Source organism: Fusibacter sp. 3D3, from assembly GCF_001748365.1.
Classification (GTDB): Bacteria; Bacillota; Clostridia; order Peptostreptococcales; family Acidaminobacteraceae; genus Fusibacter_A.
This window is the reverse complement of sequence record NZ_BDHH01000024.1, coordinates 1-57,671: the sequence shown is the minus strand read 5'-3', so window position 1 is coordinate 57,671 and position 57,671 is coordinate 1. Positions and strand designations below refer to the sequence as shown.

Genomic DNA, 57,671 nt, shown 5'->3' with positions numbered 1-57,671 from the left:
ATTATTGCCTATATTGTTTAGTGAAGCGGCACTTTTTATTAAAAAGTATTCAGCTGAACTCGATGGTATTATTATTGATACTTTAGATCAATCCATAGAGAGTTCAACGGGTTTCAGATCCTATTTGGTTAAATTGATCAAGAAATCTTTACTCGATTATCTAAAAAATAAATCTGCACCCACAAAGGTGATTATTGAAATTTTAGAGGCGCAAGATGAAGCAGAAATTAAACGCTTAAGCGATAAGATCATTGCGTTTGTGAAGCATAGAAAAATCAGTGAAATCGCCAAGATTCTCGTTGACAATAAATCGATTGATTCTGATAAAATTGCCCGTTATATTCTCAAATATATAAGTAAAATATTAAAAAAATTACCGACAGATGGATCGGATAAATTCACCAATAAAACGATCAAAGTTTACATGAGCCAAGAGGTTGATCAGAAGATCAGACGGTGGATTGAAAATTCTGCACGTTCATTTATAATGGATTTGTTGGTTAAAGCATCGAATTTAAACCGATTGACGACAAGTTTGATTAACACTTTAACTCAGCATCTTGAGAATGCGTCTCTAAAAGCGTTTTGTACATCTCACGAAGCTTCAATAACAGCCTATCTAAAGTCAGAGGCATTAAATCAACTTAGAAATTGTGACGCAAATCGATCAAACTGGGCAGCGGGTCAACTTAAAAAGACATTTGATGACAAACCACTAGACGCACTGATCCCTAAAGATGTGATTCTAACCATTGGAAACACTTTTAATAATCTGGCTAAGGATCACATAGGGAACACCTTAGACACACTTAGTACCTATGAGGTGAAAAATGCTAAAAGCTTGACACATAAAGTGGACCATTTAACAGGTAAAATGAGCCGTTATTTACATGTGTTGATTGGGGACCATTTAGAAAAAATCATGCAAGGGAATGTAAAAAATCTCGTTAAAGACAATCTGAACAAATATAGTGCAGATGAAATTTGTGATCTGGTTCATGGCTTTATGGGAAAAGAGCTCAAGCCAATTACACGTTTAGGTGCCCTTTTTGGTGGGTTAGTCGGTATTATTCCAGGACTCTTTCAAAGTGTTGGCAGTTTTGATCCAAGGATGATCATAATGAATGTCATTATTTTTGCGTTTGTGGGTTGGTTCACAAATGTGCTTGCGATTGAAATGCTATTTAAACCCTACACTCGCAATAAAATTTTGGGCAATATTCCGTATTTCAAGAGGTTCTCAGTGGGTTTTATCATCAAGAATAAGCAGGACTTTGCCGTGAACATGGCACATTTTGTTAAGAATGATTTGCTTGATGTTGATGGGATTGAAGAGAAGCTCGAAGTTTTTTATTCAAGTTATAAAGCGATATTGATTGAACGTTCAAGAGAAGATGGCATCAAGTATGTATTGGATTTTTTAGAGAAAAACAAAACAGAACATATCCATTGGATGAAAGAAAAATTGTTGCTTAGCCTAAATCAGAAGAAAGCAGAAATTGCCACTAAAATTATGGCTGTGATTGATAATTACAAATTTGGGGATGACCTTATTGTTTCCATGAGTGATCTGGTTGTTAAAGCGGTCGTTGACAACACGGATAAGATTAATGATGCAATCAATGACTTGCTATTTGAACTCACAACCACTCATAGGCTCAATGATTTTATTGTAAAGCAGATGGCGGATTGGGATATTTCAACTTTTGGAGAAATTGGTGCTGCTCAAATGATGGATCGATTAAAAAAGGACATCAAAGTAGATGAGTTGGTGGTTGCATTTTACAACAAAAATCGCGACAAAAGATTAAGTGATTTGATTGGCCCTACGATTTCGGATCAGGTTGTGTCACCAATTATTGATTATTTATTATCTAAAGAAAATTTAGAAAAAATATATTCTGCTGTGACGTCGTTCTTTCAAACTGAGTTTAACAAGGATCAAACGATTGATCAGGCATGGCATGGCGCGATTAAAAAGTACGGGGATCGGTTGATTTCGGAATTTTTCACCTCTTCAAATGAGTCACTCGTTAAGTTTATAGACAACCATAAAAAAGAATTTTCAATTTTTGTGAATCAAAAGATTTTGGATGATTTAAGTATCTTCAAAAAATGGGGCTACAATGTTTTGAACCTGAATCATCTGGTTGAAAATACTGTTAATGACTTGGTTAAAGGACCAGTCCCTGAGTTTATTGATAAAACAAGAAATGACCTAGAAAGTTTGGTGTTTAATCTTGTTGAAAAATCGGTTTACTCTGTGAAAATCAGTAAAATTGACAATTTCATAGAAAAAACGGGCTTTGATAGCATCATAACGACATTTATCGATAAGGAAGATGAGCATTCTACGGTTAAGAAAAGTTTGGTAAACATTTTGGGTACGATTGCAGATGAGCTTGGAAAGGTGCACTTATTTACAGTGGCTGAAATTTTTGACCTTGACTCAAAACAGAAGATGAAAGCGCGATTTGAGCAGAAATTTCTATATGCTAAAAAAGTGATGACTGATGTGTTTGATAAGGAACAAAAGAAGTTAAAGAAGCAAGTGGGTGAACTCATTCATCATTATCTTTTCGATGTTAAAGTGCATTGTAGCGATTCGAAAGTACTGATTTTTAATAAAACCGAGGCGCATAAGAACGATTTACACCATTTAGTAGGTGCGACTGGGTTTTATGATAAGATGCATCATATAGTGCGCGATAACACTTACAAGGCTTTAAGTGCGTTTGCCTACAATCAATCCGTAGCAGAGTTGATCGGGAATGATCGGCTCGACGCCGTGCTCTCTGATGGCCTTGAGAACATTTTAGCAAAAGAGGATTTTGATGACAGTTTGGAAGAATTCATAGGTATGTACTATTCTGTGTTACTTGAAAAGTTTCTGGATACCGTTCCTGATGCGTTTATAAATGCGAGTTTGTCCTATTTAACGGATGCAGCGTTTGTATCAATTAAGCCCAACATGGACAAAATTCTCTCGGACATTAATTTTGATCGGATAACAGAAAAGGCAATTAACAACATGAGTGGTAAGGAAATTCATAAATTGTTTTATGATTTTGCAGGCAGGTATTTCAAGAAGCTCAAATTATATGGCGTATATGGTGGTTTTTTTGGGATTAATTCACTCCTGGGTATCATAGTAGGTATCCCTTTTGTTGCGTATGAAGCTTTGAGTGGCAAGCGTAAGAAGAAGTGAGTAATTCTGATTTGGATTAAGACGGTTCAATTTTAGTGCGATTGCCGTGGGGCACAAAGGCTTTGAAGAAACAGCCTACTACCTAAAGCTCACAACGGAAAGATTCCCTTATATCAAGAATGAATTAAAAAAATCATGCTATAATCATCTAAATGTATAATGAGCGTGAGTGTATCAAAAGTGAGCAAAACGGTAGAGCTAGACTGGGTACCAGATAAACAGTGCAAGGAACCTATGTATAGGCAAATTGTTGACTATATCAGTACCAAAATATCAAGAGGAGATTGGACAATTGGAAGTGCTCTACCACCACAAAGGCTAATGGCAGAAATATTTGGAGTCAATAGAAGTACTGTTGTTGCCGCTTTAGCCGAACTTGAATTTGCTATAAATCTTGTCTAAGGAAGTCGATTGTGCAAAGTCGACTTCCCTTTTTTTCAGTAAAATTAAACTTAGAATACGAATTACCAATAGGCTCGTAGGTAAGCGTGTCAATCTGACTTTCAGTCAAGTTAATTCATCGAGATGTCAAGTAAACTTATCGAGATGTCAAGTCAACTTATCGATATGACAAGTTGACCTGACATCTTTTCATTAAAGATGTATCCTAATGACATGGAGGTGGTTTATTGGATGACAGGGTAATTTTTAAAAATAGACTTAAGCTGGCTCGAGTGGAGAGGAACTTATCACAGGAACAGCTGGCAAACCTAGCGGGTGTATCCCGTCAGACGATCAGTTCGATTGAAACGGGACAATATAGTCCTACAGCAAAGCTGGCGTTAATATTATGTCGGAGACTTGAAAAAACGTTTGAAGAGGTTTTCTACCTCGAGGAGGAATAGACTAATGCATAAATCGGAATCGACAAATTTAAATAAACGTTCTAAGCATGATAAAGCACTCTTGTATGGACGTGTGGATGAGCGCACTAAACAAATCGTCAATCAGGGGGATGCTTATATGGGCCGATTTGCGTTGTTTGCAATTCTGATAGCCGTCATGGTGAGAGGTCTGCCTCACAACATAGGCTTTATTCATGACAATTGGGATCTTATGGGCATTGTGATTATAGGGAGCTTTATCTCCACAGCATATCAAATTAAATACAAGGTGATCTTTAATGAAAATCGGTTAAAAAGTTTTGGTTTTATAGTCGGTATGATGGGGTTATGTGCAATCATAGCTTTCATTGCAGTACATCAATTTTTATAGCATCCCGATAGGCTTGAAATATCCTCGCCAGGATTAGTATTAACGGGTATATCATAAGGTTAGCGTTCTTGTTCGGCATACACAACTTTGACACCCTAACCAATCATAATCAATTGTAAACTTTTTTGATTAGGATTGACAACAGATAGAATAACCATTAAAATGTAGATACACCCCATGGGTATGGGGGTGCAAGAAGAGAAAAAAGTTAAAAAGTAAATTCGAAGTTAATAGTCTTTGATTTTCTCTAAAAATACATTAAATGAGGAGTTTTATATGGAAAAAATAGTTATTATTGGTGGTGTAGCAGCTGGTGCGACCGCTGCAGCAAAAGTGAGAAGACTTTCAGCAGATGCAGAAATTACAATCCTAGAAGCGGGTGCAGATATATCATTTGCAAACTGTGGATTGCCATACTATATTGGCGGGGATATCAAAAGTCGTTCAAAATTAATTTTACAGAGTCCAGAGAGCTTTAATGATCAGTATCAAACGACAGTTCATATCCATACAACTGCAACGTCAATTGATAGAGCAAGTAAAGTTGTGCATACTTCAGATTCCAGGACGGGTAAAAAGAATCAATTTGAGTATACAAAGCTTATTTTAGCTCAAGGTGGTAAGCCGATAGCACCACCACTTCTAGGTGCAGATCAAGAGCACGTTTTTCAACTTTGGACTCTAGACGATATGGATAAAATTGATGCCTTTATAACAAATAAGCAGCCTAAAACAGCAGTTGTTGTAGGCGGGGGCTTTATAGGGCTTGAGATGACAGAAGCTCTTGCTAAAAGAGGCCTGAAAGTCTCTGTAGTGGAAATGATGCCGCATGTCATGGGGATTATGGAAGCTGAAATATCAGGTTTTATTCAAGAAGAATTGATTGCATATGATGTGGATTTATACACCAATAAAGCACTCTCTGAGATTCATGCAAGCAGTGTGCTTCTTAACGATGGCACAAAGGTTACTGCAGACATGGTCTTATTATCAATTGGTGTACGCCCTACTTTGAAGCTTGCGCAAGAAACGGGTCTTGAAATGGGACCTGCAGGTGGCATATTAGTGGATTCCACATTAAAAACCAGTGATGATAACATCTATGCTGCTGGGGATATGATCGAATTAGAGCACCGCGTACTCGGCAAAAAAGTGCGTATTCCACTTGCTGGTCCAGCGAATCGACAAGGTCGAATCGCTGCAGAAAATGCACTTGGTCAAAGACATGAATATAAAGGGTCTATTGGGACATCAATCGTCAGAGTTTTTGAAGCAGTAGCAGGTATTACGGGGATTTCGTTAAAGGCTGCAAGAGCTGAAGGCATTAATGCAGATGCGATTGTTATTCATAAAGAAAATCATACTTCTTATTATCCAGGTGCAGAGCTTGTAACCGTTCTTGTGGTTTATGATAAAGAGACGGGCATTATACTTGGGGGTCAAACGGCAGGTTATGCTGGTGCTGATAGAAGACTTGATGTTTTAGCAACTGCCGTATCTGCTAAGCTCACAGTTTCTGATTTAGCAGATATGGATTTTGCTTATTCGCCACCACTTGGCAATGCAAATGATGCGATTAATATGGCAGCATATGTTGCTGAAAATAGAATTTCAGGTTTTTCGCCTACACTTACGATCCATGAACTAGATGACTATTTAGAGGAGAAAAGCGCACTTTGGATCGACGTTCGAGACGTGTTTTCATTTGAAAAAGCACATGTTGAAGGTGCTGTTAATATACCACTAGAAATGCTTGCTTCAACGCTTGATAAATTACAAAAGGATCAGTTGACCTTTGTTTATGATGAAACAGGTAAAAAAGGGCATCAAGCATTACGTACTTTAGTAGGTGCTGGCTTTACAAATGTACTCAATGTGAGCGGTGGCTTTATAAGTCTCTCAAACTATGCTAGAGCCATTAAGCCATTAAACTTTGTTCTTAATTTACCCGCGCCAGAGGCGAAAAAACTTGGAGAAACCAACACGGAAGAGAAAGCTAAAGATGTTAAAGAAGAAGTAAAAGCAGTAAAGGCAGAAGTTCAGACTGGACCATTGATTATCGATGTACGCTCTGAAGATGAGTATGCATATGGTGCTTATCCAGGTGCGATCAACATTCCACTAGACGAACTCGAATATAGAGCAAGCGAGCTTCAAGACAAAGATAGAAAGATTATTCTTTACTGTGCATCAGGTGCAAGAAGTGCCTATGCATTACAAATTTTAATGGCTATGGGTTTCACTAACTCTGAAAATGGCGGTGGACTTGCTAGAATGATGGCACGTTATAGAAGTACAGCAAAATAGTAAAAAAGGTAAAGCCACTTGGCAACGCTGCTAAGTGGCTTTTGTTTTGCTGTGATAGGGTTAAAATGACCTTATACTTTAGTGTTTCTTGTAAGTACTGTTGTAAATTTGGTGAACTTTGATGAGAGAATCCTTCTCTGGCTCAATATGTAAAAATACAGTGATTTTCACGGGTTTTTTTTTCATGGACACGTCCTCCTTTATACTAGATATTTTACCACAATATAGGTATTTGTCAAATAAAAGGAGTGGTTAAAATTCAAAAAAATATTATGAAATGTCAAAAGAGGTTGTGGTTCCTCTTCCGTCGGGTTAAAAAATAAGTTACAAAAGCACACCGATGTTCTATAATATTAATAATGAGATTTTTAGAGGAGAATTTGATATGAATGAAAAACAAAAACGAATTTTTATGACCGTTGTAGGGGTGTTGATTACGGGGTTTAGCGTAGGTATTTTCAACCTTGCGCTGTTTGGAATGGACCCGTTTCAAGTATTTGCTCACGGTATTTGGAATCATACATCGATTGGATTTGGAACCTTTTATACGATTTTAAATTTATTGATGCTCATAGGCATATTCTTTATTGATAAAACCAAGATTGGATTGGGTACAGTCATCAATATTTTCTTGCTTGGATATGTGGTTCAATTCTCGTCATGGCTCTTTAATTTTTGGATACCAGCCCCATCACTGCTCATCAGGGGCATTTCATTGATTATAGGCATTTTGGTCATTTGCTTCGGTTCAGCACTGTATTTTACGGGGGACTTAGGTGTTTCGACTTATGATGCTGTTGCTCTGATTATGACAGAAAAAAAAGTTGCAAAGTTTCAGTATTGTCGAATGGGCACAGACTTACTCTGTACGGTAATAGGCTTTTTACTTGGGGCGACAGTGGGTGTTGGCACACTGGTAACAGCCTTTTTTATGGGACCGATCATAGCCTTTTTTAATAGGACGATTGCAATTCCGTTTCGATATGGTAAAAATATTGCCACAAATTGACAAAGTCCTCTAATAAGCGTATACTTTAAAGTAGGAACATTAGCGGTGACAAATGTTACGGAACAATAGATTAAGCTTCAAGCCACTTATTTTATATAAGTGGCTTTTTTCATAAGGATAGGATGTTGTCCCCTCAATGGTTAAGAAATACCCAGTGGAAAGAAGGTATTGTATTGAATGATTCAACGTGGATTCAGATAGGCATTTTTGCGGTAGTTATACTATCGGTTATCATGCTTTTTTTACGTTTAAGAAAAAACAGAGACCTAAACATACGTTATGCCTCATTAACTGTTGAAGAACTTGAAAAGCGTGCTAAAAGAATGGCTCAAGATCATGCTGTATCGGTTAAGCGGAATGTGCTAAATTGGCCAATGACTCGAATGAATGATAATTATGATTTGATTTTATCGCTTTACAAGAGTCTAAATGACGATGTGAATCAAAAAAAATCTGTTCCTCCAGCGGCTGAATGGCTCCTTGACAATTTCTATATCATAGAAGAGCAAGTCAAGGGTGTTCGAGGTGCGCTTACTAAAAAAAACTACTATAAGCTACCAGTCCTTAAAAAAGGGCCATTTAAAGGCTATACACGTATATTTGCCATCGCTATAGAGTTTATTTCTCTAGTAGATGGTCAAGTTGAAGAAAGTACACTTCTTAAATATTTGGAAGCTTATCAATCTCACAGCATTCTTTTCGATAGAGAGATTCGGGTTCTGCCCATTATGATGCGGATTGCTTTAATCGAGCATGTTCGAATGATTTGTGAAAAAATAAAGGATACACAAAGGGAATGGAACAAAGCGGATGTGCTCATAGATAAATACTGGTCAGATGAAGTCAATGATCTTGAAAAAATGATGACGCTGTTTATAAGCACCCTTGAAAAAGATGACGAGGCCAATCCAACTTTTGTAGAACATTTATTTTACCGTTTAAGAAGATCAGGCCGTAGCTATTCAAACGTGCTCAGAGGCATTGATGAAATACTTGATAAATATGGCATGACTGCAGAACTTATCGCCCAAAGGGAGCATAATGCACAAGCGGTGAGCACGGTCTCATTTGGCAACTGTATTATGAGTTTAAAATACGTATCGAATCTAAATTGGAGTTATTTTTTTGAATCTGCAAGTTTCGTCGAAAGAATTCTTCAAACGGATCCCGATGAGACTTATTTGGCGATGGATGAAACCTCACGTGGATATTACTTAAGACAGATTGAGACACTGGCGAGAGCCTATCGCGTCTCAGAAATTCATATAGCAAGGGAAGCTATTGAATTGGCTAACAAAGAAGCACTTACAGGCAATTCTCAAAACGAAACTCAAAATATGTACAATCGCAAAATACACGTGGGCTATTATTTACTGGGTGATGGTGTCAAACAACTTGAAGAGGCCCAAAGAAGCAACACAAATTTACGAAATCGGTTGAAAAAAAAGGCGAATAGAAATCCCGGAAGGCTCTATGCCGGCGCTATAAGTTTTATGATGGTGTTATTAATGTTGCTCGCTGCGCGTTATGGCTTTAAAAAATTAGAAGGCAGATCGCTATGGCTTTTATGGGGTGTGATTACAGTGGCGTTCATACCCGCATCTGAGATGGCGATCACTCTGGTGAATTGGATCGTCACTTTGCTTAAGAAACCTGCACTATTTCCAAGACTTGAGTTAAAAGAAGGCATTCCAGAAGCATTAGGCACTATGGTCGTGATTCCGGTCCTGCTCAACAATGTGGATCGTGTTTCAGAACTCATCAAACATCTTGAGAGCCATTATCTTTCCAATCCAGAAAAGAATCTCTATTTTGCTCTAATTGGTGCGTTTAAAGATTCAAAGGGCCCAAATACACAAAAGGATCATCCTATATTAGTCAAAGCAGAAAAGGGTATTAAAGCATTAAATTTAAGATATGCAAAAGACAATGAAACGATCTTTTATTTCTATCATAGACTGAGCGTTCACAATACAAATGATAACACTTGGACAGGATGGGAGCGCAAAAGAGGCGCACTTATGGAATTCAATGAGATGTTACTCGGCTCAGATGAAACCAGCTTCTGTGAGTATTCGGACAACATAATGCCAAAATCCAAAATCAAATACATCATCACGTTAGATGCAGATACCATACTGCCACTTGGAATGGCAAAGCAGATGATTGGCACTATGGCGCATCCACTGAACACGCCGATCGTCGATCCCAATAGAGGGATCGTAGTGCAGGGCTATGGGTTAATGCAACCTAGAATTTCATATGATATTGAAAGTGCAAATTGTTCTCTGTTCTCAAGGATTCTAACGGGTCAAGAAGGGATGGATCCCTATGCCAGTGCGATTTCAGACGTTTATCAAGATTTATTCGGCGAAGGCGTTTTCACAGGAAAGGGCATTTACGATCTTCGCGTTTTCCATTCGGTTTTAAAAGATATTGTGCCAGAAAATGCTGTGTTAAGTCATGACTTACTTGAAGGCTCTTATGTGAGAGCGGCTCTAGTTTCTGATTTAGAATTGGTGGATTCTTATCCAACGAAGTACAATGCCTATATGACTAGGCTTCACAGGTGGGTACGCGGAGACTGGCAACTTTTGCCTTGGCTCGGAAAAACCATCCACAACAGAAATTTAATCAAGGTGACCAATCCGATTTCTAAGATTTCCAAATGGAAAATCACCGATAACCTTAGAAGAAGCCTTGTGGCCCCTTCTTTAATGCTTTTATGGATTTCAGGATTTAGTATATTGCCAGGGAGTGCTTGGTTTTGGACAGGGTATGGGCTCATGGTTATGGGACTGCCGCTCCTCATTCACATCTTTAGTGAACTGGTATCAGATGCACCGATATTTAATCCTGTAAAGCGTCATATCAGAGGTTTTTTTGGCATTAAGTCCTCATTATTTCAACTGATATTTACCATCGTATTTTTGCCTTATCAATCCGTATTGGTTCTCAATGCCATAGGCATAACGCTGTATCGAGTGCTTTTTTCAAGAAAAAAAATGCTGGAATGGGTGACTTCGGATGATGCCGAAAGGTTTCAAAGCAATACGCTTATGAATTATGTGGTGTCCATGGGACCAAGTCTTATACTGGGCGTGCTCATTGTCGTCTCGGCGCGTTTTGTGAAGCCTGAGTACATGAACTTAAGTGTTATTTTGATGGGTTTTTGGTTGACTTCACCTTTGATCGCCTATGTGATCAGTAAGAATTGCGATCAAAATACCAAATTGCTTGAACCTGAGGCATTGCTAGAGCTCAGAAAGATCGCACGAAAAACATGGCGCTATTTTGAAGAATTTGCAAATGATAAAAACAATGGACTGGCGCCCGATAATTTTCAAGAAGAGCCCAATCGCGGTGTGGCTTATAGAACGTCGCCTACGAATATCGGACTTGGACTACTTGCAACCTTATCCGCAAGGGATATGGGCTATATAGGCACTTTGGAAATGTCAAAAAGGTTGACCCAAACCCTATCCACGATTGAAAAGCTTGAGAAATGGAACGGTCATCTCTACAACTGGTATGATACACGCACTTTAGAACCACTGAGACCACGTTATATTTCCACGGTGGATAGTGGGAACTATGTTTGTTACTTGATGACTTTAGCACAGGGATTAAAGGCACTCTATAAAAAACCTGTGGTGGATGCCGCGTATATAAGAGGTCTGGAAGATACCCTTCAAAATGCGTTGGTAAGTGGTAAAGACAATCCACTGGAGCAGTTCGGATTTGATAAAAATAGCTTTACAGAAGGGATTGATCTTCATACTTGGGAGAGGTCACTCAGCCATTTGCTGGGCAGTACTGAACTTTTAGAACTAGAGTCTAAACTTTGGCGAGTAAGAACCTTTGAGTTACTGAAATCACTGAAAAGTGAAGTGCTTAGCTTCTCACCGTGGCTGGATCAGATCAATCAAATGCCAAGTGTCTTGCTGACTGAAACCTTTGAGGACCCTATGCGACCTCTTTTAAAGTTGCTGAAATTCAACGTTAACCTTGGAGATGTATCTAGTAGAAACACAGCCCTCTTGACTCAGATTGATGAATTGCTTCAATGGTTGGATGCATCTGATATGACAGCATTATCAGCGGGACCAGAACTGCCAGCTGGACCAGCGCTACCGACGGCTGTTCAATGGCTTAACGATCTAAAAGTTTCCGTGGAAACCGCACAAAGTTTCGCGCAGAATTTTATCAACGGACTGGAAACCATGATCGCTTGGGTAGACCGTTTGGCGATCGAGACTCGTTTTTCAGTGCTCTTTGAGCATCGGAGACAACTCTTTTCCATCGGCTATAACATAGAAGACAATCGTATGACCAATTCTTACTATGATCTACTTGCATCAGAGGCGAGACAGGCGAGTTATATCGCCATAGCAAGGGGAGAAGTGCCTCCAAAACATTGGTTTATGCTAGGTCGAGCGCTGACGGTAGTCAATCGTTACAAAGGGCTGGTCTCTTGGAGCGGCACCATGTTTGAGTACTTGATGCCTTTATTGATCATGAAAAGTTATAAGAATACATTACTAGATGAAACGTATTCGTTTGTCATCAAATGTCAGAAAAAATATGCCAAAGAGAGACAAATGCCTTGGGGCATATCTGAATCTGCATTTAATTCTCTGGACATACATTTGGATTATCAATACAAAGCCATTGGAATCCCATGGATTGGGCTTAAAAGAGGCCTTATTGAAGATGCGGTTACTGCGCCTTATGCGACTTTTTTGGCATTAATGGTAGCGCCTTTCGAAGCTTATGAAAATATCAAAACTTTGAATTCACAGGGGCTTGAGGGTCCTTATGGGTACTATGAAGCTGCGGATTATACGCCTGAAAGACTCACCTTTGATCAAAAACATGTGGTCATCAAAAGTTATATGGCACATCATCAAGGGATGAGTTTATTGGCGCTTACCAATTATTTAAACGACAACATCATGCAAACAAGGTTTTCAGAAGATCCGTATGCAAATGCAGCGCGACTGTTACTTCAAGAACGAGTTCCCACAAATGCAGTGTTGAGCAAAGATAATAAAGAAAAAATCATGCCATTCAAAGGCTTGGTGTATAGAGATAAAGGCTCGTATAGACGTTTTACAGAATTGAATAAACCGCTTCCGATGGCACATATTCTATCGAATGGCAGTTATTTTGTGATGGTCACCGATAGAGGGACTGGCTACAGCAAGGGAAGGGTGAGTGCTGTAACCCGATGGAGAGAAGATCCCGTTATTGACAATTACGGTATGTTCTTTTATGTAAAAAATAAAAATACGAACCAAATTTGGTCGACGACGTATTGTCCGCTTAAAACGCGCCCAGATGTTTATGAAGTCGTTTTTACAGCAGACAAAGCGGTTTATAAGAGAACTGATGAAAACATCGAAACCACCACAGAGGTGATTGTCACTTCAGCAGATAATGCCGAGATCAGAAGAATCAAGCTTAAAAATAATGGAGAGGATACTTGTATACTTGAACTGACAAGCTTCTTTGAAGTCGTCTTGGCATCGCAAGCCAGTGATGTTGCACATCCAGCGTTCGGAAACTTGTTCGTTGAAACAGAATATAATAGCACCTTTAATGCACTCTTAGCGCATAGACGTCCTAGAAGTGTTGAAGAGAACACCTTATGGGTGGCTCACATGCCTGTTGTTGATGGCGAAACGGTGGGTGAATTTCAGTATGAGACAGATCGTGTACAGTTTATAGGTCGTGATCGAACGGTAAAAAATCCAATCATGCTTGAACGCGATAAGCCTTTATCAGGAACTGTGGGGACGGTTCTTGACCCTGCGCTGAGCTTAAGACTTCAATTAAAAATAGAGGCTGGCAGATCAGCTCGAATTTCATTTGTGACGATGGTTGCGGATAGTAAAGAAGGTATTTTGGAATTGATGGAAAAGTATGCGAATTTAGAAACCTGTGATGCTTCGTTTTGGCTTGCCTTTGCAAGGAGTGAAGTAGAATCTAAATACCTTAACATAAAAGCGGCAGATATGGAACTTTATCAAAATATGATTAAGGACATTTTGTATTTAAGTCCAATTAGGAGAATGTATCGTCAAATGATTAGTGTGAATCACAAAGGACAGTCCTCACTGTGGTCTTATGGTATTTCGGGAGATCAACCTATTATTTTGGTTATTCTCGAAAAAACGGATGAAGTTGAAATTCTCTTTGAATTGCTCAAAGCACATGAATTTTGGCGATTAAAAGATATAAAAGTCAATCTGGTGATTCTCATTAATGAAGAGAATAGTTACACCAATCCTTTGTCCGAATTGGTTAAAGAAATTGTGTACGATAACCAAACCAGTGGTGTATTAAATCACCTCGAAGACGTCTTTATTCTCAATACAAATAACATGGCAGAGGGTGATGTCGATTTGTTAAGCGCCATCGCACGCTTGATTTTCAAGGGCAATGGGAAGACGATGTCTGAACAACTTATGTTGGAAGAACCGCTTGAGCTGTCACCAATATTAGAACCCGTATTAAATCTGGTGGCAGATCAACCTCAGAATAATCTTCAGCAGTTGAGTCATATTCATCCCAACCTTCATTTTTTCAATGGCTTAGGGGGCTTTAGTCAAGCGGGGGACGCCTACATCATACAGCTTGAAAGTGGGCAGACAACACCTGCACCTTGGTCTAATGTCATTTCAAATCCTAAATTTGGATTTATGGTGACGGAATCAGGCGGCGGTTACACTTGGAGCGGCAACAGTCGCGAGCATAAATTGACACCATGGAGTAATGACTCTGTAAGTGATCAACCTGGAGAAATATTTTATATGAGAGATGAAGCACTCCACATTTGGTCGTTAACGCCTGAACCGATTAGAGAAGAAACACCTTACAGAATCGAACACGGTTTTGGCTATACAGAATTTAAGCACAACAGTCATGGCATTGCACAAAAGCTTGTGCAATTTGTGCCACTTGAAGATCGCGTGAAAATCAATCTGATTGATTTGAAAAATGAAGGTGACGTGGAGCGAAATCTTTCGATCACTTATTACGCAACGCCGGTTCTCGGTGTTGAACCCAGCGTGACGGGATTACACTTGATGAGCTCACAACTGGAAAACGGGACTTTAACAGTGGAAAATCCTTATAATCAAGAATTTATAGATGAAAAGATGTACATGGATGTCTCTATGCCGGATAGAACTGTCACTGGAGATCGTCATGAGTTTTACGGCCATGAGTGTACGGGCTCACTTGAGACATTGAGACGTGCCGGACTTTCAGGGACAGTTGGCGCTGGATACAATGCCTGCATGGCTATGCAAGTCAATGTATCCATACCACCAGGCGAAACGCTAAAATTGGTCTATGTATTGGGTGTCAGCTCGGGCGAAGCGGCTGTCTTAAATGAAGCGAAACAATATCTAGAGTATGATGTGGCATACGAGGCACTCAATCAGGTCATTGCATTTTGGAAGCAAAAGTTACAAGTGGTTCAAATTCAGACACCAGAATCTTCTATGAATCTGATGCTCAATGGTTGGTTGCTCTATCAAGTTATATCATGCCGACTATGGAGTCGGGCTGCTTTTTATCAGTCAGGTGGGGCCTTTGGTTTTCGGGATCAACTTCAAGACAGTCTTGCTATAGCAGCGATTTGGCCTGAAATTGCGAAAGCACAAATTCTAAAACACGCACAGCATCAATTTAGAGAAGGGGACGTGTTACATTGGTGGCATGAACCGACCAATAAAGGCATGAGAACACGCATCTCGGATGATTATCTGTGGTTGCCTTATGTCACAGCAGAGTATGTTAAAATTACGGGTGATGTGTCCATTTTAGAGTGTGAAGTTCCCTTTGTGGTCGATGATATTCTAAAAGAGTATGAAGAAGAAAGATATTGCACACCAAAATATTCTGAAGAGTTGGGGACACTATATGCACATTGTATGCTCTCATTAGAACATGGGTTAAACTTTGGGGAACATGGGTTGCCGCTCATGGGCACTGGTGACTGGAATGATGGCATGAATACAGTGGGGAACGGACAAAAGGGTGAAAGCGTTTGGCTTGCATGGTTCCTCTATACGACGCTCCAAAATTTTATGCCAATATGCATCCAAAAAGGCGATTTCGAGAGTGTACAGCGCTATGTTGAGATTTGCACGGGGCTTGTAAGTGCTGTTGAAAAAGAAGCTTGGGATGGCGACTGGTATAAACGTGCATTCTTCGATAATGGTGATGTCTTGGGTTCTGCACAAAACAGCGAATGTAAAATTGATTCTCTGGCACAGACTTGGGCGGTACTCTCTGGTGCAGGCAATCCAGTAAGAGTTGAACGGGCTATGCATGCTCTTGAAGACTATTTGGTCATGAAAGAAGAAGGGCTGATCAAATTGTTGACACCACCTTTCTATGAGGGTGATTTAGAGCCAGGTTATATCAAAGGCTATGTGCCAGGAGTCCGCGAAAATGGTGGACAATATACGCATGCAGCAGCATGGGTGGTTGCCGCTTTTGCAAAACTGGGTAACGGCGATAAGGCGCATGAATTGTTCGAACTCATCAATCCGGTCAACCATACGCGGACAAATCATGAAGTTTCCATTTATAAAGTGGAGCCTTATGTTATGGCAGCGGATGTTTACAGCAGCTATCCACATGTGGGCAGAGGGGGATGGACATGGTATACAGGTTCAGCCAGCTGGATGTATAAAGTGGGTGTCGAAAATATACTTGGGTTTAATAAAGAAGGCGATAACCTCATAATCAACCCATGTGTGCCTAAAAAATGGGCAGATTTTTATATGAAATATCAGTTTATTGATACCACCTATGAAATTAAGGTTTTAAATCCAAATCATATCAGCCAAGGGGTTCAGAAGACGTCTTTGGACGGTGTTGTACAGAAGCAGAATGTGATCCAGATGATTAATGATGGCGGCAATCATTGGGTTGAAATCATAATGGGATAAGCACAAGTTTAAGTCTCATTCCTAATTCGGTGGGAGTCCAAACTCCCGCTGGATGCAATTCGATAGGATTGCGTAAGGTTTATGAAGGTAGCGAAGCGGACTGAGTATACGCTTTGATAGTGCTCAAAAAAACAAATAAAGTCAATTAATCGCTCTTTTTCAGACAATTCAGACATGGTAAAATCTTAGAATACATGTGATAAAACAACTATTTCACATCTGTTTTCAGAATTGATAAAGCTTTAAACAGCGTCTGGAGTCATAAAATGGGGGAGGATTATAAATGCGTATAAATCAAGTATCTAATCAAGTATCTAATCAAGTATTTAATCAAGAAAAAGAGGTATATGAAGATTTGGCGGCATTGATGAATGCTGCAGAAATGTATTTAGCGCTATTTCCAATTGATTGTAGTATCGTTATAGAAGATAAAGAAGGCTGTATTGTCAAATATATTCCTGCAAGGAGTTTTGATATTGGGTTAAAAGAAGGCAATAAAGCAGTGCCCAATAGTGCAGTGGATAAAGTGCTTAAATCCAAAACAGACTATATGCATATCGTGCCGAAAGAAAGATTTGGAATTCCCGTTAAATCTATTGGAAAACCTGTTATGAAGAATGGAATACTCATTGGTGCTATCATATTGGTTATGACACTTGAGGTTCAGAATACGCTACATGTATCTGCTCAAGCCATCACAGAGGGGACAGAAAAAACCACTGCAATTCGGAAGGAAACGCGTGATATTATGGCTTCTATAGAAGAAGCTTTAATATTGGGCGATCAGCAATTAAAAGCTTCTGAAGAGGTTGCACAGGATATGGAAGAGCTTACGCAATCCGCATATGAAGTTGAAAAAATAGCAGATCAATTATGATGCACAGGATAGAATCATAGTGTATAATAATATTGAAATAAGGATTATAGTCATTTAAAGAGGTGAAGAAATGGGTAATAATTACGAAAGCATCACCTCGCATGATGCGAGGCGAATTCCGATTATACTTCAAAGTATTTTAGTAGGGGCCCTTGCGGGTGGTGTTGTTGTCTTTTACAGGCTTATTTTAACGCGGGCAGAAACCTATGCATTTGGTATATATGCTTATGTAGGCGAGCATATTAAGTTTATCCCGATACTCTTTTTAGCGCTCATATTAGCAGGTTTCTTGCTATCCTATTTGACTCAAAAAAATAAGATGATTCGGGGGAGTGGTATTCCCCAAGTAAAAGGTATTCTAATGGGATACTTTAATCAAAATTGGTGGCATACTCTTTTGTGCAAATTTGCAGGTGGCACTGTGGCAATCCTAGGAGGCCTTTCGCTTGGGCGAGAAGGGCCATCCATACAGCTTGGTGCAAGTATTGCAGAAGGTATCGGGAATAAAACAGGTAAAAGCCGAATGGAGCGCAAAATTTTAATCGCAAGCGGCGCAAGTGCTGGCCTTGCAGCAGCGTTTAATGCACCACTTGCAGGGGTTATGTTCGCACTGGAAGAAATTTTTAAATATTTTTCACCTATAATTCTTTTATCGACAATGGGCGCTGCAGTTGTAGCCGATTTTATTTCTAAAAATTTTTTTGGTTTAGAGCCTGTCTTTAATTTAGAAGTGACAGGCTTATTAGGCTTACAAGAATATTGGCTTATAATTGTTTTGAGCATCGTGGTCGGCGTTTTGGGTGCGTTTTATAATACAGTGCTCATCTATTCACAGAAACTTTATCAAAAGATGCCTTTTTTAAAGGATCATAATAGAATCGTGGTGCCTTTTGTCTGTGCGGGTTTAGTAGGGCTCTATTTTCCTTATATTCTAGGGAGTGGGCATCATATGTTCAGTTTGTTGACGCCTGATTCGGGGATAGGCTTCTTAGTCGTTTTACTAATCTTAAAATTTTTATTTTCAATGATTAGCTTTGGTTCTGGAGCACCAGGAGGCATATTTTTTCCATTATTAGTACTTGGCGCTACAATTGGAGCCATTTTTGCGAAGATCAGTATTTTATATTTTGGATTGTCACCAGCACTTTTTGACAATATCATCATTCTCGCTATGGCGGGATTTTTCGCGGCAATTGTGCGTGCGCCCATAACAGGGATTGTACTCATTATGGAAATGACAGGTTCACTTAGCCATATGCTGTCTCTGACGATCGTTTCAATGGGTGCTTTTATCATAGCAGATCAATTAAAAAGTTTACCTATCTATGATGCGCTTCTGGATAATCTCACGACAGAACATCAGCTTGAAGATCACGAAGAGCACACTAAAAAGATCATTATCGAAAGCATTGTACGTCATGATTCCATCTTTGAAAATAAAACAGTGCGTGATGTACCTTGGCCTAAGAACTGTCTGCTGGTGAGCGTTAAACGGGGTGAAAGAGAATTCATTCCCAAAGGGGATACAATCATAAAGGTAGGCGACTACATGTTTATCCTAACCGCGATTAACAATGAATGGCAGAATCGTAAATGGCTTGACCAAATGAATGAAGTAAAAGTCAATTAGATTAAGATATCAATAGATGTCTTAATCTAATTTTTTGCTAACTTTAATGAAATTATAAGTGTTATCATGCTAGAATTAAGAGTAGTGATTTTTTTATTTGGAGAGGAGTGACTAAATTGAACAAATTCAAAAGCAATTATTTAACAACAGGTCTGATCTGCTTATTGATGGTTCTAATGATGAACGTCAGTATGGCGGCGGCAGAAACGGAAACTGGAACTGAAACTAAGGTTAAAGCAGAAACTGAAATTAAAGTTAAAGCTGAAAATGAAACGCGGCAGGAAACACGCCAAGAAGATTTAGATTTTCTTTATGAGAACCTAAAGACCTATCATCCGAACCTGTTTGCAAATGCGTCAGAAGAAAATTTCTTATCGTTAAAAAGGGCAATTGAATCTCGCTTAGAAACGGAAAGCAACGTTGATTTTGTTCTAGACTTACAGAGCCTGGTTGCTCTTGTGGGAGATTCTCACACAAACCGGTCCATCAGCAGTATTGCCGATGAAACGCATTTTTACCCTATGAAAATTTCTTGGTTTGACGGGGCGTGGGTTTTGAGTACCACAGAAAAGGGTCATGAGGATTTTCTTGGAAACCAAGTCGTTGCAATTAATGGTTTTACCATGGATCAAGTTCTAGAACGCTTTTCAAAATTTATGAGCGCGGATACGGCTGTAAAACTGAGACGCACTTATGGACAGTCGAGCTATATAGAAGCGCTTTACAGATATGCAGGGATTATGGATGAAGATGCGTCTTTGAAGCTTTCTCTTTTGGATAGCGAAGGCCATGAAAAAAGTCTCGTATTAAATGCTGTAGATGCTGAAAGTTTAAAAGCGCTTTCTGTGGTATCTTTAAGTGATCTTCGTGAGAAAAAACCATTTACCGATAGTATGAGTAAATACTATGCGTCAAAGTCTTTAAATGACAATACTTATTATATTCAGTACAATCGTTGTGTAGAGGATCCAGATTTATCAATGACACAATTTTGCAACCAAGTTAAATCAGATTTAGGCAATGGCAATTATCAGTGTATATTGGTAGATTTACGGAAGAATGGCGGCGGATCGGATGGCGTGATATACCCACTTTTGATGTTGCTCAGAGAAGAGATGGACACAAAAGGTGTGAAAGTAGTTACTTTAATAGGTGAAACGACATTTTCTTCGGCGATCATTAATGCGGTGGAACTACAGGAAATGGGTAGTGTATTAGTGGGTGAACCCACCAGTGGTAGTGTAGATCACTTTGGTTCTGTAAATGGATTTGAATTACCGAATTCGGGGATTAAAGTACAGGTTTCTTCAAAATTTATTGGGTTGAGCGATTATTTTGACGCGGCAGCGGGTATGGATACGGTCTCTTTGATACCAGATGTGGAGATGCCTCAAACTTTGGCGGATTATCTATTAGGTGTAGATACTTGTGTGGAGCAGTTATTAACAGATTCTACATTGCCCCAAATAGCAGAGCGGGAGTGGGTACCTTTAACGCGTGCTCGATTTGTGGGGATGCTCTACAAAGCAGCTGGTAGCCCAAAACAAATGGTAAATGAAAATACTTTTGCCGATCTTTTGGGATTTGAGTGGTATTTACCTGCAGTAGACTGGGCTGTAAACGAAAAAATCACATCAGGCACTGGGGATCATCGATTTTCAAGTGCGCGTGTGCTAACCTGGCAGGAAGTCGCGGTATTCTTAGTGCGCTCTGCAAAAGCGATGGATCTAGAACCCAAAATAACGAGAGAGAGTCAACTGCCAGAAGTGCTTGTCCTTGGTGCTTGGGATTTGGAATCAATAGAAATGGTTTGGAAATGGGGGCTTTTACCTGAGAACGCAAACTTCAATATGCCACCGACCCGCTTGCAAGGCAATGCCATGGTTGAGGCGTTATTAATGGCGCAGTGAGCCAAAAACGAAAGATGAACCTTCGTAAAGGTCCATTCAATCGATGTTTAATTTACCCGAGCGATTAAACTCTGATAAATTGGAAATGTTTATTACTGTCATTATATACAAAAAAATTGGAAATCGCAATAGGGAATTTAAACAAGGACAACTTAATTTTAATATCACAATTCTACCTTGTCATCAATAGAGCGTTATATTTTAATACAAGATCATTACAAGTTTATGACAAAAGAGATGTGTTATTGAATTTTCTATTATGTTTTGCTATCCTTATAAAGACGAATACATTTAGTATTCAAATAAACGAATGGAGGCCATAAATATGACATGTACAAATTTATCAAAGGACAATTTGACACTAATTTTGCATGATATTTATGACTTAGGATAAAGTGATACGTTTTTTGGCGTTCAAATTATGAATCCTAACCACAGGCATAAATGTCTGTGGTTTTTTTATGTAAATCATGAGTTTTCGTCTAGCTTCGAGCAGGAAAGTTTAACCTGTTCAATCGGTTAGACGAGAACAGGTCCGACAAAGCAAGTTTTTGTGGATAATGATGCCTAAAATTAGTGTGGACAACAGCTAATGATTAAGTATAAAAGAGGAGCATATTTTGAATCAAAAAATGATTAATATCGGTATAGTGGCACATGTAGATGCTGGAAAAACAACGATTACAGAACAATTTTTATATAAAAGTGGCGTCATTAGAACGCTGGGCAGGGTAGATAATGGCGATACCGTAACGGATAGTTTAAGCGTAGAAAAAGCACATGGGATCACGGTTCGAACTTCCACAGTATCCTTTGACTGGAAATCGACACAAATCAATTTATTGGATACACCAGGGCATATGGATTTTATAGCAGAAGTGGAGCGTTCCTTATCGGTATTAGATGGCGCCATATTAGCGATTTCGGCTAAAGAAGGGGTCCAAATTCAAACCCGAATTATATTTGAGGCTCTTGTGCGCCTTAAAATGCCAACGGTTATTTTCATCAACAAAGTAGATCGAATGGGTGTTGATCTTGAAGCTGTTTATCATGATATAGAGGAGATGCTGACATCAGAGATCATCACGTTAAACAAGGTGGATCATACCAGTCAGAGAGATTTTAATTTGATGGATTGTTGGCAGGATTCTAAAGAGAAAATTAAACTTATGGAATTTGCAGCATTGTTGGATCGGGAATTATTAGAAAAATATGCAAATGGCATTCTATTGACACAAATGGAAGTGGAACAAACGTTAATTAAAGCCTTTATGAAGCTGAAAGTATTTCCAATACTTCACGGCTCTGCACTTCATGGTCGGGGCATTATAGAACTATTAGATTTTATCACCAAGTGGCTTTCCCCAAGAAAGACAGAAAGTTTATATGGACGTGTCTACAAAATCGATCGAGATCGTAAAGGACAGCGACGCTGTCATGTAAGACTGTATGGGGGCCAAATCAAAGTTAGAGAGACTTGTAAAATAAAGGGAAATGAGCAGTTGTTAAAAGTAGCGCAATTGGGCGCCTTTAATGGTGGTAAACTACATTTTGTGGATCAACTCAGTGCGTGCGAGGTTGGGGTGATTTATTCTAATCAGTTAAAAATTGAAGACTGTATTGTGGCAGATGCGCCATCACAAGAGAACTTATTACACGAGGAACTTTATAATGATAAAGTGAATATTGCATCACCTCTACTCAAAGCGGCTATGGTCTATGAAGATCTTGGTCAAAGAAAAGAATTGCTTGAAGCGCTAAGTCAACTCACCGATGAAGATCCTTTCCTTAATTATAGTATTAACGCAAAAACGGATGAAATAGAAGTCAAAATTTTTGGCAACGTACAGCGTGAAATATTAGAGAGCATTTTACAAGAACGATTTGATATAAAAGTTCATATTTCTGAAACGGTAACTATTTATAAAGAGAAACCCTTATCAGAGGCCGAACACACAATTTACATGTATAAAGAGGGGAACCACTTAGCAGCAACCATTGGTTTAAAGCTTGAGCCACTGGCAATCCATTCAGGATTTAAATTTGAAACGCGCGTTTCTTTTGGCGATTTAAAAAAGCCTTTTCAAAATGCAGTTGAAGAGGGGGTGAGAGCTGCGTTAAGCAGTGGCCTTGAGGGCTGGGAGCTCACCGATTTGAAAGTTACTTTTTTCTATTCAGAGTTTAACAGTGTTGACAGCACGCCATCAGACTTTAGAAAATTGGCGCCAGAAGTTTTAAAATGTGCACTTGAGAAGAGTGGCACAATGCTTTTAGAGCCACTTTTAAAATTTGAGTTAAAAGTACCAGAGGAAAATGTGGGAAAAGCGATGTCAGACATATTAAAAATGAGAGGTGAAGTCCTCGAAACCAAGTGTTTACAGGAAGTCTATTCTTTAAAGGGCATTGTTCCAGTGGATGCGTCTAAGGACTATTTGATGACTTTATTAAACGATACCAGTGGAAAAGGCATTTTTGTTACCTCTTTTTATGGTTACAGGGAAGTTGAATCCTTATCTACGCTTTGAGTGTAGGGCATTTAAATGTGTTATTGTGTTGTGTGAGTACCTATTTTTTTAAACTTAAGAATGAAGCCTTATTTTTTTAGGGTTAGTTTATCTTTATTTAAGAAAATACATTTATCATTATAAAAAACAGATTAATGATAAAGAGGTATGTACATGAAGAAAAAACACTTTAAAATGGTACTGGACATTCTTATGTTAGTTGGAGTTGCTTTGTTTTACAATAAGCTTACAGTGAGTTTGGCATTTCATGAGATCGGTGGGCTTGTTATATGCGGCTTATTTCTCATCCATATTGGCTTGAACTTTCCATGGATTAAAGGTGTAACGCCGAGAATTTTCTCTAAAAAATTGCCACTTAAAACGCGCATTGGGTTTATCATCAATCTTTTACTGCTCATAAGCTTCTTTATGATTGCACTAAGCGGCATAATGATTTCAAAGACCATATTGACGCAGATCTCAAGCCGAGCACTGAACTGGAAGACGATTCATTATTTTGCGAGTTCGGTGAGCATTATTTTATTAGGTATTCATATTGGATTACACGCAAATTATATAAAGGGGATGGTAAAAAAGCAATTTCATATTTCTCGGCGCGTTCGTACCCCAATCATAGTCGTAGTACTAATGATGGTGATGGGTTTTGGCTTATACAATGTGGTTTCAACCAGTTTTACCAAATGGCTCGCAATGCCTTTTGGTACGACGACAGAAAGGCGCCCCCCTACAGATTCTGACCGTGGGGATCGTGTAGAGGCCAATAATCAAATTGAAGGCTTGAAAAGCAAGACACATACTCAGCCGGTCATGGAAACGAGTGTCGTAAAGGGACTCAATCAAGAGACCATATTCAGTTCGATGATTCTGACATTTGCCCTATTCACAGCTGGAATAGAAAGCTTGATAAAAAGGCGCAAAAGCGTAACAAAAAATGCCTAATGGGTATACAAAATAAGATATTATGATACAATTTTAAGGAAGTCCAATCATAGGGCTTCCTTGATTGCTGTAATGTGAAGGGAATTTATGATGCAAGAGCAAACAAATCCAATTAAGATACCTTTAAGTCAAAAGAATAAAGCCGTTTTGGCGATGCTTATTTCTGCTTTTTCTTTTTCAGTCATGGGGATCGCTGTGAAATTAGCTGTAGATATACCTGTTTATGAAAAAGTTTTTTTTAGAAATTTTATTACTCTTTTTTTCGCTTATTACATCGTAAGAAAAAATAATGCACCTATTTTTGGAACGGCTCAAGGCAGACCGTATTTAATAGGGCGAAGTTTATCTGGCGTATTAGGGATCGTTGCGATGTTTTATGCACTTTCAAAAATCGACGTTGCCACAGCCACCACGATTCAAAAACTTTCACAGTTTTGGGTGTTGATTTTTGCGGCGATTTTTCTAAAGGAAAAAATTAGTCCCAAACAATACTTGTATTTAATATTGGCTTTGATTGGTGTTGCAATTGTTTCTAAACCCTCTGCGCCTGGGATCTTAATCCCCACTTTAATCTGTTTTTCATCCTCTTTATTTGCAGGGATTGCCTATACATTTTTAGGTAAATTAAAAAATTACGAGCACCCTTCAACAGTGGTTTTCTTTTTTTCTTTTTTCTCTTCTGTGGTAATGTTGATCCCGATGCTCTTAAATTTTAAATGGGTCACAGGAGAAGAATTTTTATACTTGCTTTTGATGGGATTAGGGGGGCTTGGTGGACAAGTTTTCTTAACGATGGCCTATCATTATGCAAAAGCTTCAGATGTCTCCATCTATTTGTATGCGAACATCATTTTCAGTGCAATGCTTGCGTTTGTGATCTGGGGGGCTTTGCCTGACACATGGAGTCTAATGGGCATTGTCATTATCATTGTTGCCAGTTATTTAAACTATAAAGAGGCGGTGACTCGAGGATGACACGGGAGATGATAATAGAACAGTTTTTAAGACAAGTCAAACTTGGAAATCATATTATTGGTGTTGCATCTGGTGCTGGGAGTACGGCTAAATATGCGGAGCAGGGGGGTGCAGATTTTTTACTTGCGCTCAATGCAGGCAAGTTTAGGCAGATGGGGAGAAGCTCATTAGCGGCTTTTTTACCTTTTTGCAATAGCAACCAAATGGTATTGGAATTTGCATTTAAAGAAATAAAACCTGTGATTAAAAAAATACCTGTATTTTTTGGTCTCAATGCTACAGACCCTACGATAAATCTTGAAAATTACATAGAACAGTTAAAAGAATTGCATTTTGAAGGCATTAACAATTTCCCAACAGTGGGGTTAATTGATGGTCAATACCGTGAGGCGCTTGAAGAAATGGGGTATTCTTATGATTTAGAAGTAGAGGCCATTAGAATCGCTCATGAAAAAGACCTATTCACAGTGGCTTTTGTGTTCGATGAGACACAGGCTAAAGCCATGCTACTAGCAGGTGCAGATATCATCTGTATTCATTTGGGCTTTACAGCAGGGGGCATGCTCGGTGCTAAAAAAGTGCTTTCTTTGGAAGTGGCAAAGTCTAAAGTACAGAATATTTTAGCGGTCTGTGATGCCATAAGACCCAATGTGATCAAGATGATCTACGGGGGACCTGTAAAAATGCCTGTGGATGTGCAATATATGTATAGCGATACCAAACTCATGGGTTATATCGGCGGGTCTTCTTTTGAACGCATTCCTTCAGAAAAATCTATTGTCAACATTACGCGTGCATTTAAAATCACTGGGACACTAAGTGAAGATGATCTCATGGTCAAAATGCTTGAAGGGATTACAAAACATTATGATTATGTGCACTTTTTAAGAAGGAAGTTGGCTGTACTTTTCCAGAGTACTTGGTGAAGTTCAGAGTTAATAAAGCAAAAGAGATTTTAAGTGCTGAGCAGGAGGTTCAATTGTCGGAAGTCTCTCGTCTAGTGGGATATCAGGATTATGCACAGTTTAGTAAAATGTTTAAGAAATATTCTGGACAAACACCAACCCAGTACAGAATTGGACATAAACACATGAGTTGAGGACAAAAACACATTTACTTTGCTTTTTGACAGCGGTATGATTAACTTGTAGTGAGTTGAGTGAAGTACTTTTATCAGCAATTGGGAGGTAAAGAGATGAAAACTGTGGCAATAGCGGGTACGTTTGATTCAAAAGGCAGGGAGTATGCTTTTGTAAAAGGCATTATTGAAGACCTTGGCTTAAAAACATTTACAATTCATACAGGTGTATTTGACCCTACATTTGAACCCGATGTGTCAAATGCAGAAGTCGCAAATGCATGTGGTGCTGACATTAAAGAAATTGCAGAGAGAAAAGATAGGGCATATGCAACGGAAATTTTATCACAAGGGATGGAAAAATTAGTGCCTGAACTTTATAAGGCGGGTAAATTCGATGGGATTATTTCATTTGGCGGCACTGGAGGGACTTCACTTGTAACCCCTGCCATGAGAGCGTTGCCAATCGGGGTTCCCAAGCTCATGGTTTCAACTGTGGCATCTGGTAACACAGCACATTATGTTGGCACAAGCGATATTATAATGATGCCATCCGTGGTAGATGTGTCAGGGTTAAATTCGATCTCTATGAAAATATTTACGAATGCAGCGTTTGCAATGGCAGGCATGGTTAAGTTCGAAAATAATATGACGATTCAAAAAAAACCACTCGTGGCGGCAACGATGTTTGGTGTGACCACACCTTGTGTGGATTATGCAAGAATGTACATGGAGAAAAAGGGCTATGAAGTTCTTATATTTCATGCGACTGGAACAGGTGGACAATCCATGGAGGCCCTCATTGAAGGCGGCTTTATCGAAGGTGTTTTAGATTTAACCACTACAGAATGGTGTGATGAGCTCGTGGGTGGTGTCCTAAATGCAGGCCCTAAACGCCTTGAAGCCGCAGGGAAAATGGGTATTCCACAAGTCGTTTCTGTCGGTGCAGTGGATATGGTAAACTTCGGTCCAAGAGATACTGTGCCTAAACAGTTTGAAGACAGAAAATTTTACAAGCACAATCCAACGGTGACTTTAATGAGAACGAATATAGATGAAAACATGAGAATCGGTGAGAAACTTGCCGAGAAGCTCAATATGGCGACTCAAGATACGGTGATGATGTTACCGCTCAAGGGTGTCTCCATGATTGATGCAAAAGACCAAGCTTTTTATGGTCCAGAAGAAGATGAAGCGTTATTTAATGCGATTAGATCCAATGTGGATAAAAGCATTGTTGTGCTTGAAGAATTGCCATATCATATAAACGATAGAGATTTCGCAGAAGCGGCTGCACAGAGATTGATAGACATGATGGAAAAGCATAATCGGTAAAGAACAATCGTTTAAGAACAATCGTTTAAGATTAAGATGACATTTTAGGAGGATACTCATATGAATAAAATGACTCGATTAGAAATTATGGAGATGTATAGAAAACAAATCGCCGAGGGACATATTTTGGTAGGTGTCGGTGCAGGCACTGGAATCACAGCTAAAAGCAGTGAAAAAGGTGGCGCTGACATGCTGATTATTTACAATTCAGGCCGATATAGAATGGCGGGCCGCGGCTCACTAGCAGGTCTTATGGCGTATGGCGATGCAAATGCCATCGTGGTGGATATGGCTTCTGAAGTGCTTCCCGTGGTTGTAAATACGCCTGTGCTGGCAGGTGTCTGTGGTACAGATCCCTTTAGAGTAATGGAAGTATTTTTAAAACAACTTAAGGAGATTGGCTTTAGCGGTGTTCAAAATTTCCCGACCGTGGGTTTGATCGATGGTGTTTTCAGACAAAATTTAGAGGAAACGGGTATGGGCTATGATCTTGAAGTGGATATGATCCGCAAAGCACATAAGCTCGATCTTTTAACGACACCTTATGTGTTTGATCCAGAACAGGCCAAAGCAATGGCTGAAGCAGGTGCCGATATTCTCGTGGCACATATGGGTCTAACGACGAAGGGTTCTATTGGCGCTCAAACGGCATTGACTTTAGATGAATGCGTTGTTAAAATTGAAGCGATTATTAAAGCGGGGCGAGAAGTCAATCCAGATATTTTAGTGATTTGTCATGGCGGTCCAATCGCTGAACCACAAGATGCTGCTTATGTTATTGAGAGAACTGAGGGCATTGACGGCTTCTTTGGCGCTTCAAGTATTGAACGCTTTGCAGCAGAAAAGGGCATCAAGAGTCAAACGGAGGCTTTTAAGAAAATCAGCAAATCATCGTAAACGGCATAATAAAATAGAGCTCTGTATAATATATGATATAATGATAAAAAACCTCAGTATAAACCATGCTGAGGTTTTTTTACAAAGAAACAGGAGGAAGATCAATATGAGCATAAATGTTAAGATCAGAAATGTGAAGATGACAGATTTAGAGGCTGTTGTGGAAATCGAAAGACAATGCTTTCCTGTGGCAGAAGCGGCAGAAAGAAGCTCAATTAAAGAGAGAATGGCCACTTTTCCTGAAAACTTTTTCGTGGCGGAAGAATCAGATCAACTGATCGGATTTATCAATGGCTGTACAACCAATAGTCCGGTGATTTATGATGAAATGTTCCACGATACGAGTCATCATATCCCTTCAGGGGAAATAATCGCAGTGTTTGGATTAGATGTCATAGAAGCCTATCGACGCAAGGGTATTGCTTCAAAATTGATGAAAGTTTTTATTGAGAACGCCAGAGAAAAAGGCAAAAAAGCGGTCATTTTGACTTGCAAATCTCATTTGCTCTCTTATTATGAAAGCTTTGGTTTTAAAAATGATGGGATTTCTAAATCAACACATGGTGGTGCAGTTTGGTACGATATGACTTGCAATTTGTAAGTGTTTAGTGGTTAGCGGAGGCAGTGAGCAGTTCTTTGGTTTTTTCCAAGGAGAGCGGTTTGCTAAAATAGTAGCCTTGAATGTAGTCACAACCTCTATCTTTTAATATTTGATACTGCGCTCTGGTCTCAACACCTTCTGCGATGACCTTGATACCGAGTTCATGAGAGAGTTCTATCATTTGGCGTACAAGTTCTTGATCTTTTTTTGAATCGGCTAAATCATCAATAAATGTCTTATCAATTTTAAGCGTTGATAGCGGCATGGTTCTAAGATAACTGAACGAGGAATAGCCTGTTCCAAAATCATCAAGTGCTATTTTATAACCCATATTTCGAAGCGTTGACAAAGTGTTATCATGTTCATTGAGAACACTCAATAAAACACTTTCTGTAACTTCGAGTTCTAGATATTTGGGCTCAATATCATATAATTGAGTCATTTTAATGACGGTGTCAACAAAATGAGGTTGCTGTAATTGAATACTAGAGACGTTGACACTGATATGTTCAAAGTGGTAGCCCAAATCAAGCAGTTCTCTGATGGTTCTACAGACCTCTTGAAGTGCCCATTCACCGAGTTCTATGATCTGTCCATTTTCTTCTGCTACAGGAATAAAGTCAGCGGGTGAAACGGCGGTACTGTCTTCAGTGGTTATGCGCATCAAGGCTTCAAATGAATTTAATTTTCGGCTTAAAGTCGCATATTGGGGCTGATAATGCATAGATATGAGTTTGTCTCTTATGGAACGTCTTAGGAGGTCGTCCATATCTAATTTTTTTTGAACAAATTCAGATAAGAGATTCGTGTAAAAGACATAATTGGATTTGCCCGTATGTTTTGCTGTAAACATGGCTGTATCTGCATTTTGAATGAGCTTATTGACGGTATCGCCATCATTGGGGTAAACACTAATCCCTGTGCTCATACTGACATAAATGGATTTTTGATTAATAATAAAAGGTTCATTGAGCATTAAATAGAGAGTACTGATGATTTCGGCAATTTCAGTTTCTTTGGAGATGTCATATAAAATAAAGGCAAATTCGTCAGCGGACAGATGATAAACGCTGATATCTTCATTACAAATTAAAGTAAGACGATGGGCAAGTGCTTTTAACAGTTCATCTCCAATAGGGTGACCTAGAGCGTCATTTACGCGCATGAAATTGTCAATGTCCATTTGAAATACGGTGAGATTACAGCGGACGGCTTCATCAGATTCTATAAAGGCTTTTAAATTTAGAATATAAGCTTGTCTATTTGGAAGTGATGTTACTTGATTGTTAAAGGCAAGATTATGAATTCTATCACTGGTTTCTTTTTCATAAGTCACATCAACCATGATCCCCGATGTCTTTATGGGGTTTCCGTGGACATCCCACTGCGTGTTTGCTCTAACGAGAAAATAAATGACTTTATTCGTAGGGGCTACATATGAAAAAGTGAATGTCAGTAACGGCGAATGTGTACGCCAATGTTCTCTGAATATGGAGAGAATCGATTCGTGATCCTTTTTCTGAAGGAGCTCTTCAAATGCCACTTCATCAATCTGAGTGTTATAGGTGTCTAATCCAGTAAGTTCATGCCATACTTCTGATGCAAAAAAATGATTTGATTCGTAATCCCATTCCCAGACAACGTCTCTTGAAGCGTTCAGAGCAGTTTCGTATTTTCCTTGAATGGTTTTTAAAGCCGTTTGGCTTTGCTCAAGTTGTTCGTAATTATGCCGTAATTCTTCTTCTGTGGCGGTTAAGACATCGTTTTTAGATTCTATTTCTTCATAGGCACCAGTGAGTTCATCTAGCATGTAATTTAAGTCATTTGAAAGTTCGCCGAGTTCATTTTGACTAATGTAGTGTGACCGTGCACTTAAATCACCGCGAGTGGTCTTGTGCATGACATGGCTGAGCTCAGTAATGGGAATGGTAATTTGCCTAGAAAACAAAAAAGCTATGGTGGCAGAAAATAATAATACGGTGACTGTAATAGCGAGCATGACGTTAAGTGCTTGGTCAGCAGAACGCATGATAAAATCCATATTTTGATCGATGACTATAATCCAAGGCGTGTTTGGAATCGCCTTATAGGCGATATAGTAAATCGTCTTTTCTTTTTGAAATTGTGAGTTGTTAGGGATGGAAAGATCTGAACTTTTAAAAAAATCGTCTATATCTGAATTGGTGTGACGCGTCCCTATAAGTGCTTGGTCGGTGTGAAATATAATCATGCCACTTTGATCAATTAGGTAGGCATTTCCAACATTGACATCTACTAAATTGTGAATGCTCTCAGAGGCATATGTGGTGTCGATAATATTTGCGAGTACACCTATGATATTGCTTTTATCATCATTGTATATTGGAGTTGCCACAAAGAGAGCCGCTCTGTTATCGATTCGATCTACCAATAACTTACTGATGGCTGTTTTGCCTGCCATGGCATCTAAAAAGTATTGTCGGTCTGATAAGTCTAGCCAATAACTTTCTGGGTGACTGCTGGCGAGAGTACGACCGGAAGGGGTCAAAACGAACACGGCTTGTATATCCTTGCGCGTTGCTGTAATGTTTTCAAAAAAAGCATTTAGGGCGTCATATTGTGGCCTAAAATTGGGGTCATTCTGTTCTGGGTCATTTAGGTAATCTTTAATGGTTTTAATAACCAAGGCATCATTTGCTAAGTAGTTGACTTCTAATTTTCTCATATCAAAAAAAGTCTCTAATAAAACACTTTCCATATCAAGGACCTGATTCATTTTATCTTTGTTATCTCTTATAAGAATATCGGAGATATAAGCGTAGTAAACGGTGTTCATAATAAGTAAAGAAAAAGCCATAATAATAATGGACACAAAGGGTATCTTTTTACGAAGCAACATAGCCTTCGGCCTCCTTTTGACATATTGTTTTTAAAAAGCGGATGAGTTGATGAATTCATACCCAAAAGTGAAATGATAACACTTTTGGGTATGAAAATTTATCGGATAACGAGTCTTCTAAAAAATTAATTTCAGAATAGGGTTAAATCCGATATAATGAAACTGGGATCAAAAAGACACACTGATTTATTTTGTGTGTCAATATGACACTATAGAGGAGGCGCGAGATGCATTTAAATATTGATAAAGCGTTATTTTTTGAAAGAGGCGGCTTGCTTGATAAAATTTTGGACAGCAGCTTTGATCGTGCGCTTATCGTTGACAAAAATCTAAAAATTATTTTCTTCTCGGATTCGAGTAAACGCATGTCTGGGAAAACAGATGAGGACGTCATTGGTGTCCCTGTGAATGAAATTATAAAAAGTTCGGGATTTGAAAAGGTTTTAAGAACTGGAAAGTCTGATAAAGGCGTTTTGACCAATCTGGATGGGAATTTAGGGCTTGCATCTCATATCCCTGTTTTTGATGGGAAAGCATTATTGGGTGCTATTGGAATCGTGTATTTCAACAGAATTTCTGCGATTAATAAAATTTTGGCAGAGACGCCTAAAACAGAAAATAACGAATACGCCAATTTGTATCATAGCCTTTCTAGAAATGCGAGTTCATACACCTTTAGCGATTACATCGGAGAGAGCAAAATTGTCAAAGATCTTATCGATAAGACCAAACGTGCTGCGTGTTCCAATTTCCCGATCCTCTTTATTGGTGAAACGGGAACGGGCAAAGAAATATTAGCCAATGCAGTGCATAATCATAATAATTTAACGCTTTCAAATCCCTTTGTAAAAATAAATTGCAGTGCGATTCCCAGTGAATTGTTGGAATCTGAACTCTTTGGATATGAAAAAGGCGCTTTTACAGGTGCAAGCGCTTCTAAAAAAGGCAAGTTTGAAGTGGCAAATGACGGCTCAATACTACTTGATGAAATTGGAGATATGAGCTTTCCGATGCAGACCAAATTGCTGAGAGTACTTGAAGAAAAGGAATTTGAACGGGTGGGAGGCAATCGGTTAATCCCCACAAATGCACGTGTTATTGCGGCCACAAATCGCAATTTACTGACTTTGAGTCATGAAAAAAAGTTTCGTGAAGACCTTTATTATCGACTCAATACTTTGGAGATCAGGGTCCCCTCCTTGAGAGAACATATTTCAGATTTGCCAATGCTCATTCAATACTTTATCCAAAAAAATCATTTAGAGTTAACCTTTTCGGAAGCCTCTTTAGATTTGATGTTGCGCTATTCATGGCCGGGGAATGTGAGACAACTCAGAAATTTGATTAACCGTTTTAGTGTGCTGAACAAGGGGGAGAGCATAGCTGCAAATGAGGTGGAATCCCTACTGTATACGGAAAATAAAAGCGAGGGGTTAGAGTTTTTAGATCGAGAAAAGCACCTCATAGTAGGCGATGACTCCATTGAAGAAAGGGCGTTAAAAACCTTGGATCAGATTGAAAACGAGGCCATCAGAATAGCTCTTAGAGCTTACAAAGGTAACAAGAGTTTAGCGGCGGCATCACTAGCGATATCCAGATCGACAATGATGCGTAAAATTAAGCAGTATCAAATAGAAGAATAGCACAATGCGTGCTATTTTTTTAAATTAAAATCATTAGTTTTCGTCCAGCTTAGAGGCAGGCGTTTTCAACCTGCTCTAAGCGGTTAGACGTGAACGGGTCAGGCGAAACGAAGTTTAGACGGCTAATGATTTAAGAGACCTGTTAATTTGAAGGTAGAATATTGGCATAGGTATTGCTTGTTATAAAGTAAGGCTTTATTACTTTGAGGAGGTAGATTTATGAAAGTTTTAGGGATTAGTTGTGGACGTAAAATGAGCAATACAGAAATTTTAGTCAAAGAAGCTTTAATGGGCGCAAAAGAAACTGGGGCAGAGGTGGTGTTTATACGTCTTCAAGAGCTCAATCTAAAACCGTGTACAGGATGTAATGCTTGTGTGATTGATTTGCTTGAAAAGTCAGGTTCGGGCAAATGTGTTTTAAAAGATGATTTCGAGTTTTTAGACGAGCAATTATTAGCGTGTGATGGTCTTATATTGGGCGCACCAATCTATGAAAAAACAGCACCAGGGCAACTTAAAATTTTAAACGATCGACTTGGCCCTTCACACGATATGGCGTTCAAATTGATTGCAAAACAAACAAGAGCTGCTAAAAATGTAACGACGGGAAAAGGGCCAGATCCAAGATCCTTTATGCCAAAAGCGGCGTCACTGATCGCAGTGGGTGGAAGTGAATGGGATACGTTGGCACTTCCAATGATGCATTTGTCCGTGTTGTCTATGCAATATGAGGTGGTCGATAAAATGTTGGTCAATTGGGTTGCGCTTCCAGGTGTGGTAGCACTTTACGATCAGTGGCTAGAAAGAGCGCGTAATTCAGGGGTACATTTGGTTGAAACTTTGAAGAAGCCATTGACTGAAGCCACTTATATTGGGGATAAAGGCGTTTGTCCGATATGCCATTCCAAATTATTTGAAATCAACAATGTGGATAAAGTAAATCCAGCCATCTGCGGGATATGTGGTGTTAAAGGGACGTTGACCGTTCAAGGGGACTCTGTTTCTTTTACAGTGACAGAGGAACAACGTGCGCTTTCACATGTGAATTTATCTGGTAAATTTCATCATGCAAAAGAACTTAAAGAAATTTCTTTAGTGCCTCATCCTGATATGAATCTTTTGCCAGAAAAAATGGGAAAATACAAAGCCTTTATTGAACCTTTACGTCCATAAGTATAAGCTTAGAGGAAGATCGGTGTGAATACACCATAATGGAAAATAAAAGTAGATTGGGAGAGGGACAATGAGAAAAGACGATTGTATGATGATTTTAGCAATTAATACAGGTTCGACGTCAACGAAAATAGCCGTTTATAAAGAGAATGTACTTGTGTTTGTTGAAAATATAGTGCATAGCGCTGAAGCTTTAAGTTCTTTCGGTCGCGTTACGGAACAGTTGGAGTTTAGACAGAGCTTAGTGGCATCTCTTTTAAAAGAGAAAGGTGTCGATATGAAAGCGTTGTCTTTAATTGTCGGAAGAGGTGGCCTTTTGCCCCCAGTGCAATCGGGTGCATATAAAGTGAATCAGACGATGATCAATCGTCTTAAAAGCGATACGATACCTGAACATGCTTCGAATTTATCTGCCATTATAGCCTACAAAATCGCAGAGCCATTGGGGATTGATGCACTGATTTACGATTCAGTGGCTGTAGATGAATTGACAGATGTCGCACGGCTTTCTGGATCACCTCTTGTTCCGCGAAAGAGCTTTAGTCATACTTTAAATTCTAGGGCAATGGCACATGAATATGCCAAGAACATAAATTGTAAGTATTCAGATCTCAATCTTGTGATTGCGCATCTGGGTGGCGGCATATCGGTCAATGCACATTTTAAAGGCAAAATGGTGGATATTATCGCAGATGATGAAGGCCCATTTTCGCCAGAGCGTGCAGGGAGAGTTCCTTGCAATGATCTAATCGAACTTTGCTTTAGTGGTCAGTACAGCAAAAATGAGATTAAAAAGAGCATGCGCGGCAAAGGTGGCATCATGGCATATCTTGGCACAACAGATGCTAAAAGTGTTGGAGAGCGTGCTGAAAATGGGGATCAAGAAGCAGCTTTGGTTTTCGAAGCCATGGCATATCAAATTTCTAAAGGCATTGGCGAAATGGCAACAGTCTTAAAAGGGGATGTGGATGCGATCATTTTAACAGGTGGTATTGCCTATTCAAATTATTTAACAGAGATGATTAGAGCACGTGTTGAATTTATAGGAAAGGTCGTGGTTATGCCGGGTGAAAATGAAATGGAAGCACTTGCCAGTGGCGCATACCGAGTTTTTAAAGGGGAAGAAAGCGCACATGAGTATATTGAAAATCTCAATGCATAAAAGTTTGGATTGGATAAACAGGGAGGATATCATATGAGTTATGTACCAGAGTTTAAACCTATGAGAAGTTTCATCTTAAATAATGTTAGGTCCGATAACGATAGACCCAAAGCGTTTAGGTGGCTGTATAAGCAGCATGTGCCTGAAAGCATTTCGCAGTTTAGACCGTATTGCACAAAATACGCCACTTATCATGCGCTTCCACTTGTAGAAGGCGCAGAGCAATTTGGAACCTATAATTGGATTATGACAGAGCACTATTGGAATTTTAATATTTTTCAAGATAAGGGGTTAGGACATTCCAGAGGCCTTGCGTTTACAGAAGCTTATCCCCATGATTTTATGGAAATAACGTGTCAACCGCCAAGTAATACTTTAAGACAATCCGGATGGCAAGGCTCGGCAGAGGGTTATCATCCCATTGTTTTCTGTTTTGCGCCGATTTTTTGGGAAAATGATTTTAAGGGAAGTGAACGACTAACCGATGATGGCGCCAATTTTAGATGGCTATTTTTCTTATCCTATCCTGAAGGGGTAACTGTAGAGGAAGGAGATCAGTGGTTTTTAGAAACATTTGCGAAAGAAGCAGCTGAAATGCCAGAAGTGATCCGATTTTTATCCAGTAGGGTAATGGACTCCCCGAGAATTAATCCCTTTGATCGCATTGTGGAATTATGGTTTGATGATAGTGAAGCTTGGCATAATGCCATGGTCAAGAATGGACACCTCTTCACTAAACCCGCATGGAGTAAAGTCGATCAATTTCCTTTCTTTGAAGCTTATAAAGACATTACGGGTGTTTTTATAATGGATAGACCGGATTCAGATCATTTGGCACAATGGCAAGGGTATATAACAACACGTTAGATGAGAGGAGCATAATATAATGAAATCTGTTACAAGCTACGACGGCAAAGGCACACATCTTGATTGGGAACACGAAAATATAACCCCCAAAATGATTGATTGGTTTTGGAGTAATATGGAGAAGAGTTTTTTACTTTGGCATCCCAGCCAACATGAGCCTCTAATATGGGAAAAGGCGCCTGTTCATGGCAATCCTGTGGGTTCGATTCACATTGCGCCGCAAACATGGAATGATGGTACCAGACAGAATTTGTATATTCGTTTTGAAGCACTTGAAGATGTGCCAGAATGGGTGAAAGAATATGTGATCTATGAACATTGTGTCATCGTTGCAGGTCTAGGACTCGGCGAAAAATGTCTGGAAAATCCCGAACCGATGGGATATAGAATCCATCAGTGGGAGAAGACAGATTATGGTGTTGTGGGTAAATCGTCTGCAATCGGCACTAAAAAGAAAGAAACACAAGAGGATGGTGTTATCTGGGCAGCTCACTGTGAAGAAGAAGTGGGGAACTGGGGCAATTTTTTACCACAAATGTATGCGCTTTTCAGTGTGGTTAAAAATACGAAGTTTAATCCCTATGCGGACCTTTCGGTTGAAGGTAAGGGTAGCACATTAAAATACAAATATATCAAGTAGAGTCATTTGATTTGGGGGATATTGTCTGCACCTTTAGGCAATGTTCTCCTTAAACATTTACAGGAGGCGTTAAACGTGATGATTAAGAATTTTGATGAGTTGATAAGACGGGTACAGGATAGGCCTGTGAAAAAGAAAGTAGCCGTTGTCGTGGCTCAAGATGAGCACACACTTGAAGCCGTTTTTAAGGCGCGAAGAGATCAATTGGTCGATCCAATCCTCATTGGCAATAAAAAGGAGATTTTAAAAATAGCAAATGATCTGAATGAAATCATAGAGGATACATCCGTTATAGATATATTAGACGATATTGAATCCGCACGAAAAGCCGTGAGTATGGTTCATGAAGGTAAAGTAGATGTCATCATGAAAGGTAAAATCCAAACGGCAGATCTCTTAAAAGCAGTCGTGGATAAAGCGTTTGGGCTAAGGACGGGACGCTTAATTTCGCATTTGGTTTTTCATGAGATTCATAATTATCATAAATTACTTGCAATGACAGATGGCGGGATGATGATGTACCCTAATCTGGAAGAAAAAAAGCAGATTATTGAGAATGCGGTATCTGTGTTCCATGCTTTGGGGTATGAAAAACCAAATGTTGCGGTACTTACGGCTGTTGAAAAAGTGAACCCCAAAATGCCAGAAACGGTGGAGGCTGATTTACTGAAAAAAATGAATCAAAAGGGTGAAATTTTAAATTGTGTGGTGGAAGGTCCGATTTCATACGATTTAATGATCAGCAAGGCCTCTGCTGAAATCAAAGGCTATCACAGTGAAGTCACGGGGAATACAGATATTTTAGTGGTTCCTAATATCACTGCGGGCAATATTTTAGGTAAGGCATTGGTCTACAGTGCAAACGCAAAGATGGCCGGCATTGTAGTAGGCGCTAAAGTGCCAATCATTTTAACTTCAAGAGGATCTTCTACTGAAGAAAAATACTTGTCTATTGTCCTTTCTGCTTCAGTAGCTCAATAGATCAGAATAAGGAAAATAAATTTTATAATGGATATTTGCCTTGACCTTCCAGTAGAAGGAAGCTATAAACTGATCTTAGAATACAAGGAGGTCAGTTATGAGTAAAAATGTGATGACATTGAGTTGGTGCGATATTGAAGCACTAGATAAGGACAAAACGGTATTATACTTTGGCATAGCACCAATCGAGCAACACGGAAAGCATTTACCCATAGGGGTAGATGTCTATGAAACCGAATTTTGGATTCATAAGAGCATTGAGTTACTTGAAGCGGAAATGGAAGAGTACACTTTTCTTACAATGCCCATCGTGCCCTATGGATATGCTCAAATGGATGGTTTTATAGGGAACCTTCATCTAGGGCAGGAGCAGCTTTACCACTTAGTTTTAAAATCCATAAGTGCCATTGCGGCATGGGGTATCAAGCATATCGTCATTATTTCAGGACATGCTGATCCAAAACATTTAATTGCGATTGAGCAGGCATGTGATTTAGTAAATCAAAAATACGATGAAGTTGCTTTTTCACCTATGGGGGCTATTTTTAGCGGAAAAGTGTCAAAAAAAGCAATGGATAATCATCCAAATTTATCAGATAAGCTCAGTCAATTTCACAATGACTTTCATGCAGGATGGATAGAGACTTCGTGTATGCTAGCGATAATGCCTGAGGTTGTAAAGCCTAACTACAAGGATCAACCCAATATTGAAATCACCGACAAAGAGATGATTTTACCTGAAATCGTCATGGCGAAAACTAAAAATTATGGACATTTAGGATTTCCAAAAGAGGCAACTGCTGAACTTGGAATTGCACTGAATCATGATGGGGTAGAGCGTATCAATAAATGTGTTTCTGCTTTCATAAAGCGAACGGATTATAAACAGTATGAACATCATAAGCTTTTTGAACTGCCATTTATGAAGGTGAAAAATGGAGGCATTAGAAATGTATAGTATTGGACAATTTTCGATGATTTGTAACTTAAATAAGAAGACGTTAAGATATTATGATGAAATTGACTTGTTTAAGCCTGTTAGAATAGACGAGACAAATCAATATAGATACTACGATGAATCCCAGATAGAAATTATCCGAGAAATTTTGAGATTAAAGGCAATTGGCATCCCATTGGATCAGATCAAAAGTATATTAGCAGTGTATAATTCAGCGAAACCGAATGAGCAATTGAATGCAGTTTATGCTCATAGATTGACGGCAATAGAAAGGTCCATTAAACAGTTAAAAGAGCAGAAAGCTTTAATAAACCATTATTTAACTTCAGAGGCTTCAAGAGATGAAAAAGTGATAAGCTATAGCATTGAAAAAGGTTTCTTTGTTGAAAAAGGAAATCTGTTTTATAATTCTATTGATGTGAATCAGAGGGACTTAAATGCGGTGATAAGTGCTTTTTATGAAAGTGCCAACGGCTTAAAACTCACTTCAGGGCACATCTTTAGAAGAAGTTTTGATGAGAACATGGCACATTACGATGAGATCTTTGCTTATACTTTAGAAAACGTAAAGGAAGGTAAAATCAAGGCACAACCTCAAGTGTTAAGCTTAAAACTTGTATGTGATAGCATTAAAAATCGAGAACATGGATACAAGCAATTATTTGATCATATCAACTTAAACGGATATGTTGTGAATCAAATTTATGAAAAATATCTCATGGACAGTGGCCGGATGCATGTCGAAATTATTGTGAGTATTGAATAGATTTAACAAAAATTTTGACACATCTGTTTTCTTAGCTTTTAATCGAAATCATAATGCGTCAATATAACACTAAGCGCTTGATCAAAGTCAATGATGACTTTATCAAGCCTTTTTTTCACAACAAACCCTGTTTAGAGACGCCTCATCACACCTAAGGGGTCAAAATAGATTATGTAATCATCAACGACCACGTAACGACCGTAAATTTGCATATATGTATTTACGGTTTCTTCTAAGAATTCACTGGTGACACCAATATGCTCTGCAACCTCATAGGGATTGTGACAGCCATATTTAAAACAATCAATAAATTTTTCAAGTGGAATGAGTTTTTTATGCGCCCATCTACGTGCCATTTTTTCTTGTTTTATATTTTTAAGACTATCTTGATCCAATATATTGCCAACTGAAGTTTCATAGTGTCCAATTTCCTCAGCAAGAATACATGCCATTTCAGCCTCTGTTTCGATTTGAGATTGATCCAATATAATGGTTTCGTCAAAATAGAGCCCCTTGACGTCTTTTACGGGAATTTTGTGTTCTACAAAAGCAATGTTCTTTTTTTCAATGTGATCTAATAAATTTTTAATCATTCTTATCCCTCTGTGATTTGATAAATTGAGCAAATTCTAAGACTTTTTTTTGCTCGTCTGCGGTTAAGTCTGAGAGTGCGTGAGCGGCGATGGTATTGATGCTGGAATCTTCTTCGCCCCAGTTCATAAGATAGTTCGGCGTTACACCTAGCGCATCAGCAAGGCGCTTGACCTTATCATTTCTTAAATTTTTAATTTCTCCACTCTCGTATCTTTGAATGGTCGCAGCACTTACACCAACCTTTGTTGCCAATTCTTCTAAGGTCAAGTTGAGTTCTTGCCTTTTTTTCTTGAGTTTACTCTTAAAATCCATCTTTGACCTCCTCTTACAATAACCCTATCACTAATATAACACATTAATTACGTAAATGCAAAAATAAACATTTTAAATTACGCAAACGTATTGACATGAAATTGCATTAAGCGTAATATGAAATTACGTAAACGCAAAACGCAATTTCCAAGTTATAAGTATAGAAAGAGAGGCCTTTATTATGACAGCAATTGAAATTAAAAATTTATTAAAAAGTTACAATACCTTTTGTGGTGAAATCCATCACTTAAATCAAGAAATCCTTGAACTTTCAGAGGTGGCAGCTTCACATAGGGAATTATCTGCAATTACATATTCGGATATGCCTAAAGGAAATCAAATTTCAGACCCAACTTATGAAAAAGCTCAAAAAATCATTGATTTGTATATGAAGCAGGTTCAAAGGATAGAACTTAGACTAGAGGCTTTATTCCTTAAAAAGAACTACGTAGAGTCCTTATTAGATCAATTGCCTGACATTGAAACGGAGATCATTAAGTTGAGATATTTCAAGAAATATAAGTGGGAGATGATCTCAAATGTGGTTTGCTACAGCAGAAGACAGTGCATTAATATTCATGATAAAATAGTTGAGGACCTTGCAAATAGCGAAAACTCGAGACAATTCAACGCGGATACTCTGTTGACAAACGCTCAGTTTAAGATTATTTGAGTTCAAAACACGACACTGCACTCTATTGCACTTTTTATGTGTTATGATGTTAGTGTCGAAAGATGTCGAGAATGCATTACACCATAAAGTAACCGCAAATTGCATATGAAAAGTCCCAAAGCACATGCCGTATAAAAACGACATCTGCTTTTTTTTATGCCAATTTTTAGAGGTGTTGTTTTATGCACAGACATTCGATCTTAAGTTTTAAAAGGAGGCGATGCCTTTGGCGCAGATGTGACTAAGTCAAAATGATGAAAGGAGTTTTAAATGACTAAAAAAGCATACGAACTTGTGAAACAAAAATTGCAGTCTGATTTAAAAGCGATCCATTGGGTGGATGCAGTGGTTTGGCCATCTGAAGAAGCGAGACCTTGTTTACAAATGAGCACACTCGTATCGGGTCAAAATAGGATCTCACAAAATCTAATGGAATTCACAACCACGATTCAAATGGTGTATTATGGGGCAAACCCAACAGCAAGTAACGATGAACTTGTGGATGTTGCAGATCAAATATTGTCATTTTTTCAAAATGCATTTGAAGCGGCAACCGATGAAACAAAATTTGAAGTATCTTCAGTACAGTGTGAGATCAAAGACGGTTTATTGTACTTTAAAATCACACTTTATAGTCAAGGCACAAAAGAATCTGAAATTTATCCAATTATGGAAAATTTAAAATTTAGGGAGGTATAATTATGGGTTTACCAGGAATTAATATCATTTTTACGAAAAAAGCAGCTCAAGCGATTAATAGCGGAGCAGAGGGCATCGTCGCATTACTTTTAAAGGATGAAAGTGTTTCGAGCGGTGTTAAGTACTATTCATTAAAAAGTATTGTAGATATGCCTGCGGAGCTTAATGATGCGAATCAAAAATGGATTAAAGATGCATTATTGGGCGTGCCTTCAGAAATTAAACTCGTTGTGCTCAATAACGAGGGCGCTAATTATACAGAGGGTCTTTCCTATTTGGAGACGATCATTTACAACGTACTCACAATTCCAAACGTTATTTCAGGCGATGTATCCACTGTGGCAGCTTGGGCAAAATCTCAAAGAGAAAGTGGAAAACGATTTTTAACGGTATTACCGAGTTGCACGGCCGATCATGAAGCGGTTGTTAACTTCACAACAACAGGGATTGTAGTAGGCGAAAATACGTATACAGCAACACAATTTGTCGCTAGAATAGCGGGACTGATTGCAGGTTTGCCACTTACCGTAGCACCGACGTATCAAGTACTTTCAGAGGTGGATGATGTGCCTCACCTTACAAAAACGGTGGCAGATACAGCGGTTGATAAGGGTGAATTCATCCTTTATCATGACGGCGAAAAGGTAAAAGTGGCAAGGGGTGTATCATCTCTTACGACGCTTATAGAGTCAAAACCCTCTGAATATCAAAAGATTAAACTCATTAGAATCTACGATAAAATTGCCACGGATATTGAGAGAACAATTGAAGACAACTATATCGGTAAGATTCAAAACAGTTATCCCAATAAACTTTTGTTAATTTCGGCGATTAATGCCTATTTGGAGTCCCTAGAACAACAAAATATCTTAGACAGTGGTAAGAATTATGCTGAAATTGATTTGGTTTCCCAAAAGACTTACTTGAAATCAGTGGGTCAAGATGTGGATGCCATGAGTGAGCAAGAATTGAAAGAAGCCAATACCGGTTCAAATGTGTTTATTAAAATCAATGTTAAGGCACTTGATGCAATCGAAGATGTGTCTATTACAATCATATTATAGGATATAGGAGGAAGAGCATATGTCATTAAATCCAAATAAAGTTATCAGTGGTACTTTCGGTAGAGTGTGGTTAGACAGCACACTTATGGGCGAAGTCTTTGGTCTTCAAGCCAAAATTGAGATTCAAAAAGATGAATTTCCCATAGCGGGGTCACTCGTTCCAGGTGAGAAAATCACGGGATGGAAAGGAACGGGCTCATTAAAATTTAGAAAAGTGGATTCGAGATTGATCAGCATGATCGGTGAAGCCATTAAAAGAGGTGAAAATCTTGAGTTTGAAATCTTAAGCGAACTTGCTGATCCCACAGCATATGGTGCAGAGCGCATTCTTTACAAACAAGTGTCGTTTAATGACTTAACTTTAAGCGAGTGGGAAGTTGCCACAAGAGGCGATGTTGAAGCCCCATTTACGTTTAGAGATTACATTTTCTTTGACTTGATTAAGCCGGTTTAAAACCGGCTTTTCCCCACTCATTTACAAATAAGGAGAGACTAGTATGGTAGCAGCAACTAAAGCGAAAAACGCATTGAGCTTATTATTAAATTCCAAGATGGACATTATGGATTTACCTAAAAAAAGCGTTGAGATTCCAAGATTATCTCAATCTTTCGGTGAGAAAATGGAATTTACCATTCGTGCACTGAACAACAAAGAGTTTAAAAATATTCAGGACTTGGCGATTAAATTTGACAAAAAGGATGCGGATATTGATACGAGTTTGGTTCAATCCATGATTCTCATAGAAGGGATCGTTGAACCGAGTTTGAAAGATAAAGAACTCAGAGAAAAATTTGGCGTGGCAACACCCATTGATTTAATTGAAAAACTACTATTGCCTGGAGAAATACTCCATCTCTACAATCAGATTTCTGAACTATCTGGTTTTGGTGAAGATTCAATCATCCAGATAAAAAACTAATTGAGACAGACCCAGAGGTGGGGATTATGTACTATATGTGGTCTAAACACGGTACATTCCCCTCTGAGGTTTATAGCCGGCTTAGTGAAAATCCGGGTGAGCTTGACGTGATGATCGCCTTTTATCAATACAGGATGAAAGAAGAAGAGCAATGCGCCAAGAACAACGTCCCCGGGTTTGTCTCAATATAAAGGAGGTGTGAACACATGGATATGATAAGTGCGATGATAAAAGGAGCGAGAGATGCAGCAAGACTTACCACGAATATATTTAAGGGACTAAAAAATACCTTAGGAAATCAAATGAGACACTTCTACAAGGAACAGGGAGACCATATAAGGACATTTATTGCTAATATTTTAGCGAATATTGTTCGATTAGGCAGTACATTGTTTTCAATAATTTCCAGAGTGATGGCACGAATTATAAATCAAATTGTTAGAGTAATACGTCCACTTCTTCCAATTATCAGAAGCGTAGTCCTTTCCATATTAGCGCGGATTCCTGCTCGAATCATTACCAATTTCTTATTTAGAAATAGAGGATTACGTGATATTCGAAATGCGAATAGGAGTCTGAATCCACTGAGAAGAGGGATTACAATTGCATTAACAGCAAGAGATCATATATCAAGTGTTGTGGGCGGTATCGGGAAGAAATTAGGTTCTTTAGTTCTTTCGGGTGCCTTAGGAATCGCATCAAAAGTAGCTTCGCAAGCGGGTGAGTTAGCCGAAATTGGTCTAAAAGGCGCTATCAATAGGCAATCAAAGCAAAAGGATATGAACTCTATAATTAAACAAAACAATGCAGGGCTAGATGCGAAATCAGTGCAAAGCAAAAGCGATAATTATATGAAAACGCTTAAGAAAAATTCTAACGGCAGTGTCTATTCTGAAAGTGAAGTATTAGATGCGGGTTCAAGTGCTCTTAAAATGGCAAAAGGGGACACTGGAGCAGCAGAAAAATTCTTAAAACTGGCAGAAGATATGGCGGGTTCTAATTCTGGTAAGACTTTGATGGAAGCAATGGAGGCACTCACAGAAGCACAATCAGGTAACCTAGATGCGCTTCAGGCTTTTGGCGTGAATGCCACTGAAGAAAGTCTAAAAAATGCGGGTGGCAATATTCTCAATATGAAAAATGATTCAGGCAGCACAATGACAGAACAGTTTAAAGGCGGTGCAGAAGAGGCTGGAAAAACGATTCCAGGCATGATGGCAAAATTAAAAGGGATCGGTGAAACGATATTATCGGATATCGCTGCCACAAGCCTTGGTGGCATAAGTGACATCTTAGCCAAAGGGGTTGAATTCCTGTCCGCAAATCAAGAGAAAATCACTCAATTCGGTTTGGGCATATCTAAGGTCGTGGGAGACGTCTTTCGTTTTATTTTCAGTGTCATACAGGCTGGAAGACCGATATTGGATACCTTTATGAACTTTATTCTTTCCAAGAAAGATGTCTTTATGGATATGTTTGGCAGTATCATGAGCATTGTGGATCAATTTAAAGCCGCGTGGATTGAAGTGTTTCCAGTCATACAAGAAATGGTAGCGACAACATGGGAAATTATAGCGCCCATACTAAGCGCATGGTTGGATAACATTGCTATTTTCTTAGATTTCCTGAGCATACTTGCGGGTGTTGTTGTAGATGTCTTTACAAATGTGGTGATACCTGCAATAAGTGGTGTTTTTGATTTCGTAATGCCTTTGGCAGCAAAAATATCTGAATTTATTCTAGGATTTTATGAGGGCATAAATTGGTTATACAATTTAATTGCCGACTTCCTAAAAAACATTTTAGGCAAAGATGTTGGAGAAAGAACGGAGATTAAGAACGTTCCAAGCGATGCGATAATTAAGAATAAAGGTTCCCAAATACCTACTCTGGCAGTAGGTATCGGCTATGTCCCCTATAACAACTATCCTGCAATGCTCCATCAAGGGGAACGCGTCTTAACAGCGGCTGAAAACAGTCAGTTGAGTAGAGGGACTGGTGGGGGTCAAATCACGATCAACATCCCTAAACTTGCGGATCATATCAGTGCATCAGATTCAAGAGATGTAGATACTTTGTTGTCGAGATTAGAAGAAAAATTAATGGCAGTGGCTGTGAATATGGGGGCGGTATAATGATTTTTGAACTCAGCTATAACAATTTTGAAGAGATATTAACGCTACCTGTCAACCCAGGTCAATACCAAATCACAGGAGGCCAGACTGTCAATACCACAGAAGTCATCGGTATAGGGGAAGTTAATCAAATTGGCGCTAACAAGCTTAGAACCATTGAGATTACATCTTTTTTTCCTAAAAATTACGAAGGCTATTGCAATTACGAAAGCGGTGATGCACCTTATGTACACGTTGAAAAAATACTAAAATGGCAAAAGTCCCAAAGGCCTATAAAATTAATCATCACGGACACCCCTATCCATATGCCTGTGGCGATTCAGAATTTCACTTACTCTGAATCGGGTGGATCAGGCAATGTCGATTTTACTTTAAGTTTGGTCGAGTACAAGTTTTTAAAGGTTAAATCTGTGACGGCGAGTCTTGATGATGGCAAAGTAATGATCAGTCCCATCGCCAAAACCAATAGACCTCAAGATAGAAGCATACCAAACTACTACACGACAAAGTATGGGGATACCGTTTCCATTATTTCAAAAAAACTAACGGGCACTTTTGCAAATGCTGAGGTCATTTATTCTCAAAATAAAAATCGCATCCAATTTGTAAACGAGAAGGGCACCCAATTACCGCTCTCCAGCCCTATGAAAGCAGGGATTAAATTGGCGATTCATTTTAAAATAATCCCGCAAAATCAAAGTGCAACAACATCAAAGATATTATTAGAATAGAGGGGTGAACGATGAAAGTAATTCTTATCAAAAATAATAACCCTTTTGACATCACAGACCTCGTTCAGAATGTATCTTGGGGGGGCAATATTAACCAAGTTTCCAGAAGCTTGACTTTTCAGATCCTTTATTCTGAAGATTATTACACGCCGAAGCTCTCAATCGACAATGGAGACTTGGTTAAACTCTTGGATCAAGAAGAAAAAATAATCATCTCGGGTGTTGTTTTTACAAAAGTGACAGATCGGGCAGGGGGAACGATCAATATAACCGTTTATGATCCCCTGATCTATTTGACAAAAAATATGACTACAAAAGTGGTAGACAACATTAGAGTGACAGAGTTCATTACGAGTTTATGTGATGAATTTGGGATTACAATTGCGAAGATCCCTTCGATTCAGTCGAAATTGGAAGGTGTTTTTAGAGATATGTCTCTTTACGATATGATCCTTAAGGCTTTAGAAGAATATACCCAATTAACCCAGATCGATTATCTGATGAAAATGGATTCAAAAGGATTGGTTATTGAAACATTAGGGCATGAGGGCATTCTCATTGATCTAGAAACAGGAAGTGATGAAATTTATACCATCACTGTCACTGAGAGTATCGAGGCATTGAGAAATGTCGTTCTCGTAAGAGGAAAAGGGGACAATATCTTCGCCGAAGCAGTGAATGCAGAAATGATTTCTAGATATGGTCGTATGCAGCACCAAGTTACAGAAGACAATATGGATCGATCAAAATCTAAAATCTATGCACAGAATTTATTAAAAGACCTGTGTAAAGCATCGGTGGATATTAGTCTTCAAATGAAAGGCAATGTCTCCATTAAAGCGGGTGATAAGCTCACTTTAGTAGATAAAGGCCTCGGCATTGATGAAACTTATATTATTGAAGAAGATGGCCACAATATGACCGAAAGTGGTTACACAATGCACTTAAAATTAATAAAGAGGTGATGAAATGGCAGGTGAAAAACTCATTCAATTCATAAAAAATCAAGACAAAGGCAAGGTAACCATTGAAATTGGAACGGTTATCAGTGATCTGCCCAATATTGCGGTGAAGCTGGATAAAATGAAAGTGGCGATTCCACGGCAATTTTTAGTTTTGGATTATGCTTATAGCATACCCGATGGAGTTGGAAATTCGTTGGTAGGCAATAGAGTTGCAGTGATGAGTATCGAAAATGGCAAGCGATTTTATGTCATGGGAAGGGTGGTGGAGTAATGGCAATTTTCCCAGAGCATATGCATCAGCTCAATCCGGTTTTATCTAAGGCATCGGCAATAGACTATGGCAGGGAATGGGCTTATGATTTTGATCAGAATAAGTTTATTTTACAAAATGGCACGCCCCTTATTGTCACTGGGCTGGAAGCTTTGAAAATCTATATTATCAAAACACTTAAAACAGCACGGTATAGATACTTGATCCACAGCTGGGAGTATGGCTGTGAAATTGAAGATGTCTTAGGGAAGACGCTCCATAAAGATGTACTCGAAAGTGTCATCAAAAATATGATTACGGAAGCCCTCATTTATGATGAACGCATTTATGCGGTTACAGATTTTATCATTATCAATGCGGGCGATCGAGTCAATGTGAGTTTTGTGGTCAAAACGAATCTCGGCGAAGAATTGGAGGTGAATACAAATGTTTGAAAATGAAACACAAGAAGCGATTCAAAAACGGATGGACGCAATGGCAGTGAGTGAGATCAATACAGGGGAAGGCAGTATGTTTCATGTGGCGACGGCCCCAATTGCGGTTGAGTTGATGCAGGCTTATTTTAATCTCGAAAGGGTTTTAGAACTCGGTTTCGCGGAAACCACCAGTGGCCCGTATTTGGATATGCGCGCTAGAGAACATGGCATACAGCGTAAATTGGCAACAAAAGCGAAGGGCAAGATCAGGATAGAAGGCAGTCCTGGCACAATAGTGTCAAAGGGGAGTCTTTTTGCCACCCAAGATGGCAGAACGTATATAACAGATATGGTGGCGACAATAATAGATACTTTTGTAGATGTTTCAGTCACGGCAAGTGATTATGGAACGCTCTATAATACAGGACCCTATACAGTTGTGGCACTCCCCATGTCCATTTCAGGTGTGACTTCTGTGACGAACCCAGCTGCTATTGGTGAAGGGACCAATGAGGAATCCGATACGGCTTTACTCGAAAGACTTTTGTCACATGTGAGAAAGCCAGCCACCAGTGGTAATGTCTATCAGTATCAGCAATGGGCAGAGTCTTTGGCTGGTGTGGGTGGCGTGAAGGTCATGCCGCTCTGGAATGGACCGGGAGCTGTAAAAATTGTAATTGTTGATGAAACGATGTCACCAGCGAGTGCGTCATTGGTTTCAAGCGTATCTGAATATATTGAAACGCAAAGACCAATCGGTGCACAGGTGACTTATATAAGTGCAAGTGGAATTGCGATTGACATCGAAGCCCAGATCGTCCTATCCAAAGGCTACACATTAGATGAAGTACTGAATTTGTTTAATACAAATGTAGTGCAATATCTTATGAGAGATGTGGCTTTCAAAGTGGATTCAAAGAATGCGCCGATTCAAGTCTCCATTGCTAAAATAGGTTCAATTTTGATTGAAACAGAAGGCGTTTCAGATTATGTGGATTTAAAAGTGAATGGTGCAACTCATGCAATCACTTTAAACATTGACGAAGTCCCTGTGAAAGGATCGGTGAATCTCTATGAGTAGATATCCAGAAATCAGGCAGTATGTGCCCTCGTTTTTAGAAGAAGCGGAACCTTTGAAATCCATATATAGGGTGACTGGTGAAGAGTCCGGCATTTATTTTGATAAAATCGAAGATTTTTTGGCACAAATGTATGTCGAGACTGCCACTTGGGGATTATCACTTTGGGAAAAAATGATTGACATAAAATCTTTTACGAGCTCTTCACTTGAAACAAGACGAGAAGTGATTATTTCTAAACTCAGAGGCATCGGGACGACATCAAAAGAGATGATTAAGACATTGGCAGCTTCCTTTTCTGGTGGCGAAGTTGAAGTGATTGAAATACCAGAACAGAGTAAATTCCTAATTAAATTTGTAGGCACTTTAGGGACACCCCAAAATATTCTAGGTTTGAGTCAAGCGATAGATGAAGTGAAACCTGCACATCTTTGGTATGAATATGCTTTTAAGTATTACCTAGTGTCTGATGTGGGTGCAATGCCTATTGAGACATTAGAAAAACAGATTTTAGACAAATTTGCATTTTAGAGGAGGTGACGAAATGAGTGTCCTAACACAGTTTTTAAATTTATTCAAAGCGGAGCCTATAGTAGATGGCAACGCCGTATTCAATATTACAACCATGCTCAATGAGAACTGGGATAAAGTAGATCATGCCGTTAAAACGCTTGATGGAGATATTAAAGAAATGGCATCCAGTACCACTTATCTTCAAGAAGAAGAACCCATAGCAGTTAATCCATCAACCGTATGGTATTCGGTAGGCAGTGAGACAAATTTTAACCTAGGTGGTGTAGCGATTTATAATGCTAAGACCAGCGAAACACCACCTGAATAGGGGATATGGTTTCAACCCAATTAAGGAAGAAAAAAATGGCAAATATAAATGTTCAACTGAAACATAGAAACGGCTCTAAAAAGGGTGTTGCAAATGGATATGCTTCACTGGATTCAGCGGGGAAAGTGCCTTCTACACAATTACCCTCTTATGTGGATGATGTCTTAGAGTACACTACTTTAGCTGAATTTCCTGCATTAGGAGAGAGTGGCAAGATTTATGTAGCCCAAGATGAAAACTTATGTTGAGATCAGTAAATAAATTGCGATTGGGATGACCAGTAGCACTGCGCATCGCGGGGATCAAGGGCATACAGCATATATCCACAGCCAAACTGCTCATGCACCATCCAATGCTCAAAAAAACAGTGATATTACAAAGACAGAGATTGAGTCCAAATTAACCGGTGTGATTACATCTCATACGCATTCAGAGTATATGAAAGTAACGGTAAATGGTACAGAACCCACATCTCCAGTAGCTGGAGAGTTTTGGTACTTAGTAGTATAGGAGGTAATGATAAATGTCAACATACAACACAGTAATTAAGAAAAGAAATGCTCAAAATAATGGCTGGGATTCAATCTTGCCAATCACGACAGCTGAAAATGTTTTGGTTGATGAGAGTGGGAAAACGGTTAAAGATTACACGAATATAATCTCTGGTAAAAATTATCTGATCAACGGAAACTTTGACATATGGCAAAATGGTACGACATTCGACAATCCTCAAGATGTATATACAGCTGATATGTTCAAAATTGCAAGTGAGGCAGACACAAAAGTAAGGGCGTTGAGATCGTTAGACGTGCCAAACTCATTAAGCAAATATTCCTTTAGAATGCAGCAACTGGACACTATTGGAGCGTCGGGAACCTATACCGATATAATGCATTACATTGAAGACTATAAAATCTTCAAAGGTCAAAAAGTTACGTTTTCATTTTATGCAAAGTTTAATAGTGGATCGAGTGGCCTAGCCTATATTTACGATGGTCACACACTTGAAATCGTCTACATCCTTACTCCTGTAGATGACCAATGGCATAAATATCAAGTCACTAAATTAATGAGCATAAACTCTACAATGGCGTCAATTACATTGAGGTGTTTTAGGAACGGAATTTCCCCAGGCAACGGTGCAAACTTTGCACAATGTAAATTAGAATTTGGGGATATCGCGACTCCATTTGTTCCTAATACTTTTGCAGAAGAATTGAGTGCTTGTCAAAGGTATTATGAAAAAACTTTTTCATATGAAATTAAACCCGCAAATGGTGACAACAATTATGGCGGAGCGTTATCTGCCATAGCTATAGCATCGTCTTTTCAACCACTTATAAATTGGAGATATAAAGTCGTTAAAAGAATAACCCCAACTGTAACCTTGTATTGTCCTTCATCTACTTCACCAATTGGACAATGGTCTAACGGGTTAAATAACACGACAGATGCAAGAAGTGCTTATGGAAATGATGCTGGGACAACAATTGACAATACGGATATTCTGGTACCCTCAGGCGCTTATTTTATACATGCAGTAGCAGATGCAAGATTATAGGGAGGGGTAAAATGATAACACAAAATTACAATAACCATTATATAAGATTGAACGAACAAAGTCATATTATAAAAGGTTTTTCTGATGCTTTTGAAATCCCTTTAGAAACTGATATCTGTATTTGCAAAGAAGGAGTAAGACATTTTGAGTTAAACGGAGTGGTTAATTTATCTTTGTTTGACTTTAACAATGTTCCAAAATACAAATATGTAGAGGGTGAAATTTTAGAAACAACAGAGGAAGAGCGCCAAGTTTATTTATCAAGTTCGCCCCAACCCGACCCCACAGCCCAAGATATCATGGCAACTCAAATCACACAGCTCATGCTAGAAAACGCAGAAAAAGAGGATCAATTACAAACGTTAGCAAACCAAGTCACTGAACTAATGTTAGGAGGTATGTAAAATGTACGCATGGTTAAAGTACGCTTATCCAAAACGATGGGCATCAGAAGAGCAATGCCGAAGAGCTGTTGAATTAAATAAGATCAACGCAATTCAGTTTAAAGAAATCACAAATTTAGAGTATTAAAACAGTCATTAGCATAATCTATAGGTCAATATAACCCTTGAGGAGATGTCCCCCACTTTTTAAAGTGGGGGTTCATATTCCTAATTCAGCGGGAGTCCAAACTCCCACTGAATGCAATCCGATAGGATTGTGCAAGTGTTGCGAAGGTAGCGAAGCGGACTGAGTAGACGCTTTGATAGCAAGGGCACACAATAGAGCATTATAAACAAAGTTGAGGTACAGTTATAGCATGGAGATCATGGAGCTCACCAACACCATCACCACAATCGGCGCTGGCACAGTCGCCTTAGGCATCCTCTTCTGGATCATCCTAAAAATGTTCAATGGCATCATCGAAAACAACACCAAAGCCATGCACGAAATGTCCAGATCAAACGACAACGTCGCCCAATCGCTTGAAATCTTAAAATCAAGCATAGAGAACAGCTATGATCTGCAAAACAGAACCATTTCAATGCTGGATCGACACGATGTCAGAGCAGAGCGCATCGAAAATGAACTCATCAAAGTCAGTGAACGCACCAAAAAATAAGTTCATATAACCCTTGAGGAGATGTCCCCCACTTTTTAAAGTGGGGGTTCATATTCCTAATTCAGCGGGAGTCCAAACGCCCACTGAATGCAATCCAATAGGATTGTGCAAGTGTTACGAAGGTAGCGAAGCGGACTGAGTAGACGCTTTGATAATATGAGCGATACAAAAGGGCAATACAAACTAAATTTACAAAAATCAATAACAAAAATCAATTACAGAAAGAAAGTGAAAACATGATCAACAAGCTCAACATCATAGGGGGTGTTATCCAAAATAAAGAAATAGGCAGCACTCCTCTTAAAACCCAAATCATCATGCCAAGTGGCAATCACAACGTCAGAACCCAAATCGCCCTAGACCCAGAAACAGCCCTAGGCATCACCAACCACAACACAGGCAACACATCACCATCAGCAAGTGCCAATAGACATGCAACGTGGCTTCAAAATGTAGAAAACGCAGATCAAACCTACGTTGGCGCACACTTCTTTGTGGATGAAACTGCAATCATTCAAGTGCTCCCCATAAATGAAGTCGCCTATCATGCAGGAGATGGCAAAGGGGACGGCAACATGAAAACCATCGCCATAGAAATCTGTGAAAACGGCAATATGTTAAAGGCAGAAGAAAATGCCAAATGCTTAAATGCTGCACTTTTACTGACCTATCCGCACTTTAAAATCTACAAGCATCAAGACTGGTCAGGCAAATATTGTCCAAGAGTCATACTCGGCCGAAATTCGTGGAATGAGTTCGTAGAAGACATATTGAAATATGTACAAGATTCAAATACAGAAGCTTCAAATGCAGAAGTCTCGCCTATAGAAGCGTGGAAAATCAAAGGCATCCACTTTGCGATAGAAGAAGGTCTAATCACAGACTATGCCTATTGGCTAGATCGAATTGACGAAGAAATGCCAGCGTGGGCACACTTTATCATCCTAGAAAAAGCTTTAGAAAAAATGAGACAAGAAATGATGCTACTCGTAGATGAAAAATTAGAGGCATATAGGGAGGAGGCATAGCTAAATGACCAAAGAAATTGCAATGGAATACGGATTAATGATAGCAGTCGCAGGGGCTGTTTTTTTGTTTGTCCTTTTAAAGTGGCAGCAGGTAAAAGTCGTTTTATTTAGATTGATGCTGACTGCAAAAAGCATGGCAAAAGACGCCATTTTAAGCAGTGGCAAAGAGCAAGAAGAATGGGTCCTCAAAAAGGCTTATCAGCATTTACCCATATGGATTACCCTTTGGATCAGCAAAGAAACCATGCGAAAACTTATTGCTTACCTGTATCAAGTTGCCAAAGACTATTTGGATGATGGCTTGATCAATCAAAGCATTAGATAACCAAAGCATTAGATAACCAAAGCGATCCCTATTATAAGACAACCTACCCCTTAAAATGAATAAAAGTGCAAGGATAGACTGATTGGATTCAGTTCTATGTCTTGCACTTTTTTATAGATTCATAGTTTTCTAGCAGATCTCAAATAAAATCCGAATCCCCTCAACAGCCTCGTCGCTTAGATAATCTTCTATCTTTTCTGAACACCAGAAGTCATCTTCAAAAGAGCCTTCAACCACATATATTGAAGGTAGTGCAGAGAGTAAGAGCACTTTAGAAATTGAAAGCTGCCACTTGACGGAAGTTAAACTCATAAAATAGAATTTCATTTTCATGAGCTCAGGCGAAACACCATAAAAGTCGGCCAAAATGTGAAGTTGCATTTCAGAGGCCATGTCCAATCGCTTAACGAGATCATCGCTTGGGATCAAATAATCACAAGCCCATCTCATCGCCCGAACCTCATCCCTTTCCGTATGGATTAAATCCATAAAAGGGCTGCCCTTAAAATTAAACCCCGTCGTAAAGTAATGGCCCAGTTCATGACTGAGCACGGTCTTAAACTCAACTTCATCTTTGATTTGCTCATTGACAACGATAATATCATGCGCCGCATCTTGATAGTAAAAGCCATTTACCCCTTTGGGTAAATCCTTTGTGATTTCCAACTGAATGCCCAGAGACTCTATAATGTTTAGCAGTGTTTCCATATGTTATGCATCCTTATTTTTTTTGTAAATTCTTAGATTTTAACGTCTCAATCAAATCTTTAACCAATTTTAAATCGGCATCTGTTAAATGCTCCGTCGTATTAAACGCCAGAATTTCTTCAGAATAACGCCTTATGTTGCTTCGGCCCAGAAGATAGTCCGTAGAAACATCAAAAAAATCAGCAATACTAGACAATATATCATTATCTGGTGAACGTTTTCCCGTTTCATACATAGCAATAGAACCCTTGGAAATATTGAGTTTATCCGCGAGTTCCTTTTGAGTTAAACTATTTTCTTTGCGAAGTTGTTTTAATCTGTTTTCAATCATATCATCACCTAAAATCATAATATCACATAAAGTGAGCAGGAATAAAGAAAAAGATTATTACAAGATAACAAAATAACAAAAAGTGAATTAATGTTTGACAAAAGTAACCAAATGTGATATTTTGTAAATAATTCTAAAATGAAATGGGAGGTTTAATTGAACAGAATCGCTCAATATAGGGGAGAAAGAAAATTGTCACAGAGGGCACTTGCAAAACAACTAGGCGTTTCAAGCGCGACTGTAGCTATGTGGGAAACTGAAAAGAGAACACCCAGTTTAAAAATGGCAAAATACATAGCGCAATTTTTTGAGACAGATATTGAAGCCATTTTTTTTAACGAAAAAGATAACAAAAAGTGATTTTATTGGTGTTCAAATCACATTGTGAAGCGCTGGTGTGAGATCGAAATGAAAAATGTAAAGACAGAAAGAAGGTATTACTTATGAGTAAAATAGGCAATTTAAGAAAAGTAGATGAACTTGGAAGAATCGTTATACCTGCCAGTTTAAGAAAACATACGGGTATAGATATCGGGGAAACATTAGAAGTCGTCGCAAAAGGCGATGTTATTTTATTGAAACGATACCAAGAAGATTACTGCATCTTTTGTGGTGCACAGGACCATCTGGAGTCCCGATTGGGCAAAACGGTCTGTGCAGATTGTATTTTAAAAATACAGCGGTTATAACTTATGTTATAACATAAATATCTTTTAGAGGGGTTAAAAATAGGGAGGTGTTTTTGTGAAGTTATATGCTTGTGATTCGATAGAAGAATACAAAATTTTAGTAAAAGCCTATCAGATTAGCGGTAATACGATTACGCTATTTGATCAAGACCATAAATATCTTAGTAGTGGCATTGTCACCTTTATTACAGAGCAAGCGTTTATCATCCGAGAAGCTTACAATACAAAAGTTAAAGTATATTTCCAAGATATTTTGGAATGCAAACATTTCATAGGCTGACACGACAAATTTCATTTGATGAGCCAAACCAAAGCGATTGCAATGAAATGGCACGATGAAAACCGTTGAAAATGAGATGTTACTTATTTGGACTCTTACACGGCTATCGCATGAAAAAAATGTAGAGTATTTTAGGAAAAGTGAATGCGAAAATGCAGAAGGAATAAATGGTAATAATTACAAAAAGGAATTAAAGAAGTAATGTCGAATTCAATACTAGAGGAAAAAAACTCTGGAGGAGAATTCATATGGACAAAACAATGTTTAAAAGTGCATTTGAAAATGTAAGCGATTTTAGACAAGAGTGGAAAGTAAAACATAAGCTGATAGAAATAATCTTTACAACAGTGATTGCAACGATTGCAAATGCGAATACCTGGATAGAAGTAGAATCCTTTGTAGAGGCAAAAAAAGAATGGTTTAAAAAATATGTGGATTTAGAG

55 protein-coding genes and 1 pseudogene (1 of these 56 running past the window's edge) are annotated in these 57,671 nt (G+C 38.8%); 51 read left to right on the top strand and 5 right to left on the bottom strand.

Annotated elements, in window-relative coordinates; genetic code table 11:
• The 17 genes and pseudogenes from F3D3_RS20405 to F3D3_RS20325 all read left to right on the top strand — a co-directional run.
• Positions 1 to 3,208, top strand: the 3' portion of a protein-coding gene (locus F3D3_RS20405) for a DUF445 family protein (protein ID WP_069876285.1). The gene continues 953 nt to the left of window position 1, outside the view; the window shows 3,208 of its 4,161 coding nt (coding positions 954-4,161); its start codon lies beyond the left edge, outside the window; its stop codon occupies positions 3,206 to 3,208.
• A gap of 159 nt (positions 3,209 to 3,367) precedes the next feature.
• A complete protein-coding gene (locus F3D3_RS20400; RefSeq protein ID WP_084389202.1) occupies positions 3,368 to 3,610 on the top strand; it encodes a GntR family transcriptional regulator in 243 nt (80 codons plus the stop codon).
• 227 nt (positions 3,611 to 3,837) lie between these two features.
• Positions 3,838 to 4,053, top strand: a complete 216-nt coding sequence (locus F3D3_RS20395) for a helix-turn-helix transcriptional regulator (RefSeq protein WP_069876283.1) — start codon at positions 3,838 to 3,840, stop codon at positions 4,051 to 4,053.
• Positions 4,054 to 4,057: 4 nt separating this feature from the next.
• A complete protein-coding gene (locus tag F3D3_RS20390; RefSeq protein WP_069876282.1) occupies positions 4,058 to 4,423 on the top strand; it encodes a hypothetical protein in 366 nt (121 codons plus the stop codon).
• 276 nt (positions 4,424 to 4,699) lie between these two features.
• Positions 4,700 to 6,730: an FAD-dependent oxidoreductase gene (locus F3D3_RS20385; protein ID WP_069876281.1), complete on the top strand. Its 2,031-nt coding sequence runs from the start codon at positions 4,700 to 4,702 to the stop codon at positions 6,728 to 6,730.
• Between the two features lie 385 nt (positions 6,731 to 7,115).
• Positions 7,116 to 7,739, top strand: a complete 624-nt coding sequence (locus F3D3_RS20380) for a YitT family protein (RefSeq protein ID WP_069876280.1) — start codon at positions 7,116 to 7,118, stop codon at positions 7,737 to 7,739.
• A 173-nt stretch (positions 7,740 to 7,912) separates the two neighbouring features.
• The gene (locus F3D3_RS20375) at positions 7,913 to 16,708 is read left to right on the top strand and encodes a GH36-type glycosyl hydrolase domain-containing protein (protein WP_242877180.1); all 8,796 of its coding nucleotides are present in this window, start codon (positions 7,913 to 7,915) and stop codon (positions 16,706 to 16,708) included.
• 283 nt (positions 16,709 to 16,991) lie between these two features.
• On the top strand, positions 16,992 to 17,585 hold the full coding sequence (locus tag F3D3_RS20370; protein WP_069876279.1) for a hypothetical protein: 594 nt from the start codon (positions 16,992 to 16,994) through the stop codon (positions 17,583 to 17,585).
• A 70-nt stretch (positions 17,586 to 17,655) separates the two neighbouring features.
• The gene (locus tag F3D3_RS20365) at positions 17,656 to 19,215 is read left to right on the top strand and encodes a ClC family H(+)/Cl(-) exchange transporter (protein ID WP_069876278.1); all 1,560 of its coding nucleotides are present in this window, start codon (positions 17,656 to 17,658) and stop codon (positions 19,213 to 19,215) included.
• A 116-nt stretch (positions 19,216 to 19,331) separates the two neighbouring features.
• The gene (locus tag F3D3_RS20360; RefSeq protein ID WP_069876277.1) at positions 19,332 to 21,125 is read left to right on the top strand and encodes a hypothetical protein; all 1,794 of its coding nucleotides are present in this window, start codon (positions 19,332 to 19,334) and stop codon (positions 21,123 to 21,125) included.
• A 620-nt stretch (positions 21,126 to 21,745) separates the two neighbouring features.
• Positions 21,746 to 23,650 (top strand): translation factor GTPase family protein, encoded by a 1,905-nt coding sequence (locus tag F3D3_RS20355; RefSeq protein WP_069876276.1) that lies wholly within the window; start codon positions 21,746 to 21,748, stop codon positions 23,648 to 23,650.
• A 153-nt stretch (positions 23,651 to 23,803) separates the two neighbouring features.
• Positions 23,804 to 24,589, top strand: a complete 786-nt coding sequence (locus F3D3_RS20350) for a DUF4405 domain-containing protein (protein ID WP_069876275.1) — start codon at positions 23,804 to 23,806, stop codon at positions 24,587 to 24,589.
• An 87-nt stretch (positions 24,590 to 24,676) separates the two neighbouring features.
• Positions 24,677 to 25,564 (top strand): DMT family transporter, encoded by an 888-nt coding sequence (locus F3D3_RS20345; protein ID WP_084389199.1) that lies wholly within the window; start codon positions 24,677 to 24,679, stop codon positions 25,562 to 25,564.
• Positions 25,561 to 26,663 (top strand): annotated as a pseudogene (locus F3D3_RS20340) (phosphoenolpyruvate hydrolase family protein). Before F3D3_RS20345 ends, F3D3_RS20340 begins: the two are co-directional and overlap by 4 nt.
• A 96-nt stretch (positions 26,664 to 26,759) precedes the next feature.
• The gene (locus tag F3D3_RS20335) at positions 26,760 to 27,977 is read left to right on the top strand and encodes a Tm-1-like ATP-binding domain-containing protein (protein ID WP_069876274.1); all 1,218 of its coding nucleotides are present in this window, start codon (positions 26,760 to 26,762) and stop codon (positions 27,975 to 27,977) included.
• Between the two features lie 60 nt (positions 27,978 to 28,037).
• On the top strand, positions 28,038 to 28,874 hold the full coding sequence (locus tag F3D3_RS20330) for a phosphoenolpyruvate hydrolase family protein (RefSeq protein WP_069876273.1): 837 nt from the start codon (positions 28,038 to 28,040) through the stop codon (positions 28,872 to 28,874).
• A 106-nt stretch (positions 28,875 to 28,980) separates the two neighbouring features.
• Complete coding sequence (locus F3D3_RS20325; protein WP_069876272.1) at positions 28,981 to 29,475, top strand: GNAT family N-acetyltransferase; 495 nt, start codon at positions 28,981 to 28,983, stop codon at positions 29,473 to 29,475.
• Between the two features lie 4 nt (positions 29,476 to 29,479).
• Here F3D3_RS20325 and F3D3_RS20320 read toward each other — a convergent pair whose 3' ends face one another.
• Positions 29,480 to 32,353 carry an EAL domain-containing protein gene (locus F3D3_RS20320; protein WP_069876271.1) on the bottom strand — a complete coding sequence of 958 codons (2,874 nt, stop codon included), beginning with the start codon at positions 32,351 to 32,353 and terminating at the stop codon, positions 29,480 to 29,482.
• Positions 32,354 to 32,580: 227 nt separating this feature from the next.
• On the opposite strand from F3D3_RS20320, the gene F3D3_RS20315 reads away from it, so the two are divergent.
• The 8 genes from F3D3_RS20315 to F3D3_RS20280 all read left to right on the top strand — a co-directional run bounded on the left by F3D3_RS20315 (position 32,581) and on the right by F3D3_RS20280 (position 40,543).
• Positions 32,581 to 33,996, top strand: a complete 1,416-nt coding sequence (locus F3D3_RS20315) for a sigma-54-dependent Fis family transcriptional regulator (protein WP_069876270.1) — start codon at positions 32,581 to 32,583, stop codon at positions 33,994 to 33,996.
• Between the two features lie 219 nt (positions 33,997 to 34,215).
• Positions 34,216 to 35,169 carry a flavodoxin family protein gene (locus tag F3D3_RS20310; RefSeq protein ID WP_069876269.1) on the top strand — a complete coding sequence of 318 codons (954 nt, stop codon included), beginning with the start codon at positions 34,216 to 34,218 and terminating at the stop codon, positions 35,167 to 35,169.
• Between the two features lie 70 nt (positions 35,170 to 35,239).
• The gene (gene buk / locus F3D3_RS20305) at positions 35,240 to 36,331 is read left to right on the top strand and encodes a butyrate kinase (RefSeq protein ID WP_242877179.1); all 1,092 of its coding nucleotides are present in this window, start codon (positions 35,240 to 35,242) and stop codon (positions 36,329 to 36,331) included.
• A gap of 33 nt (positions 36,332 to 36,364) precedes the next feature.
• The gene (locus F3D3_RS20300; protein ID WP_069876268.1) at positions 36,365 to 37,198 is read left to right on the top strand and encodes a hypothetical protein; all 834 of its coding nucleotides are present in this window, start codon (positions 36,365 to 36,367) and stop codon (positions 37,196 to 37,198) included.
• A 19-nt stretch (positions 37,199 to 37,217) separates the two neighbouring features.
• Positions 37,218 to 37,838, top strand: a complete 621-nt coding sequence (locus tag F3D3_RS20295; protein WP_069876267.1) for a hypothetical protein — start codon at positions 37,218 to 37,220, stop codon at positions 37,836 to 37,838.
• A 78-nt stretch (positions 37,839 to 37,916) separates the two neighbouring features.
• A complete protein-coding gene (locus tag F3D3_RS20290; RefSeq protein ID WP_069876266.1) occupies positions 37,917 to 38,819 on the top strand; it encodes a bifunctional enoyl-CoA hydratase/phosphate acetyltransferase in 903 nt (300 codons plus the stop codon).
• 97 nt (positions 38,820 to 38,916) lie between these two features.
• Entirely contained in the window at positions 38,917 to 39,777 is an 861-nt protein-coding gene (locus F3D3_RS20285; RefSeq protein ID WP_069876265.1) for a creatininase family protein, read from the top strand.
• Entirely contained in the window at positions 39,770 to 40,543 is a 774-nt protein-coding gene (locus F3D3_RS20280) for a helix-turn-helix domain-containing protein (protein ID WP_069876264.1), read from the top strand. Before F3D3_RS20285 ends, F3D3_RS20280 begins: the two co-directional genes overlap by 8 nt.
• Positions 40,544 to 40,674: 131 nt before the next feature.
• On the opposite strand, the gene F3D3_RS20275 is transcribed toward F3D3_RS20280, so the two are convergent.
• On the bottom strand, positions 40,675 to 41,136 hold the full coding sequence (locus F3D3_RS20275) for an ImmA/IrrE family metallo-endopeptidase (RefSeq protein ID WP_069876263.1): 462 nt from the start codon (positions 41,134 to 41,136) through the stop codon (positions 40,675 to 40,677).
• Positions 41,129 to 41,449 carry a helix-turn-helix domain-containing protein gene (locus tag F3D3_RS20270; RefSeq protein WP_069876262.1) on the bottom strand — a complete coding sequence of 107 codons (321 nt, stop codon included), beginning with the start codon at positions 41,447 to 41,449 and terminating at the stop codon, positions 41,129 to 41,131. Before F3D3_RS20270 ends, F3D3_RS20275 begins: the two co-directional genes overlap by 8 nt.
• Before the next feature lie 181 nt (positions 41,450 to 41,630).
• On the opposite strand from F3D3_RS20270, the gene F3D3_RS20265 reads away from it, so the two are divergent.
• The 22 genes from F3D3_RS20265 to F3D3_RS20170 all read left to right on the top strand — a co-directional run bounded on the left by F3D3_RS20265 (position 41,631) and on the right by F3D3_RS20170 (position 55,220).
• On the top strand, positions 41,631 to 42,122 hold the full coding sequence (locus F3D3_RS20265; protein ID WP_069876261.1) for a hypothetical protein: 492 nt from the start codon (positions 41,631 to 41,633) through the stop codon (positions 42,120 to 42,122).
• A gap of 270 nt (positions 42,123 to 42,392) precedes the next feature.
• Positions 42,393 to 42,821, top strand: a complete 429-nt coding sequence (locus tag F3D3_RS20260; protein ID WP_069876260.1) for a DUF6838 family protein — start codon at positions 42,393 to 42,395, stop codon at positions 42,819 to 42,821.
• A 2-nt stretch (positions 42,822 to 42,823) separates the two neighbouring features.
• On the top strand, positions 42,824 to 43,885 hold the full coding sequence (locus F3D3_RS20255; RefSeq protein ID WP_069876259.1) for a phage tail sheath subtilisin-like domain-containing protein: 1,062 nt from the start codon (positions 42,824 to 42,826) through the stop codon (positions 43,883 to 43,885).
• Positions 43,886 to 43,904: 19 nt separating this feature from the next.
• A complete protein-coding gene (locus tag F3D3_RS20250) occupies positions 43,905 to 44,339 on the top strand; it encodes a phage tail tube protein (protein WP_069876258.1) in 435 nt (144 codons plus the stop codon).
• A gap of 43 nt (positions 44,340 to 44,382) precedes the next feature.
• Entirely contained in the window at positions 44,383 to 44,805 is a 423-nt protein-coding gene (locus tag F3D3_RS20245; protein WP_069876257.1) for a hypothetical protein, read from the top strand.
• Between the two features lie 26 nt (positions 44,806 to 44,831).
• On the top strand, positions 44,832 to 44,996 hold the full coding sequence (locus F3D3_RS24295; protein WP_175438437.1) for a hypothetical protein: 165 nt from the start codon (positions 44,832 to 44,834) through the stop codon (positions 44,994 to 44,996).
• Between the two features lie 15 nt (positions 44,997 to 45,011).
• Positions 45,012 to 46,940, top strand: a complete 1,929-nt coding sequence (locus F3D3_RS20240; RefSeq protein ID WP_069876256.1) for a hypothetical protein — start codon at positions 45,012 to 45,014, stop codon at positions 46,938 to 46,940.
• Positions 46,940 to 47,671, top strand: coding sequence for a phage baseplate protein (locus F3D3_RS20235; RefSeq protein WP_069876255.1), 732 nt, complete (start codon positions 46,940 to 46,942; stop codon positions 47,669 to 47,671). Before F3D3_RS20240 ends, F3D3_RS20235 begins: the two co-directional genes overlap by 1 nt.
• Before the next feature lie 11 nt (positions 47,672 to 47,682).
• Entirely contained in the window at positions 47,683 to 48,636 is a 954-nt protein-coding gene (locus F3D3_RS20230; protein WP_069876254.1) for a hypothetical protein, read from the top strand.
• Between the two features lie 4 nt (positions 48,637 to 48,640).
• The gene (locus tag F3D3_RS20225; RefSeq protein WP_069876253.1) at positions 48,641 to 48,907 is read left to right on the top strand and encodes a hypothetical protein; all 267 of its coding nucleotides are present in this window, start codon (positions 48,641 to 48,643) and stop codon (positions 48,905 to 48,907) included.
• Positions 48,907 to 49,341: a DUF2634 domain-containing protein gene (locus F3D3_RS20220; protein WP_069876252.1), complete on the top strand. Its 435-nt coding sequence runs from the start codon at positions 48,907 to 48,909 to the stop codon at positions 49,339 to 49,341. Before F3D3_RS20225 ends, F3D3_RS20220 begins: the two co-directional genes overlap by 1 nt.
• Positions 49,334 to 50,404, top strand: coding sequence for a baseplate J/gp47 family protein (locus tag F3D3_RS20215; protein ID WP_069876251.1), 1,071 nt, complete (start codon positions 49,334 to 49,336; stop codon positions 50,402 to 50,404). Before F3D3_RS20220 ends, F3D3_RS20215 begins: the two co-directional genes overlap by 8 nt.
• On the top strand, positions 50,397 to 50,933 hold the full coding sequence (locus tag F3D3_RS20210; protein ID WP_069876250.1) for a putative phage tail protein: 537 nt from the start codon (positions 50,397 to 50,399) through the stop codon (positions 50,931 to 50,933). The genes F3D3_RS20215 and F3D3_RS20210 overlap by 8 nt, the downstream gene beginning before the upstream one ends.
• Positions 50,934 to 50,946: 13 nt before the next feature.
• Entirely contained in the window at positions 50,947 to 51,243 is a 297-nt protein-coding gene (locus F3D3_RS20205; protein WP_069876249.1) for a hypothetical protein, read from the top strand.
• A 35-nt stretch (positions 51,244 to 51,278) separates the two neighbouring features.
• Complete coding sequence (locus F3D3_RS24785; RefSeq protein WP_069876248.1) at positions 51,279 to 51,491, top strand: hypothetical protein; 213 nt, start codon at positions 51,279 to 51,281, stop codon at positions 51,489 to 51,491.
• 25 nt (positions 51,492 to 51,516) lie between these two features.
• Positions 51,517 to 51,753: a hypothetical protein gene (locus F3D3_RS24780; RefSeq protein ID WP_069876247.1), complete on the top strand. Its 237-nt coding sequence runs from the start codon at positions 51,517 to 51,519 to the stop codon at positions 51,751 to 51,753.
• Between the two features lie 13 nt (positions 51,754 to 51,766).
• Positions 51,767 to 52,804 carry a hypothetical protein gene (locus F3D3_RS20190; RefSeq protein WP_069876246.1) on the top strand — a complete coding sequence of 346 codons (1,038 nt, stop codon included), beginning with the start codon at positions 51,767 to 51,769 and terminating at the stop codon, positions 52,802 to 52,804.
• Between the two features lie 11 nt (positions 52,805 to 52,815).
• A complete protein-coding gene (locus F3D3_RS20185) occupies positions 52,816 to 53,208 on the top strand; it encodes a hypothetical protein (RefSeq protein WP_069876245.1) in 393 nt (130 codons plus the stop codon).
• A 1-nt stretch (position 53,209) separates the two neighbouring features.
• Positions 53,210 to 53,335 (top strand): XkdX family protein, encoded by a 126-nt coding sequence (locus F3D3_RS23540; RefSeq protein WP_084389196.1) that lies wholly within the window; start codon positions 53,210 to 53,212, stop codon positions 53,333 to 53,335.
• A 211-nt stretch (positions 53,336 to 53,546) separates the two neighbouring features.
• Positions 53,547 to 53,867 (top strand): hypothetical protein, encoded by a 321-nt coding sequence (locus F3D3_RS20180; protein ID WP_175438436.1) that lies wholly within the window; start codon positions 53,547 to 53,549, stop codon positions 53,865 to 53,867.
• 236 nt (positions 53,868 to 54,103) lie between these two features.
• A complete protein-coding gene (locus F3D3_RS20175) occupies positions 54,104 to 54,895 on the top strand; it encodes an N-acetylmuramoyl-L-alanine amidase family protein (protein WP_069876243.1) in 792 nt (263 codons plus the stop codon).
• A 4-nt stretch (positions 54,896 to 54,899) separates the two neighbouring features.
• Positions 54,900 to 55,220 carry a hypothetical protein gene (locus F3D3_RS20170; RefSeq protein WP_069876242.1) on the top strand — a complete coding sequence of 107 codons (321 nt, stop codon included), beginning with the start codon at positions 54,900 to 54,902 and terminating at the stop codon, positions 55,218 to 55,220.
• A 129-nt stretch (positions 55,221 to 55,349) separates the two neighbouring features.
• Here F3D3_RS20170 and F3D3_RS20165 read toward each other — a convergent pair whose 3' ends face one another.
• Both F3D3_RS20165 and F3D3_RS20160 read right to left on the bottom strand, forming a co-directional pair.
• Entirely contained in the window at positions 55,350 to 55,928 is a 579-nt protein-coding gene (locus F3D3_RS20165) for an ImmA/IrrE family metallo-endopeptidase (RefSeq protein WP_069876241.1), read from the bottom strand.
• Positions 55,929 to 55,941: 13 nt separating this feature from the next.
• Positions 55,942 to 56,259, bottom strand: coding sequence for a helix-turn-helix domain-containing protein (locus F3D3_RS20160; protein ID WP_069876287.1), 318 nt, complete (start codon positions 56,257 to 56,259; stop codon positions 55,942 to 55,944).
• 156 nt (positions 56,260 to 56,415) lie between these two features.
• On the opposite strand from F3D3_RS20160, the gene F3D3_RS20155 reads away from it, so the two are divergent.
• The 4 genes from F3D3_RS20155 to F3D3_RS20140 form a co-directional block, all read left to right on the top strand.
• Positions 56,416 to 56,619, top strand: a complete 204-nt coding sequence (locus tag F3D3_RS20155) for a helix-turn-helix transcriptional regulator (protein ID WP_069876240.1) — start codon at positions 56,416 to 56,418, stop codon at positions 56,617 to 56,619.
• Between the two features lie 83 nt (positions 56,620 to 56,702).
• Positions 56,703 to 56,948 carry an AbrB/MazE/SpoVT family DNA-binding domain-containing protein gene (locus tag F3D3_RS20150; RefSeq protein ID WP_069876239.1) on the top strand — a complete coding sequence of 82 codons (246 nt, stop codon included), beginning with the start codon at positions 56,703 to 56,705 and terminating at the stop codon, positions 56,946 to 56,948.
• Positions 56,949 to 57,003: 55 nt separating this feature from the next.
• Positions 57,004 to 57,228 carry a hypothetical protein gene (locus tag F3D3_RS20145; protein ID WP_069876238.1) on the top strand — a complete coding sequence of 75 codons (225 nt, stop codon included), beginning with the start codon at positions 57,004 to 57,006 and terminating at the stop codon, positions 57,226 to 57,228.
• A gap of 248 nt (positions 57,229 to 57,476) precedes the next feature.
• Positions 57,477 to 57,671 (top strand): transposase family protein (locus F3D3_RS20140; protein WP_139132159.1); only part of this gene is annotated, 195 nt, incomplete at its 3' end.

Bases quoted from the DNA above. Each gene is read 5' to 3' on its own strand.
- F3D3_RS20400 (WP_084389202.1), top strand. From the start codon at position 3,368: ATGAGCGTGAGTGTATCAAAAGTGAGCAAAACGGTAGAGCTAGACTGG.
- F3D3_RS20390 (WP_069876282.1), top strand. From the start codon at position 4,058: ATGCATAAATCGGAATCGACAAATTTAAATAAACGTTCTAAGCATGAT.
- F3D3_RS20385 (WP_069876281.1), top strand. From the start codon at position 4,700: ATGGAAAAAATAGTTATTATTGGTGGTGTAGCAGCTGGTGCGACCGCT.
- F3D3_RS20380 (WP_069876280.1), top strand. From the start codon at position 7,116: ATGAATGAAAAACAAAAACGAATTTTTATGACCGTTGTAGGGGTGTTG.
- F3D3_RS20370 (WP_069876279.1), top strand. From the start codon at position 16,992: ATGCGTATAAATCAAGTATCTAATCAAGTATCTAATCAAGTATTTAAT.
- F3D3_RS20365 (WP_069876278.1), top strand. From the start codon at position 17,656: ATGGGTAATAATTACGAAAGCATCACCTCGCATGATGCGAGGCGAATT.
- F3D3_RS20350 (WP_069876275.1), top strand. From the start codon at position 23,804: ATGAAGAAAAAACACTTTAAAATGGTACTGGACATTCTTATGTTAGTT.
- F3D3_RS20345 (WP_084389199.1), top strand. From the start codon at position 24,677: ATGATGCAAGAGCAAACAAATCCAATTAAGATACCTTTAAGTCAAAAG.
- F3D3_RS20335 (WP_069876274.1), top strand. From the start codon at position 26,760: ATGAAAACTGTGGCAATAGCGGGTACGTTTGATTCAAAAGGCAGGGAG.
- F3D3_RS20330 (WP_069876273.1), top strand. From the start codon at position 28,038: ATGAATAAAATGACTCGATTAGAAATTATGGAGATGTATAGAAAACAA.
- F3D3_RS20325 (WP_069876272.1), top strand. From the start codon at position 28,981: ATGAGCATAAATGTTAAGATCAGAAATGTGAAGATGACAGATTTAGAG.
- F3D3_RS20320 (WP_069876271.1), bottom strand. From the start codon at position 32,353: ATGTTGCTTCGTAAAAAGATACCCTTTGTGTCCATTATTATTATGGCT.
- F3D3_RS20315 (WP_069876270.1), top strand. From the start codon at position 32,581: ATGCATTTAAATATTGATAAAGCGTTATTTTTTGAAAGAGGCGGCTTG.
- F3D3_RS20310 (WP_069876269.1), top strand. From the start codon at position 34,216: ATGAAAGTTTTAGGGATTAGTTGTGGACGTAAAATGAGCAATACAGAA.
- buk (WP_242877179.1), top strand. From the start codon at position 35,240: ATGAGAAAAGACGATTGTATGATGATTTTAGCAATTAATACAGGTTCG.
- F3D3_RS20300 (WP_069876268.1), top strand. From the start codon at position 36,365: ATGAGTTATGTACCAGAGTTTAAACCTATGAGAAGTTTCATCTTAAAT.
- F3D3_RS20295 (WP_069876267.1), top strand. From the start codon at position 37,218: ATGAAATCTGTTACAAGCTACGACGGCAAAGGCACACATCTTGATTGG.
- F3D3_RS20290 (WP_069876266.1), top strand. From the start codon at position 37,917: ATGATTAAGAATTTTGATGAGTTGATAAGACGGGTACAGGATAGGCCT.
- F3D3_RS20285 (WP_069876265.1), top strand. From the start codon at position 38,917: ATGAGTAAAAATGTGATGACATTGAGTTGGTGCGATATTGAAGCACTA.
- F3D3_RS20280 (WP_069876264.1), top strand. From the start codon at position 39,770: ATGTATAGTATTGGACAATTTTCGATGATTTGTAACTTAAATAAGAAG.
- F3D3_RS20275 (WP_069876263.1), bottom strand. From the start codon at position 41,136: ATGATTAAAAATTTATTAGATCACATTGAAAAAAAGAACATTGCTTTT.
- F3D3_RS20270 (WP_069876262.1), bottom strand. From the start codon at position 41,449: ATGGATTTTAAGAGTAAACTCAAGAAAAAAAGGCAAGAACTCAACTTG.
- F3D3_RS20265 (WP_069876261.1), top strand. From the start codon at position 41,631: ATGACAGCAATTGAAATTAAAAATTTATTAAAAAGTTACAATACCTTT.
- F3D3_RS20260 (WP_069876260.1), top strand. From the start codon at position 42,393: ATGACTAAAAAAGCATACGAACTTGTGAAACAAAAATTGCAGTCTGAT.
- F3D3_RS20255 (WP_069876259.1), top strand. From the start codon at position 42,824: ATGGGTTTACCAGGAATTAATATCATTTTTACGAAAAAAGCAGCTCAA.
- F3D3_RS20250 (WP_069876258.1), top strand. From the start codon at position 43,905: ATGTCATTAAATCCAAATAAAGTTATCAGTGGTACTTTCGGTAGAGTG.
- F3D3_RS20245 (WP_069876257.1), top strand. From the start codon at position 44,383: ATGGTAGCAGCAACTAAAGCGAAAAACGCATTGAGCTTATTATTAAAT.
- F3D3_RS24295 (WP_175438437.1), top strand. From the start codon at position 44,832: ATGTACTATATGTGGTCTAAACACGGTACATTCCCCTCTGAGGTTTAT.
- F3D3_RS20240 (WP_069876256.1), top strand. From the start codon at position 45,012: ATGGATATGATAAGTGCGATGATAAAAGGAGCGAGAGATGCAGCAAGA.
- F3D3_RS20235 (WP_069876255.1), top strand. From the start codon at position 46,940: ATGATTTTTGAACTCAGCTATAACAATTTTGAAGAGATATTAACGCTA.
- F3D3_RS20230 (WP_069876254.1), top strand. From the start codon at position 47,683: ATGAAAGTAATTCTTATCAAAAATAATAACCCTTTTGACATCACAGAC.
- F3D3_RS20225 (WP_069876253.1), top strand. From the start codon at position 48,641: ATGGCAGGTGAAAAACTCATTCAATTCATAAAAAATCAAGACAAAGGC.
- F3D3_RS20220 (WP_069876252.1), top strand. From the start codon at position 48,907: ATGGCAATTTTCCCAGAGCATATGCATCAGCTCAATCCGGTTTTATCT.
- F3D3_RS20215 (WP_069876251.1), top strand. From the start codon at position 49,334: ATGTTTGAAAATGAAACACAAGAAGCGATTCAAAAACGGATGGACGCA.
- F3D3_RS20210 (WP_069876250.1), top strand. From the start codon at position 50,397: ATGAGTAGATATCCAGAAATCAGGCAGTATGTGCCCTCGTTTTTAGAA.
- F3D3_RS20205 (WP_069876249.1), top strand. From the start codon at position 50,947: ATGAGTGTCCTAACACAGTTTTTAAATTTATTCAAAGCGGAGCCTATA.
- F3D3_RS24785 (WP_069876248.1), top strand. From the start codon at position 51,279: ATGGCAAATATAAATGTTCAACTGAAACATAGAAACGGCTCTAAAAAG.
- F3D3_RS24780 (WP_069876247.1), top strand. From the start codon at position 51,517: ATGACCAGTAGCACTGCGCATCGCGGGGATCAAGGGCATACAGCATAT.
- F3D3_RS20190 (WP_069876246.1), top strand. From the start codon at position 51,767: ATGTCAACATACAACACAGTAATTAAGAAAAGAAATGCTCAAAATAAT.
- F3D3_RS20185 (WP_069876245.1), top strand. From the start codon at position 52,816: ATGATAACACAAAATTACAATAACCATTATATAAGATTGAACGAACAA.
- F3D3_RS23540 (WP_084389196.1), top strand. From the start codon at position 53,210: ATGTACGCATGGTTAAAGTACGCTTATCCAAAACGATGGGCATCAGAA.
- F3D3_RS20175 (WP_069876243.1), top strand. From the start codon at position 54,104: ATGATCAACAAGCTCAACATCATAGGGGGTGTTATCCAAAATAAAGAA.
- F3D3_RS20170 (WP_069876242.1), top strand. From the start codon at position 54,900: ATGACCAAAGAAATTGCAATGGAATACGGATTAATGATAGCAGTCGCA.
- F3D3_RS20165 (WP_069876241.1), bottom strand. From the start codon at position 55,928: ATGGAAACACTGCTAAACATTATAGAGTCTCTGGGCATTCAGTTGGAA.
- F3D3_RS20160 (WP_069876287.1), bottom strand. From the start codon at position 56,259: ATGATTGAAAACAGATTAAAACAACTTCGCAAAGAAAATAGTTTAACT.
- F3D3_RS20150 (WP_069876239.1), top strand. From the start codon at position 56,703: ATGAGTAAAATAGGCAATTTAAGAAAAGTAGATGAACTTGGAAGAATC.